A 49921-nucleotide genomic window follows, 5' to 3' on the forward strand; every position below is an offset into this window, starting at 1 on the left:
CCCCCCCCCTCTCGACGGAAGGGTTAGGCGTCATTTTTCGATGAGGAGCGTTTGAATGCATCGAAGACGAGGCCGGCACCGAACAGCACAAGAACTGGACCAATGCCTAGGGTAAGAAAGCCGCCTGTGTAGTTGGGATCGCGTTCCCAGAATGAGTTGTAGAGCACCCAGCAAACAATGCCGATGCCGATCGCCGCGCAGGCGACGCCAAACAGTGCTTGAGGAACACCCATAAGAAGCCCAGCAATGCGGCGAAGCCGACTGGAAGACGGCGAGGTGCGCAGCTCTCTACCGAAGTCGAACCAATACAGGATTACCAGCGGTAGCGCCACCACAAAGCCAATACCAAACCAGCCGTCTACTCGGAGAAGAAGTATTGATCCGACAAGTAGACACCAGGAGAGCGCGAGCTTTAGTGCGGGGGACACGATGACGCCTAACGTTGGAGTTCAGCGGACGCCGGGGGCGGTCCGCTGCAAAGACGGGTTAGGCGGCCGGCGCCCCACTGCGTACACAAGCGCACCACATACCAACCACCAGAAACCAATGAAGAACGCAGTAAAGAAAGCGAACCCGCTATAGGCGCTGCCCCGTTCGATTGTGAAAGAAGCAGAAACTGCCGGAAGCCCCGTTTGCAGCAACCATAACGGGGGATCAATAAAAACATCGCGTACCCAATGAGCATGGACAAGCGTGCCATCTGTTGCGACGACTATGCCAAGAAGAGCCACTGCTAGCAGTAGCCCAACCAGAATTGATCCGATTACTCGCCTCATCTCCGATAGCCGTCTAACGTAAAAATGACCGGACCACCAACATGAGCGGTGAAGCCGCGGCCTGCTGTTGTGGGTCCGTGCCGATTGACAAGTTATGCATCAGCACCTGCCGCCACTATTCTCACAAGTTTCCCCTGTGCGGCCGCGTACACAACAGCCTCCGCTATTTCTGAAGCCTCGCCCTCCGCGAACAGCACACCATCTGGCCAAGGCTCCGCGAACAGCGCTTTGAATCTGCCGCGAAGCTGCGGCGCGATTGAAATCCAACTGGTCGCCGGACCATCATCTCCGCAGTTCAGGCAGCGCAAAAAGTAGCTCCCGTATTCCACGAAGGCTCCAGACGTCGGCGAACCACAGCTGGAACATCGCTCAGCGCTCACTTTCTCACTCCCGAGGCATAACGTTGGAGGCCAGGAGGCGCCGAACGCGACCGCCTCTGGTCCGACAGATCAAGCCTATGCGGCATAGACAATGGTGACCACAAGCAAAAAAACATAGAAGGTAATGCCGAAGAACAAGAGACCGGTGTCGGTAATGACCCGCCTACCGGAGTTGAGCGGGAGCGAAGGCGATCCGCTTCGATTGACTGGTTAGGTACGTCACTACTGTTCATCACAAGACCCCGATTCGCACTCATATACGCTGACATACCTGCATGAATACGCCTTCAATTCGGAAAGGGACTCACACCAGTATGCGTCAACCCAATTCTTTAAAGTTCCGTCAGGCCGTAGGCTCGAAAACGTAGATACCCCAACAAACTTTGCTCCTGGATACGGTATCTCGTTCTTGCTTTGAGCAATGGAGAAAACCAGCAGATCGGAATCCCGAGAGACGTCCTCCTCAATGGCTATCGGAATTCCTGGCGCCTTTTCAATACCGATAAAGCAAAGAGGAAAGTACGTTCCCGATACTGAGACTGAATTGGGATACCAGGATAGCAGCCCTACGTCTTCCCACTCGGCCATACGGTTCGGGTGCCAAGTCCCGTTTGGCAGTTGCTGCTCCAACCGCTTCGGGACCCGATTACATTGCCCTGCGTGAACGGATGCACACCCGAGTCCCAGGACGGCTGCCGCAAGGTAGATGTGTTTGGTGAACATCGCGACCTAACGTACCAGGTAAGCGGCGGCAGATACGGCCGTCCGCTTGAGTGCCGGGTTAGATGTTGCGGTCATCGGACCACCTCGGCGCCCCAGCCATCGTACGCGCCTCCATTTGCCGAGGCTAAAGCTGAAAGATGTTCCCGGATCTCTACTAGGACCTTTAAATCTGGAACCATCGTTTTGCTCGCCTGAACAAGCCACTCGGATGAGTCTTGCGCGCCAGGCTTCACCTGCACGTCGTATCCGTGGAAAGATGGGTCTTTTGCCACGCGGTCTGCTGAATCTTGCGACGGCAAATACAAGAAAAAGTCGACCTTGTGCGGTTGATCCAGCTTGGAGCCAACTTGCCTCAGTTGGGACAGAACGCGCAAATCGGGAACTGCCACTTGGCCTGCTCTGTTCGCCGAGATGAGGACGTAAGCCAATACGGCCAGAATGGCCCCAATTGCAATGATCGTTGTAGCGGACATGTGGATATCTAACGTTGGAAGCCACCGGCACGCAGCAACCGTCGCGCGGCGGCAACCTGCTGCTGCGTGTCCGCGTGGGCTGACCAGTTAGCCTTCATCGCGCAGTGTTGGAAAGCTGAAGCTTAGCGTTGCTCCGAGTGCAACTAAGGCTTGCAGTGACTCAAGCTCAATGGCGCCGTCTTCGGAGTACTCAGAGTTCCGAACATCTATGACGAGGTCAATCTCCAGAAATTCAGGCGCAACAACTGCTCGAGCATTCTGCAAGTGTTCGACTCCGCCGAAGTGGTTTAACAGTTCTGGAATCATGCCGCGCATTGCTGCGTCCGGCGCAAAGGGCAGCTTAAATACTGCGGCGGACCGAACAGCGAGCGTAGAAACGCCAGGCTTGACCGGATGTCCCTTCAGGAGCACACGCGACGCTGTGGCACCCACTGCAGCCTCAACTTCAGATGGGTGGGCTGTGAATCCCCTGAAAGTCAGGGATGCAGATCGCTTGAGCGGTGCTTTCATGAAAGCTAACGCTGGCGGTAACCGGCACGCGCCGGGAGGCGAAGCCGACCAGAGCGTGTCCGGTTAACCAACTTGTTAGAACTTCTTGGCACAGCGCTTCAACGGTACTTGATGAAGGGGAAACAACCGCTTGACTTCAGCGTCTTGAAAGTCCAGTTTGACTACGCCTACTTTCTCGCCTGCGTTGAAATATGCCGTGAAGGGCGGTTCGTCCTTGCCGCCAAACTCAGGCAGCAGCCAAACCACCTTACCGTTGTATTTGGCCCCTCCTTCGCATGAATAGCAAAAGTCGAGGTTCCCAAATGACTTGGACTGCGCGCCGTTTATCAATACGACTGCCGATGGCTCCACCCGAAACCGCAGATCTGATTGGCACGACCGCGTCGCCGGCACCCAGTCGCCCAGGAAGTCCGGAGGAACCTCCGGAACAGCCCAAGCTGAGACCGTGAGAAGAATGGGCGCGAGAGCGATGATGTAACGCACAACCGTGCTTCCTGAGAAGTTCTAACGTCGGAGTTGACCGGCACGCAACGCTCGCCGCGAAGCGATGGCCTGATGTTGCGTGTCCGTGTCGGGCGACCAGTTAAGTCGAATGCTCATCGTATTACTCCCTCAACCATTTGTTCAAGCTGCTTCGTGCGCTCCTGCGTTTCAGACACCCGGCACTGCTCCTCGGCAACAACACACCAAGTGGTTGGGCAAGACCCTCCCCATTCTGTCTCGATTCGCCTTGCGCAAGAAGCGTCTCTAACCTCATGAATCCAAAGTCGTTGTTCGACGCGAAGCTTATCTTTCTGAACCTGCGATAGTGACGACATTAACCGCCGATAAACGAGGTTGAGTTCGGCATCCACCTTCTCGAACTCCGAACCCGCTTTCGATTGTGCGCAGTTTCGATCACACTCGGTTTGTCCGAAAGCCCCCGACGCAAACAGCATGAAAAAAAGCGCGGCGTATTTCATGCGACTTAACGTTGGAGGTGAGTCGCACACAACGGCTTGGCGCCGCGAGGTGCACGATCACCCGCGCGCCTCGCGGCGCCAAGCTGTTGTGCGTCGGTCTCGACCGACCTGTTAGGCTGCGCGCCGACTTTATGACTCATTTCGCTTGGACATCTTTGCTTGCTGTCGCCGCCGAGGACTGAAGGCGAACAAAGCCCCTCCTACCCCAACTACCCCCACCCCGAACATTGTGGTAATCAAGTACACGTTGCCGAAGCTGGCCAGCCAAAGAACCAAAGCTATTGCTATTGCGAACACAACGCCGCCGGCAACTTGAACTCGGCTCGCCGGTATAGCTGTGTCAGGGCGAAAAACAGTGGGCCGCCAGCCATTATCGGCAGAGAAGTCAGCGCCGCACTTCTCGCACCGGAGGGAAGCAACGTCGACTATAGAACCGCAATTCGGGCAGTACGACATAGCAGCCTAACGTTCGCGCTCAGCCGAACGGGCCAGCATAGCTGGCACGGGTCGGATGGAGCAAAGGGTTATGGATGCCACGCTGAACCTCTGGGACCTGCACTGGCGAGCAAGGCAGTTGCTTTGTCGATGATCGCGGTAGGAACGGCGGACCAATGCCAGTCACCAGCGTCAATGGACGCATGAACGAGTTGAACTCGCGCGGCTTCGGCGTCGACGCAGCCATAGTGCGCAACTGCCCCGCGCTCCCAGAGGTCGGCCGTGCAGCGACCATGAGCGAGTGCCTGCAGCAATTCAACGAGAGGCAACTGTGGATTCATGTCGTATAACGTTGGAGGCCACCGGCACGCAGCATGAGCCGCGAAGCGGCAACCTGATGCTGCTTGTCCGCGTGGGCCGAATTGTTAGAGCGAATACTAACGGAGCGGTGAGCCATTTGGATTGATCGCCTCTTCATCACGCCTCGTCGGGTAGTACTTCATTTTCACGTCAAGTTCGAAGAACAATAGGCCATGAATACCCATGGCATCTCGCTTCGGAATCCGGCGTGTCCAGATCCGCTCGAATGCCGCACCGAGCTCTTCACCCGGCCCCCGAGCGTAGACTTCATCGATAAAGGCAACGTCTTCTCCACTCGGATAGATGAGCGAGAACTCTTCGTCCGTCGCTTGGAAGATGTCATACACCGAGTTGATGGCACCGTCTATGACCTGGATGTTCTTCATGCGCTCTAACGTAATGTATGCCGCAAAACCTGCGGTATAACCTGGCGCTTGCAATCTAATCTGGACATTAAAACCTCCTGTAAGCCGCTTGCATGCTGGGTTTCAAGGAAATATTCTGTAAATCCAAAGAGTCATGAAAATTCCGTGGACCCCGCAATCCTCCCTTGCAGTCTGCTCGCTTGCTGGACCAGGTCCGGAACCGGTTTCGGTATTTGCACTATAGCCTTGGCACTGAGAAAACTTACCTGTACTGGGTCCGTTTTTTTGTCCGATGGCATGGCCGCAACGGCCACATGACACATCCGCGCGACATGGGAGCACGCGAGGTAGAAGACGTATCCGTTTGCGCCTTGCACCTCGATGATTTATACCCATGTGTGGAACGTTGACTCTGGCGGCACAGCCAGCCCGCTGGACGCCTTGCTCGCCTGAAACGCTATTGATTTGATAGCGACTCGCGCACATTCAGATTGGGCTGCAGCCCATTTTTATACCTAAAAAGAGGTCAAAAACCGCTTTGGAGGCGGTTGCAGCGCCTTGGCGAGGTGTGGCAGCGCCAAAACCCCTTGTTTTTGAGCATTTGGGGGCGGCCTTTAGATACGAAACAGGCCTGCAGACCAATGCAGACAGGCGCAAGCAGCTACTGATTTAATAGCAAAAAAAAAAGCGGCGCACAAAGCGCCGCCCTCGTTCCAGCCCCACGCAAGGGCCTCAGTGCGCCCCCGCAGCGGCATCCGCACTCCCCGCCCCCGCCTTGGTGTGCCGCGTCAAAAACACGAGCGGAATCAGCAGCAGGAAGATCAGCGCGGACACATAGAAAACATCGTTGGCGGCGAGCATGTAGGCCTGCTGGTCGACCAGGCGGTTGATGGTGCCCAGCGCCTGGTCGGGCGTGAGGCCTGCGCCGGCCAGGCCTGTGAGGGCGCTGTTGGTGGCGGTGCTGCCCTGGTTCACGTATTCGCTGATTTGCGCGTGGTGCATGGCGGCGCGGTCTTGCCAGATGGTGGTGGCGATCGAGGTTCCGAAGGAGCCGGCGGTGATGCGCACGAAGTTCGACAGGCCGGAGGCCGCGGGAATCTTGTCGGGCGAGATGCCCGACAGCGTGATGGTGACCAGCGGGATGAAAAAGAAGGCCATGGCCACGCCCTGGATGATGGTCGGGATCATGATGGTGCGGAAATCGGCCTGGGTGTTGAAGTTGGACCGCATCCACAGCACCAGCGCAAACACCATGAAAGCAAACGCGGCGAAGCGGCGCGGGTCTACCTTGGCGATGTTCTTGCCGACCACGGGCGACAACAGCAGGGCAAACGCGCCGACAGGCGCCAGCACCATGCCGGCCTGCGTGGCGGTGTAGCCCATGTACTGCTGCAGCCACAGCGGCAGCAGCACCACGTTGCCGAAGAAGAGGCCGTAGCCCACCGACAGCGCCAGCGCGCCGGCCCAGAAGTTGCGCTTCTTGAACAGCGTGAGGTCGACCACCGGGTGTTCTTCGGTGAGTTCCCAGATCACGAAGGCGATCAGGCCGACCAGGGCGATGATGCCGAGCGCGATGACTTCACCAGAGTGGAACCAGTCGAGCTCCTGGCCCTTGTCGAGCATGATCTGCAGCGCGCCGACCCAGATAACCAGCAGCGCCAGGCCCACCGAGTCGATGGGAAGCTTTCGCGTGACGCTTTCGCGCTTCCTGAAGATGCTCCAGGTGATGAAGGCAGCGCCGAAGCCCACGGGGATGTTGATGTAAAAAATCCAGGGCCATGAGATGTTGTCGGTAATCCAGCCGCCCAGGAGCGGCCCCATCACCGGCGCGATCAGCGTCGTCATGGACCAGAGCGCCATGGCCAGCCCCGCCAGCGCTTTCGGGTAGCTCGACAGCAGCAGCGCCTGCGACAGCGGGATCATGGGCCCGGCCACCAGGCCCTGCAGCACGCGCAGAAAAATCAGCGTGGTCATGTTCGGCGCCAGGCCGCACAGCCACGAGGTGATGACAAACAGGATGACGCTGGTGGTGAACAGCCGCACCTGGCCGAAGCGCTGCGACAGCCAGCCGGTGAGCGGCACGGCAATCGCATTGGCCACGCCAAAGCTGGTGATGACCCAGGTGCCCTGGTTGGGGCTGACGCCCAGGTCGCCGGCAATCGCGGGCAGCGACACGTTGGCGATGGACGTGTCGAGCACGTTCATGAAAGTCGCGGCCGACAGGGCCAGCGTGCCCCACAGGCGGGCAGAGCCTGTCAGCGGTGGCGGCTGGACATAGGCGGAGGCGGGAGCAGGTGCGGAAGCCATGAAAGCCTTGCGAATAAGGGGCTGGTGGAAACCGCTACGGGAGATCGCTGCGGTTGCGCGGGCTGGAGATGTGGGGTTGTGGGTTGTGCGAGGCTTGTGACTTACGGCGCCACACGGTTGCCAGCCAGTGACAGCGTGTGGCTGAACGCGAGGCGCTGCGCGTCGGCGCCGGCCTGGGCGGGCGAAACGGCCCCACCCTGCGGCAGGGTCGGCCTGACTGCGACGGCGGGCTTGGCCAGCTTCACGGATTTGCCGGTGTTGGCGGCGATGACACGCTGCACGTCCTTGTCGGCGGCATCGTCCTGCGTGCCGTAAGTCTGGGTGTGTGCCAGGGCGGCGTCGCGCGGCGCATCGGCCAGGGTCTTGCCGTCCTTGCTGCTCACGTCCACTTCGGCGTCCATCGACAAACCCACGCGCAGCGGGTTCTCGGCCAGCTGTTTGGCGTCCAGCGCGATGCGCACCGGCACGCGCTGCACCACCTTGATCCAGTTGCCGGTGGCGTTTTGCGCGGGCAGCAATGAAAAGGCGGCACCGGTGCCGACGCCCAGGCCGGCTACCTTGCCTTTGTATTCCACCTTCTTGCCGTACAAGTCGGCCACCAGTGTCACGGGCTGGCCGATGCGGATGTTGCGCAGCTGGACTTCCTTGAAGTTGGCGTCGACCCAGACCTGGTTGAGCGGGATGATGGACATCATCGGCGCGCCGGCGGCCACGCGCTGGCCGAGTTGCACCGTGCGCTTGGCCACATAGCCATCTACGGGCGCCAGCAACGCGGCGCGCTGTGTGGCCAGGTAGGCCTCACGCACCCGGGCGGCAGCAACCTGCACGCTGGGGTGTTGCTCGACACTGGTGCCTTCGGTCAGGGCCTGGTTGCTGGTGAGCTGCTCACGCGCAGCGACCACACCGGCCTGCGCTGCGGCCAGCGCGCTCTTGGCGGTGGCCAGCTGCGTCTGGGCGTGGTTGAGTTCTTCCTTGGACACCGCGCCGTTGCCGGTGAGCGATTGGCGGCGGTTCAGGTCGTCGCTGGCGCGGGCGATGTCGCTTTGCGCCTTGACCACATCGGCATCGCGCAGCGCGATCTGCGCGGCCAGCGTGCCGTTGTTGGCGTAGAGCGTGCGCACCTGGCGCACGGCCTGGGCCAGTGCGGCTTCGGCCTGTTCCAGCGCAACTTTGGCATCGGCCGGGTCAAGCTGCACCAGTGTCTGGCCGGCTTTCACGAAGTCGGTATCGTCGGCCATGATGGCCATGACGGTGCCGCCAATTTGCGGCGTGATCTGGATCACGTTGCCCTGCACATAGGCGTTGTCGGTGGACTCGTAATGGCTGGCCACCAGGTATTCATAGGCAGACCAGCCCAGACCAGCAACGACCACCACGGCCGCAAGCGCCGTCAGCGCCTTTTTGCGTTTGGGGTTTCCTGCGGGCGGCTGTGCTGGTGCATCGGAAGCTGGGGAGTTGGTAGATGTTGTGTCGCTCATGATGGTGTCAGGTGTTGGTTGATTCGGGAACGATGCGTTACTTGCGTTTGGGCCGGCGCCTAATGCGCTGCGGGCAATTTTTCAGAGTTAAAACCGGCTGTAGCCCAATCAGTACTTGCGCCAGCAGCTATTGTTTTTGTAGCACCTTGCGCCTGCTTCGCCTGCGCCGGGGCATTGCCGTAGCCGCCGCCCAGGGCGCGTATCAACGCGACCTGTGTGTCAAGCGCGCGGGCCGAGAGGTCTACCGCCAGGCGACGCTGGGCCAGCACGCTGGTTTCGGCCGTCAGCACATTGAGGTAGGTACCCAGTCCGGCCTTGTAGCGCTGCACGGCGATGTCGTACGCGCCTTCCGCAGCTTCCTGTGCTGCGCGCTGTTCGGTTTGCTGGCGCGTGATGGCTTGCGATGACGCCACCTGGTCGGCCACATCGCGCACCGCGTCTATCACGGCGGCGTTGTAGCTTTCGACAGCGGCGTCCAGGTCGGCAGTCTTGCCGCGCAGGTTGGCGCGCAGGCGGCCGGCGTCAAAAATCGGCAGGCGCAGGGCCGGCCCGACACCCCACTGCTGGCTGCCCGAGTCAAGCAGGCGGCCCAGGCCGATGCTGGAAAAACCGGCAAAAGCGACCAGGTTGACGTTGGGGTAGAACTGGGTTTTGGCGTTGGCCACGTCTTTGGACGAAGCCTCTACGCGCCACCGCGCGGCGGCAATGTCGGCGCGCCGGCCCAGCAGGTCGGCCGGAATGGCCGTGGCGGTTGCTACGTTTTTGATAGCTGCTTGCGCAGGAAGGGAAAGGGCTGCAGTGCCATTTGGCTTGCCAATGAGGGCGTCCAGCGCGTTGCGCGTGAGGGCCATCTGCTCTTGCAGGGTTTCGAGCTGCAGGCGCGCTTCGGGCAGGCCGCCTTCGCTCTGGCGCAGCTCCAGGCGGGTGTCCAGGCCGGCGTCGACGCGGTCGCGCACCAGCTTGAGGGTTTCTTCACGCTGGGCGAGCGTTCGGCGGGCCACCGTCACCTGCTCGTTCAGGCGAACCAGCTGAAAGTAGGTGCGGGTCACATTGCTGGCCAGCAGCAAGCGTGCGGCCTGCGCGTCTGCTTCAGCGGCACTGGCGGTGCCCAGCGCAGCATCCAGCGCGGCGCGGTTCTTGCCAAAAAAATCAAGCTCCCAGCTCACCGCGAGCTGCGCGGTACCGCTGTTGCGGATGGAGCCTGCCAGTGGTGCGGGCACCGCGCCATTGGCGGTGTACTGCTGGCGTGTCAGGTCCAGTTGCCCGGTGACCTGCGGCAATGTGGCGGCATCGGCAACCTCGGTGACTGCCAGTGCGCGCGCCAGGCGGGCCTGCGCGAGCTTCAAGGTCGGGCTGGTTTGCAGGGCCTGGTCGATCAAGCCGTTGAGCTGCACATCGCCAAACTCGCGCCACCATTCGGCGGCCAGTGGCGCCTGGGCCGGCGTTTGGCCGGCGGTGTCGGCAGCCAGGCCCAGCGAAGGCGCGTCACGCAGGCTGGAATGCGGTGCGATGCCCGACATGTCGGCACAGCCGGTGAGGCCGGTTGCCATCAGGCCCACGGCCACCACGCTGGCGGCGGCCACCAGGGCCATGCGGAAAGAGGCGCGCCAGAGCGGCAGGCGCGGCTCGGCGTGTTCGGGCTGGTTCACCGAAACGCAAGCCGAGACAGAAGCGGACGCGCTGCAAAGGGTGTTGCTGTTATTTGTCATCTTTTTCATTCGCTGCTTGAAGGGCTTGAAGGGTCTGCGCTGTTTCAAGGATGCGGCGCAGGTAGCCTTTGAGGTTTTGCCACTCCTCGACCGTGAAGCCGGCCAGGTGGGCGTTTTGCACACGGCTGAGCACCGCAGGGATTTCTTTCGCGGCTTCGCGGCCTTCGGGTGTCAGTTCGATGTTGACCACGCGCCTGTCTTCGCTGGAGCGGATGCGGCGGCAAAAGCCCTTGGCTTCGAGCCGGTCGAGCAGGCGGGTCATGGAGCCGGCGTCGAGCTGGCACACACGGGCGAGTTCTGCCACCGTGGAGGCCTTGCCGAGGTAAATCTTGAGCATGGGCACCCACTGCGCGTTGGTGAGGCCCTGGGGCTCCAGTTCGCGCGTGACCTGCTGGGAGACGCTGTTGAGAATCTGGCGCATCAGCGCACCGGTGCTTTGCCCGGCGTCGTAATCGGTCGCGCAATAAAACTCGGCCGGCAACCCGCACAAGGGCGTTGAAGGAATTGAGGTCGCCGGCGGACGGGTGGATTCGGATTTCATGGACACGAATAATACATGCCTAGACAAACATTGTCAAGGCTGTGTTTGTACAGACATCTTTTATGGCTAAACTCCCCGCATGGCTACTTCCTCCCTTTCCAACGCGCCCAAAGGCGCGCCCCGCTCCCTTTCCGGCCTCGTTCCCTTCCTGCGTCCCTACCGGGGGCGGATTGTTCTGGCGATGTTTTTCCTGGTGATGGCGGCCGTTGCCACGCTGGTGTTTCCGCTGGCCCTGCGAAGCCTGATCGACGGCGGGCTCAGCGCGGCGGACAAGGGCCAGCAGCTGATGGCGCTGCGCACCCATTTCTTTGAACTGTTTGGCGTGGCGGCGGCGCTGGGCCTTTTTTCGGCAGGCCGCTTTTACATGGTGAGCTGGCTGGGCGAGCGTGTGACGGCGGACCTGCGCAACGCGGTCTACGCGCATGTGGTGCGGCAAAGCCCCGAGTTTTTTGAAACCACGCAAACCGGCGAAGTGCTCTCGCGCCTGACAGGGGACACGACACTGGTGCAGACGGTGGTGGGCTCCTCGCTCAGCATGGGCCTGCGCAATGCGGTCATGGGCGTGGGCGCGCTGGGCATGCTGGTCTATACCAACCCTTACCTCATGGTGCAGGTACTGGTGGTGCTGGTGCTGATCGTCGCGCCCTCGGTCTGGTTTGGCCGGCGTGTGCGCAAGCTGTCGCGCGCCAGCCAGGACCGCGTGGCAGACTCCAGCGCGATCGCGGCCGAAGTGCTTAACGCCATTCCGGTGGTGCAAAGCTACACCGCTGAAGGCCGCGAAGCCGCGCGCTTTGATGCGTCAACGACCAATGCCTTCAACACCGCGATTCGCCGCACCAGGGCGCGCTCGGTGCTGGTGGCCTTCATCATCATCGCTACGTCGGCGGCGCTGCTGTGGGGCCTGTACCAGGGCACGCAGGCGGTAATGCGTGGGGACATCACGGCGGGCCACCTGGGCCAGACAGTTGTTTACGTGATCATCCTGGCCAGCGCGGCGGCCGTGCTGGGCGAGGTCTATGGCGACCTGCTGCGGGCTGCGGGCGCCACCGAACGGCTGATGGAGTTGCTGACGTCGCGTTCACCCGTGGCATCACCGGCCAACCCGGTTCCCGCACAAGTCACGCGGGCCGGCAGCGCGGTCAAATTTGATGCCGTGACATTTCACTACCCGTCGCGGCCTGCGCAGGCCGCGCTGACAAACTTTTCCCTGAGCGTGGCGCCCGGCGAAACGGTGGCCATCGTGGGGCCCAGCGGCGCGGGCAAGAGTACGGTGTTCCAGCTGCTGCTGCGGTTTTATGACCCGGCCTCGGGCCGCATCGAACTGGATGGCGTGCGCACAGCCGACATGGCGCTGCATGATTTGCGGCAGCGCATCGGTATCGTGCCGCAGGACGCCGTCATCTTCTCGACCAGCGCGCTGGAGAACATCCGCTACGGCAAACCTGAAGCCACTGATGAAGAGACCCGTGCAGCGGCCAGGGCGGCCTTCGCACATGAGTTCATCACAGCCCTTCCCGAAGGCTACGACACCTTCCTGGGGGAGCGCGGCGTGCGGCTTTCCGGCGGCCAGCGCCAGCGCATTGCGATTGCCCGGGCGATGCTGAAAAACGCCCCGCTGCTGCTGCTGGATGAAGCGACCAGCGCGCTCGATGCCGAAAGCGAACGCATGGTGCAGGCGGCCCTGGAGTCGGCCATGAAGGACCGCACGACGCTGGTGATTGCGCACCGGCTGGCCACTGTGCAGCAGGCTGACCGCATCCTGGTGCTGGACCATGGACAGCTGGTGGAGCAAGGCACACATGCCGAGCTGGTGAACCGCGGGGGCGTTTATGCGCGGCTGGCGGCATTGCAATTCACGGTGTGACGGCCTTGGCATGTGCGGGCTTCCCGGCTTTCGCCGCAGCTCTGGCGGCCATCAAAATCAGTGATATGCATTATTTGCATAGATTTTGCTCAACAATGCCTTGGACTATTTAGACCGGGGCTCTTAAGCTCCGTGCATTGATTCTTCCCGCAGACTTTCCCGCAAGAAATCCCACAAGGAGCTTTTTCAATGTCACACGCAGCCGCCTCTTCCGTTTCCACCCCTGCCGGGTCTCACCCGCTTCCCTCTTACCTGCAGGCGGACAACCTGGGCCCTTGGGGCAACTACCTGCAGCAGGTAGACCGCGTCATTCCCCACCTGGGCAGCCTGGCGCGCTGGGCTGAAACCCTGAAGCGGCCCAAGCGTGTGCTGATCGTGGACGTGCCGATTCACATGGACGACGGCACCGTGGCGCACTTTGAAGGCTACCGTGTGCAGCACAACGTTTCGCGCGGCCCAGGCAAGGGCGGCGTGCGTTTCCACCAGGACGTCACACTGTCTGAAGTGATGGCACTGTCGGCCTGGATGTCGGTCAAGAACGCGGCGGTGAACGTGCCTTACGGCGGTGCCAAAGGCGGCATCCGCGTCGACCCGAAGAAGCTTTCGCGTGGCGAGCTGGAGCGTATGACGCGCCGCTACACCAGCGAGATCGGCATCATCATCGGCCCCAACAAGGACATCCCGGCGCCGGACGTCAACACCAACGACCAGATCATGGCGTGGATGATGGACACCTACTCGATGAACACCGGCTCTACCTCAACCGGCGTTGTCACGGGCAAGCCGGTCGACCTGGGCGGCTCGCTGGGCCGGCGTGAAGCCACGGGGCGCGGCGTGTTCACCGTGGGCACCGAAGCGGCCAAGCACATCGGCCTCGATATCAGTACGGCGCGAGTCGCCGTGCAGGGCTTTGGCAATGTGGGCGGCGTGGCGGGCAAACTGTTTGCCGAAACCGGTGCACGCGTGGTCGCGGTGCAAGACCACGGTGGCACGATTTACCGTGAAGCCGGCCTCGATGTGCCGGCGCTGCTGCGTCATGTGGAAGCCAACGGCAGCGTGGCCGGATTCACCGAAGCCGAAGTCATTGCCAATGACGCGTTCTGGGACGTGGAGTGCGACATCCTGATCCCGGCCGCACTTGAGCAGCAGATCACGGCGGCCAATGCCGGCCGCATCAAGGCGCGCATGATCATTGAAGGCGCGAACGGCCCGACCACGCCCGCCGCCGACGACATCCTGCATGACCGCAACGTGCTGGTGCTGCCGGACGTGATCGCCAATGCCGGCGGCGTGACCGTCAGCTACTTTGAATGGGTGCAGGATTTTTCCAGCTTCTTCTGGGACGAAGAAGAAATCAACAAGCGCCTGGTGAAAATCATGAAAGACGCCTTTGCCGGTGTTTGGGCCGTGGCGCAAGACCAGAAGGTCAGCCTGCGTACCGCCACCTTCATCGTGGCCTGCAAGCGAATCCTGCACACGCGCGAGTTGCGCGGCCTGTATCCTTGATCCGGTACTGCCCTGAGAGTCGGCAGAAGCAACGATAGCCATGAAGCGGCGGTACTCTCGGGTGCCGCCGCTTTTTTAAGCGGCCACGCGTTATGGGTGACCTCAATTACCATGGCCCGCACACCATGACCTCCAGTGCCTGGCCGGCGCCAGGAAGTTCGGCTCACCCGCTCACTCAGGATCAGGCAATCCATGCAAAGCACCGAATTCTCCATCGAGTACGTTTCACCAGCCATGATACGAAACGACTCGAATGACTTCTGCCTCATTTACAAAGAAGCTGGAGCCGATGTGTATTTCAAGAGAGAAGCGTACTTCTACGTTAAGGAGCAAACTGGTGAAAATGGCCGCCTCACTTATAAGGCTCTGCTACCCAATGAATTTAAAGGCGTGACAACCATCCCGTGGTTTTCGGAGTGGAAAAGCCTGGTCGTACGGCGTATGCGTGACTACATTCTGGGCGACCAGCGACTTCTGAGCCTGTATGGAGAAATCTCTGTTGAAGAGTTGAATCCCTGACAGGCTGCGGGAAATCGCTTTACTGAAGTGTTTCCTTGACCGCCGCCGGCAAGGGCAAAGGCATAACGTCTATGCCTTCCTCGATCAGCTCCACAGCTTCGCGCACACTGGCCTGGCCGCGAATGCTGCGCGCCTCAAGTTCGCCATAGTGCATGCGGCGGGCCTGATCCGCAAACTGGCTTCCGACATCTTCGGTATGCGCCATCACATGACGCAAGGCCTTCAGGAACGCGGCCTGCTCTGCGTGACTCTTTGCGGCCGGTATACCCGCCATGGCGGTGGCCTCGCCTTCGGCGCCCCGCGCCGGGTTCGGAATGGCAACTTGTGAAGACGCAGCAGCCCGGCTGCCTGCGCTTACGATGTCATGGCCGCCCAGGTTGAGGCGTGGTGCACTGGGAAGTTTCTGGATGCTTTTGTCGGCGCACATCGGGCATTCGATCAGGCCGCGCGACAGCTGGGCCTGGAAGTCGTCCTCGGACGCAAACCAGCCTTCAAATGAATGCTGGTGCGCACACTGGAGATTCAGGACTTTCATGGCCGGATTATCGCCGGGGGATCAGGGTGTTGCAGTTTGCCAGTCCAAAGCCCACGCGCCGGACAGCACGTTTTGCAGCCACAGGGCGCCTGTCAATGTTTTTGCATCCGTGACCTCGCCGCTGGCACACCAGGCAAGAAGCTCAGCGGGTGTTGCCGTAAAGACGTCCAGAAACTCCCCGGCATCCAGCTTGCGCTGGCCGGGGGTCAACCCGCGCGCAAACCAGATGTCAATAAATTCGGTGGAATAGGAGATCACCGGATGCAGCACGCCTGCCCTCGCCCACTCACGCGCGGTGTAACCGGTTTCCTCCAGCAGTTCACGCTGGGCGCAGGCCAGCGAGCCTTCGCCCGGATCGAGCTTGCCCGCGGGAAACTCCACCATCACGGAACGCATGGGGTAGCGGTACTGGCGCTCCAGCACCAGACGCCCGTCGTCCAGTTGCGCCACGACCATCACGGCACCGGAGTGAATGACGTATTCGCGCGTTGCCTGCTTGCCGTCGGGCAGCCTGACGGTATCACGCAAGGCATGCAGGAAATTCCCTCTCAGGATCTCGACCGAGTCGATGCAGGTCTCGACGAGGTGCGCGTCGGCAATTGCACCGGCTTGATCAGGACCGGAAGATGTGCTCATGGACGGTGCTTGAACAGGTAGCGCCAGGTGAATCCGGGAAACGCAAAGGTGATGAAGAGCGTGCCGGTGATGGCATAAAACTCCCAGCCTTGCGGTGCAATCTGGCCGCTCCGCTGCTCAAGGTATAAACCCAGACCGCCGACAACCAGGTACCAGACCACCAGCTCTGCGGCCCTGATCGCCAGGTTTTTCGGCAACTTGAGCGCGTAGACCGCGAACAGGCGATTGCTGATGAAAGGCAGGTTGGCTGCCAGCAAGGCCAGCAGCACGACCAGCCAGACTGAAGCAGTTTGGGTCATGGCAGGGGTCAGCTACCCAGTGATTTGACGATGCTGCTGATGGACTGCGCGCACAGGGTCATCAAACCGCCAGGCATGATGCCCAGGATCAGGATGAGCGCACCATTGATGGCCAGCACTGCCTTGGCATCTGCCGGCGCAGAAACCGGCTGGGCGTTATGGGCCAAGGGTGCATCAAAGTACATGACCTTGACCACACGCAAGTAATAGAAGGAGCCCACCAGCGACATGATCACCGCAAAAACGGCCAGCACAATGTAGCTGGTTTGTTGCGAGGAAATCAGCGCCTGCAGGACGGACAACTTGGCATAAAACCCCACCAGCGGCGGCAGGCCGGCCAGCGAGAACATGCTGATGGCCATCACGCCGGCGTACAACGGGCTGCGCTGGTTCAGGCCGGCCAGATCGACGATCTCTTCGGACTCGTGCCCGGCGCGTGCCAGCAGCATGATGATGCCGAAAGCACCCAGGGTGGTGAGCACATAAGTCAGGGCATAGAACATCGCTGCGCTGTAGGCCGATTCGGTGTTGAGCTGGTTGCCGTTGACCACGCCGGCCAGCAGGCCGAGCAACAGGAAACCCATTTGCGAGATGGTGGAGAACGCCAGCATGCGTTTGAGGTTGGACTGCGCAATTGCGGCCAGATTGCCCACCAGCAGCGAGCCGATCGCCATCAATCCCAGCATCTGCTGCCAGTCAATTGCCAGCGGCAACAGGCCTTCGACCAGCAGGCGGATACAGATAGCGAAGGCCGCGAGCTGCGGCGCTCCACCGATCAGGAGGGTCACGGCTGTAGGCGCACCCTGGTAGACGTCAGGCAGCCACATATGGAAAGGCACAGCGCCCAGTTTGAAGGCCAGGCCAGCCACGATGAAGACCAAGCCGAAAATCAGTACCTGATGCTTGACCTGGCGGCTGGCAATCGCGTTGAACACCTCGTTGAGGTCCAGGGAGCCGGTCGCGCCGTACAGCATCGAAAGACCATACAGCAGGAAACCCGAAGCCAGCGCGCCCAGCACGAAGTACTTCATGGCGGCTTCGGTGGCAGTGGCGTTGTCGCGACGCAGGGCCACCAGCGCATAGCTGGACAGGGTCAGCAATTCCAGGCCCATGTAGATCACCAGGAAGTTGTGGCCCGAGATCATGACGAACATGCCCAGCAGCGCGAACAGGCTCAGCGTGAAGAATTCACCGCCGCGCAACATGTCGCGATCTGCCGCGTAAGGGCGGCCATAGACCAGCGTAATCATCACGGTGATACAGGCAAAGCACTTGAGCCAGCCGCCCATGGGGTCGCTGACAACCATGTTGCCGAAACCATAGAAGGTCTGGCCTCCAGAGGCGTAGGCAGCCTCCATGGCCGCCACGACGGCCAGGGTCAACAGCGTGAGCACGTAGGTCAGCGTACGCTGCGGCGTCTTGACGCCCAGATCCACCAGCGCAATCACGCAGGCCATGGTCAGGAGGACGATTTCCGGATAAACCGTGATCCAGGAGAGTTTGTCAATCATCTGAATTCTTTGTAGTTGCTTCAGTTCATCTTCAGTTCAGTTTGGAGGCTGCGACATGCTTGAGCAGGTCCGCCACTGAAGTATTCATCACATCGGTAAACGGCTTGGGATAGATGCCCATGTACAGCACAGCGATAGCCAACAACGCCAGCATCAGGAATTCGCGGCTGTTGATGTCGACGAGTGCCTTGACGTCGTCATTGGCCACGGGGCCCAGGTAAACGCGCTTGTACATCCACAGGGTGTAGGCTGCGCCAAATATGAGCGCCGTCGCTGCCGCGCCGCCTATCCAGAAGTTGTATTTGACCGCACCCAGAATCACCATCCACTCGCCGACGAAACCGGCTGTGGCCGGCAGGCCGCAGTTGGCCATGGCAAAAAGCAGGGCAAAGGCCGCAAACTTGGGCATGGTGTTCACCACGCCGCCGTAGCTGGCAATTTCGCGCGAATGGACGCGGTCGTACAGTACACCAATGCACAGGAACATCGCGCCCGACACAAAGCCGTGGGCGATCATCTGCACGATGCCGCCGGAAACGCCCAGGTCGTTGAAGATGAAAAAGCCCAGGGTGACAAAGCCCATGTGGGCCACAGACGAATAAGCCACCAGCTTTTTCATGTCCTGCTGCACCAGTGCAACCAAACCAACATAGATGACAGCAATCAAGGACAGGGCAATCATCAGCCAGGACCATTCATGCGCAGCATCCGGAGCGATAGGCATCGAGAAGCGCAGGAAACCGTAAGCGCCCAGCTTCAGCATGATGGCGGCCAGCACGGCCGAACCACCTGTGGGGGCCTCAACGTGCACATCGGGCAGCCAGGTGTGGACTGGCCACATCGGCACTTTGACGGCAAAGGCTGCGAAGAAGGCGAAGAACAGCAATGTCTGCACCGTGCTGCCCAGAGGCAGCTTGTGCCAGGTCAGGATGTCGAAGCTGCCGCCCGACTTGTTGTACAGGAAGATCAGTGCCACCAGCATCAGCAGGGAGCCGAGCAAGGTGTACAGGAAAAACTTGAAGGCCGCATAGATCTTGTTGGGACCGCCCCAGATGCCGATGATCAGGTACATCGGGATCAGCGTGGCTTCAAAGAACACGTAAAACAGAATGCCGTCCAGTGCCGCAAACACGCCAATCATGAGTCCGCTGAGGATCAGGAAAGAAGCCATGTACTGGTTCACGCGCGTGGTGATGGCTTCCCAGCTGGCGATGATGACGACCACATTGATGAAAGCCGTCAGCAGCACAAACCACAGCGAAATGCCGTCAACACCCACGTGGTAGTTGACATTAAACCGCTGGATCCAGCTGCCCTTTTCGACAAACTGCATGGCCGACGTATCCAGCTGAAAACCGCTGTACAAAGGCAACGTCACCAGGAAGCTGACGACCGCGCCTATCAGCGCGACCCAGCGAACGCTGCGCGCCTGCTCGTCACGGCCCAGTGCCAGCAGAACCACACCGAAAACAATCGGCGTCCAGATCGCAAGACTCAACAAACCCATTCTTGTTCTTCCTTGATTTTGTTGAACTGATCAGCGATTGAGCCAGACGAAATACGTCATCAACACAAACACGCCAATGATCATGCCGAAGGCATAGTGGTAGATGTAGCCGGACTGCAGCCGGCGCACCATGCCGGAAACCCAGCCAACCAGCTTCCATGAACCGTTGACCAGCGCGCCATCGATCAGCTTCTGGTCGCCGCCCTTCCAGAGTGCGGTACCAAGTGCGCGCGTGCCCCGGGCCAATACGTTCTCATTGAACCAGTCAAGGTAGTACTTGTTCTCGAGCAACGTGAAGACTGGCATGCACATGCGCTTGATCGCGGCCGGCAGGGCCGGGTTGATCATGTACATGTACCAGGCCAGCACCGAGCCCGACAAGGCCAGCCAGAACGGCGCAGCCGTCAGCCCGTGCAAGGCCATCTGGGCCGGACCGTGGAACAGCCGCTTCAGCTCTTCCATGGCGGGATGTTTTTCGAGATTCACCAGGATGGCATCCTTGAAGAAGTCACCGTACAGCATGGGCTCAATCGTCATAAAGCCGATGACCACGGACGGGATCGCCAGCAGGATCAACGGCACTGTCACGACCCAGGGGGACTCGTGCGGCTCATGATGCTCGTCATGGTGGCCGTGATCGTCGTGGCCATGGTGGTGCGCATCGGGGTTCTGGTCAAAACGTTCCTTGCCGTGGAACACCAGAAAATACAGGCGGAATGAATAGAAGGCCGTCACAAAAACGCCCGCCAGCACCGCGAAGTAGGCAAAGCCGGCGCCTGCCAGATGGCTTTCATGCACGGCTTCAATGATGCTGTCCTTGGAGTAGAACCCCGCGAACAAAGGCGTGCCTATAAGGGCCAGTGTACCCAGCAGTGAGGTGATCCAGGTGATAGGCATGTACTTGCGCACGCCGCCCATCCAGCGGATGTCCTGGTTGTGGTGCATGCCGATGATGACCGAGCCGGCGGCCAGGAACAGCAGCGCCTTGAAGAAAGCGTGCGTCATCAGATGGAACACCGCGACAGAATAGGCCGAGGCGCCCAGCGCCACCGTCATGTAACCCAGCTGCGAGAGTGTGGAATACGCAACCACGCGCTTGATGTCATTCTGGATGATGCCGAGGAAACCCATGAACAAGGCCGTGATGGCGCCAATCACCATGATGAAACTGAGCGCGGTATCGCTGAGCTCAAACAGCGGTGACATGCGCGCCACCATGAAGATGCCGGCCGTCACCATGGTTGCCGCGTGAATCAGCGCGGAGATCGGGGTTGGGCCTTCCATGGAATCCGGCAACCAGACGTGCAAAGGGAATTGCGCCGACTTGCCCATGGCGCCAATGAAGAGGCAGATGCAGATCACGGTTACCAGCATCCAGCCGGTGCCCGGGAAGCTCAGCTTGGAAAGCTCGCCGGCCTTGGCAAAGGCCTCACCGTAGTTCAGTGTGCCGGCATAGGCAGCGATCAGGCCAATGCCGAGGATGAAACCGAAGTCGCCCACGCGGTTGACGAGGAAGGCCTTCATGTTCGCGAAGATGGCGGTCGGCTTGTTGAACCAGAAGCCGATCAGCAGGTAAGACACCAGGCCCACGGCTTCCCAGCCGAAAAACAGCTGCAGCATGTTGTTGCTCATCACCAGCATCAGCATGGAGAAGGTGAACAGCGAGATGTAGGCAAAGAAGCGGTTGTAGCCCTCGTCTTCTTCCATGTAGCCTATGGTGTAGATGTGCACCATGAGCGACACAAAGGTCACCACGCACATCATCATGGCCGTGAGGCCGTCAACCAGGAAGCCGATTTCCATCTTCAGGCCGCCGACGTTCATCCAGGTGTAGAGCGTCTCGTTGAAGCGCGCGCCATCGATGGCCACGCTCTTGAGCGTCATTGCCGAAATGATGAAGGCCACCAGCACGCCGAGGATGGTGAGGGTGTGCGACAGGCGACGGCCTATCCAGTTGCCGCCAAAAGAGGTGCCGAGGATACCGGCCGCCAGGGCGCCGGCCAGGGGTGCCAACGGAACGGCCAGCAGAGTTGAAGCGTTGAGGGTGGATGCCATATTAGTTTTTTTCCGCCAAGCAAGTTACGCAGGCAAACAAGGAAGCCATGCCAAGGCCGCCACGGAACCGGCTTTGCCGGACCGTCAGCGGCGCCCCCTTGAGGGGGAGGCGGCCGAAGGCCGCTTCGGGGGGGAGCGTCATCATTAGCCCTGGAGCGTATTGAGTTCGTCTACGTTAATGCTGGACTTGTTGCGGAACAGCAGCACCAGGATGGCCAGGCCGATGGCCGATTCAGCCGCCGCGACGGTCAGGATAAAGAACACAAAAACCTGACCAGCCATGTCATTCAGGTAGTACGAGAAGGCCACGAAGTTCATGTTGACCGCCAGCAGCATGAGTTCGATGGCCATCAGCAGCACGATCAGGTTTTTGCGGTTCAGGAAGATGCCGATGACCGACAGCGCGAACAGCATCGCGCCCAGCGAAAGAAAATGTCCCAGGGTGAGAGTCATGCTTTCTTCTCCTCGGCGGGAACGGCGGTTGTAGCGGTCGCGGCAACCGGTGCGGCCACGACGGATTTCATCTTGACCAAGCTGACGCGGTCCGCGCGCTTAACCCGGATCTGCTCTGAAGGATTTTGGTATTTGGAGTCCTTGCGCGCACGCAAGGTCAACGCGATGGCGGCAATGATGGCCACCAGCAGGATCACCGCGGCAACTTCCAGTGGATAGAGGTATTCCGAGTACAGCAGCTTGCCGAGTTCCTTGGTATTGGAGACCTGCGCGCCGATCTGACCCGCCGCAGTTGCAGCTTTCGGGGGTTCACGGAAGCCACCCATCAGCACATAGGACATTTCCAGCGCGATGATGGCCCCCACGGAGCCGGCCAGCGGGAAGTGCTTCCAGAAACCTTTTCGCACACTGTCGATGTTGATGTCCAGCATCATCACGACGAACAGGAACAGCACCATCACGGCGCCCACATAAACCAGCACCAGCGTGATGGCCAGGAACTCGGCCTTGAGCAGAATCCAGACGGCGGATGCCTGGAAAAATGCCAGCACGAGGTACAGCGCCGCATGCACGGGGTTGCGCGCGGTAATCACCTTGAATGCTGCAAACAGCAGCACCGCGGCAAAAACATAAAAAAGACCTGTTTTAGCGTCCATGTTGTTGTGGATTCTTTCTTGAGCCAGCGGCTTGGGATTCAGCGGTACTTGGCGTCAGCCGCGCGACTGGCGGCGATTTCGGATTCATACCGGTCACCCACGGCCAGCAGCATCTCTTTGGTGAAATACAGGTCACCGCGTTTTTCGCCGTGGTATTCAAAGATGTGAGTCTCGACGATGGAGTCGACCGGGCAGCTTTCTTCGCAGAAACCGCAGAAGATGCATTTGGTCAGGTCGATGTCGTAGCGCGAGGTGCGGCGGCTGCCGTCTTCGCGCACGTCAGATTCGATGGTGATGGCCATGGCCGGGCACACCGCTTCGCAGAGCTTGCAGGCGATGCAGCGCTCTTCGCCGTTTTCATAACGGCGCAGCGCGTGCAGGCCGCGAAAACGCGGGCTCAGCGGGGTTTTTTCCTCAGGGAACTGGACCGTGATCTTGCGGCTGAACATGTACTTGCCAGTCAGGGCCATGCCCTTGAACAGCTCGGTGAGCATGAAGCTCGACGCAAAGTCTTTGATGGAAGCTACGGTGGACATATCAATTTCCTGCGGAAGTGGAGCTTGCCGGCGATGCGTTGATGCAAGCAGGGGCCGCGGGACTGGCTTTGCCAGACCGCAGGCGCAGCGGCCCCCTCGGGGGGCAGAGAGCTACACGAAGTGAGCGAACGTGGGGGCTCATAGTCACTTCCAGATGTTGTACGGCGTCTGCATCCAGGCCCCGACGACCACCAGCCAGACCAGGGTCACGGGGATAAAAATCTTCCAACCCAAACGCATGATCTGGTCATAACGAAAGCGCGGGAAGGTGGCGCGCACCCACAGGAACATGGTGACGACCACAAAGGTCTTGGCGCCTAGCCAGATCCAGCCGGGGATGAAGCTCAGGGCTTCAACAGGCGGCAGCCATCCGCCCAGGAACAGCAGCACGGCCAGGATGGCGACCAGCCACATGTTCGCGTATTCAGCGAGAAAGAACATCGCGAAAGCCATGCCCGAGTACTCGACCATATGGCCAGCCACGATTTCGGACTCGCCTTCGACGACGTCGAAGGGGTGGCGGTTGGTCTCAGCCAGGCCGGAGATGAAGTACACGACAAAGATCGGCAGCAGTGGCAGCCAGTTCCAGGACAGGAAAGTCCAGCCATGGCTGGCCAGCGTGCCCTTGCCCTGGCTCATCACGATGTCTGTCATGTTGAGACTGCCCGACACCATGAGCACCACCACCAGGCAGAAGCCCATCGCGATTTCATAGCTGACCATTTGCGCCGAAGCGCGCATGGCGCCCAGAAAGGCGTATTTGGAGTTCGAAGCCCATCCCGCGATGATCACGCCATAGACCTCGAGTGAGGTAATAGCCATCAGGAATAGCAAGCCTGCATTGATGTTGGCCAGCGCGATCTCGGGCCCGAAGGGAATCACGGCCCAGGCGGCCAGGGCCGGCATGATGGTCATGATGGGGCCGAGCACAAACAGGCCCTTGCTGGCTGCCGTGGGGATGATGATTTCCTTGGTCAGCAGCTTGAGCGCATCGGCAATCGGCTGCAGCAGGCCGAAAGGCCCGACCCGGTTGGGGCCCAGGCGAATCTGGGTGAAGCCGATGGCCTTGCGTTCCCACAAGGTGAGGTAGGCCACCAGACCCATCAGCGGCAACAGCACGCAGACGATTTTGATGAGCGTCCACAACACTGGCCACACCGTGGCTGGCCAGATGCCGCCCATCAAACCCTGGCCGAAGGCGAAGATTCCATCAATCATGCCGTCACTCCTTCGAGCCTGGCTTCGAGGCCGGCGGCCTGGCGGGCATCCGCCGTCAGCTGCAGCGATGTCGCGCGCCTGACCAGCCCGTCGAGCTGGTAAATGCTGGCCACCGCAGGCACCTGGACGATAACGGCCGACAGGTCGATAGCGGCCTGGGTGCTGTTGCCGAGCTTGTCCGCGGGAAGCTGCGCCGCATCGGCACCCGCGACCTGCTTGAGTACGTCCTGCGAGGATTCGAAATCAAAGCCGGGCAAGCCCAGCACGTTGGCGAGCACGCGCAGCACCTTCCAGGTCGGACGGGTATCGCCCAGCGGCTTGACGACGGCGTGAAAGCTTTGCACGCGGCCCTCGGCGTTCACAAAGGTGCCGGGCGTTTCGGTGAAAGGCGCAATCGGCAGCAGCACATCGCTGAAGCCCATGTTGGCCTTGAAAGGGCTCAGCGTCACGACCATCTGTGCGGCGTTGAGCGAAGACTTGGCACTGGCGCCGGCAGCCGAGTCAAACTCGGGTTCGTTGTTGAGCAGAATCACGGCCTTGAGCTGGCCGCCCAGCATCTGACCGGCATTCAGGCCCTTGCCGGCAGGCAAGGCGCCGGCCAGTTGGGCACCCACGGTATTGGCGGCTTCTGTCAGGTAACCCACGGTGGCGCCGGTCTGCGCGCCTATCCAGTTGGCAAGCGCCAGCAGGCTGGAAGCGTTGGCATGGTGCGCTGCGGCGTTGCCCAGCAGGATGGCTTTGCGCTCGCCGCCCTGCAGGGACTTGGCGATGGCCTTGGCGGCATCGGTGGCCTGGCCGACGGCCGGCGCCGTGACGCCTTTGTCGGCGGCAATCGCTGCCGCCACATCGGCCAGGGACTGGGTCCAGGCTTCGGGCGCTGCCAGCAGCCTATTGGCGACAGGCATGGCCCACGCGTCGGCGTTTGCCAGTTCGGCGGCGGAGTTAATGGCGCTCAACGCCCCGCCCTTGCGGACAGCCTGACGTATGCGCTGCGCGAACAGCGGATGGTCCTTGCGCAGGTTAGACCCGACCACCAGCACGCGCTGCAGCTGCGACAGCGAGGCGATGGAGGTGCCCAGCCAGCGGATGGCCGAGGGCGGGGCGAACTCGGCGTTGCGCAGGCGGTAATCGATGTTCTCGCTGCCCAGGCCGCGCATCAGGGAGGCGGCCAGGTACAGCTCTTCGAGCGTGCTGTGCGGGCTAGCCAGAGTACCGATGCTGCCGGCGCCGTGATCGGCCTTGATCTGCTTGAGGCCGTTGGCCACGTATTCAAGGGCGGTCTGCCAGTCGACGGTTTTCCATTCGCCGCCTTGCTTGAGCATGGGGCTGGTCAGGCGCTCATCGCCGTTGAGGGCTTCATACGAAAAGCGGTCGCGATCGGCGATCCAGCATTCGTTGACGTCTTCGTTCTCCAGGGGCACGACACGCATGACCTTGTTGCTCTTGACCTGGACGATCAGGTTGGCACCGGTCGAATCGTGCGGGCTGACCGACTTGCGGCGCGACAGCTCCCAGGTACGGGCGCTGTAGCGGAAAGGCTTGCTGGTCAGCGCGCCAACCGGGCAGATGTCGATCATGTTGCCGGACAGCTCGGAATCCACCGACATGCCGACGAAGGTTTCGATCTCGGCGTGTTCGCCGCGATGCGACATGCCGAGTTCCATCACGCCGGCCACTTCCTGGCCGAAGCGCACGCAGCGCGTGCAATGGATGCAGCGGCTCATTTCCTGCATGGAAATCAGCGGGCCGACGTCCTTGTGGAAGACCACGCGCTTTTCTTCTTCGTAGCGCGATTCGCTGCCGCCGTAACCTACGGCAAGATCCTGCAACTGACACTCGCCGCCCTGGTCGCAGATCGGGCAGTCCAGCGGGTGATTGATCAGCAGGAACTCCATCACGCCCTTCTGGGCCTTGATGGCTTTGTCGTTCTTGGTGCGCACGATCATGCCTTGCGTGACGGGCGTAGCGCAGGCCGGCATGGGCTTGGGCGCCTTCTCCACGTCGACCAGGCACATGCGGCAGTTGGCGGCAATGCTGAGTTTCTTGTGATAGCAGAAGTGCGGAATGTAGGTGCCGGCTTTTTCGGCCGCATGCATCACCGTGCTGCCTTCCAGCACTTCCACCTTCTGGCCGTCGAGTTCTATTTCAACCATATTTTTTTCTTTCCGCTACTCAGGCTTGCGCAGCAGCCGAAGCCTGGGATGTGGGAGCCTGAGGGGCTGGCGTCTTGATCATGGCTTCAAACTCATGGCGGAAATGCTTGATCATGGCGCGCACCGGCATGGCCGCAGCGTCGCCCAGCGCGCAGATGGTGCGGCCCTGGATGTTGTCAGCCACCGAGTTGAGCAGGTCCATGTCGGTTTGTTTGCCGTGGCCGTTGTGGATGCGGTCCACGACGCGCCAGAGCCAGCCCGTGCCTTCGCGGCAGGGGGTACATTGGCCGCAGGATTCGTGCATGTAGAAGTAGGACAGGCGCTTAAGCGACTCGACCATACAGCGGCTGTCGTCCATCACGATCACCGCACCCGAGCCCAGCATGGAGCCGGCCTTGGCGATGGAGTCGTAGTCCATGGTGCATTCCATCATGATGGAAGCCGGCAACACGGGCGCCGACGACCCACCGGGAATCACGGCCTTGAGTGTGCGACCCTTGCGCACGCCGCCGGCGAGTTCGAGCAGCCTGGAGAACGGCGTGCCCATGGGTACTTCGTAGTTGCCGGGCAGCTCGACGTCGCCCGAAACCGAATAGATCTTGGTGCCGCCGTTGTTGGGCTTGCCGCATTCAAGGTAGGCCTGGCCGCCGTTGCGGATGATCCAGGGCACGGCCGCAAAGGTCTCGGTGTTGTTGATGGTGGTGGGCTTGCCATAGAGACCGAAGCTGGCCGGGAACGGCGGCTTGAAGCGCGGCTGGCCTTTTTTGCCTTCGAGCGATTCGAGCAGCGCGGTTTCTTCGCCGCAGATGTAGGCGCCGAAACCGTGCGAGGCGTGGAGCTGAAAGCTGTAACCGCTGCCGAAAATGTTGTCGCCCAGCAGGCCGGCAGCGCGTGCTTCTTCCAGGGCTTCTTCAAAGCGCTGGTAGGTCGCGAAGATTTCGCCGTGAATGTAGTTGTAACCCACGCTGATGCCCATGGCGTAGGCGGCGATCGCCATGCCCTCGATCACGCTGTGCGGGTTGTACTGCATGATGTCGCGATCTTTGCAGGTGCCCGGCTCACCCTCATCCGAGTTGCAGACCAGGTATTTCTGGCCCGGGAACTGGCGCGGCATGAAGCTCCACTTGAGCCCGGTCGGGAAACCCGCGCCGCCGCGGCCGCGCAAGCTGCCGGCCTTGACTTCAGCGATGACCTGGTCGGGCGTCATGCCCTCGCCGCCATCCTGTTTCAGGATCTTGCGCAGGGCCTGGTAGCCGCCACGGGCTTCGTAATCCTTGAGGCGCCAGTTGCTGCCGTCGAGGTTAGCCAGAATTTGCGGGTTGATGTGCCGGCCGTGAAAGCAGGTCTGCACGCCGGTGGCCGAGAACTGGGACAGCACGCTTTGCGCGGCTGCGCTGTGGGGATTCAGGGGTGCGAGCGTCATGGTTGCTTTGCCTCGGCGGATTGAAGGCCTTCGATGAGCTGGTCCAGCTTCTCGTTGCTCATGAAGCTGCACATGGTGAGGTCATTGACGAGCATCACCGGGGAATCCGCGCAGGCGCCCAGGCATTCGGATTGCTGCAGCGTGAAGAGGCCGTCGGCACTGGTCTCGCCCATGGCGATGCCCAGTTTGTGCTCCAGGTGCTTCAGCGCCTTGGCGCCGTCGCGCAGCTGGCAAGGCAGGTTGGTGCAGACGTTGAGCTTGTACTTGCCAACGGGGCGCTGGTTGTACATGTTGTAGAAGGTGGTGACTTCATGCACGGCGATGGGCGCCATGCCGAGGTATTCGGCCACGACTTTTTCGCTCTCGGCGCTCACGTAGCCGTGCTCTTCCTGCAGGACGGTCAGGCAGGCCATGACGGCCGACTGTTTCTGGTCCGCGGGGTATTTGGCGACTTCGCGGTCGAAGCGCGCTCTGGTTTGTTCAGAAATCATGGGGGAAACCATCCGGTTTAGCGATCAATCTCACCGAACACAATGTCCATGGTGCCGATCACGGCGACGGCATCGGCGATCATGTGGCCGCGCGACATTTCGTCCATGGCCGCAAGGTGCGGGAAACCCGGCGGACGAATCTTCAGGCGATACGGCTTGTTGGCGCCGTCGCTGACGATGTAGATACCAAACTCGCCCTTGGGGTGCTCGACCGCCGCATAGGCTTCGCCTTCGGGCACATGGAAGCCTTCGGTGAAGAGCTTGAAGTGGTGGATCAGCTCTTCCATGTTGGTCTTCATGGATTCGCGGTCGGGTGCGGCCACCTTGTGGTTGCTGGTGATCACAGGTCCGGGGTTGACACGCAACCAGTCAATGCACTGCTTGATGATGCGGTTGGACTGGCGCATCTCTTCGATACGGACGAGGTAACGGTCGTAGCAGTCGCCGGTCTTGCCGACCGGGATGTCGAAGTCCATCTTGTCGTAGACATCATAGGGCTGCTGCTTGCGCAAGTCCCAGGCGAAACCCGAGCCGCGGAGCATGGGGCCGGTGAAGCCGAGGTTGAGGGYACGCTCAGGCGACACAACGCCGACACCGACGGTGCGCTGCTTCCAGATGCGGTTGTCCGTCAGCAGGGTTTCGTACTCATCGACATAACCGGGGAATTTGTTGCTGAAGTCCTCGATGAAGTCGAGCAAAGAACCCTGGCGGTTCTCGTTGAGCGCCGCGATGGCCTTGGCGTTCTTGACCTTGCTGACGCGGTATTGCGGCATGCTGTCGGGCAGGTCACGGTAGACGCCGCCCGGGCGGAAGTAGGCCGCATGCATGCGCGCGCCGGACACGGCCTCGTACATGTCGAAGAGCGCCTCTCGTTCGCGGAAACAATAAATCAGGATGTTCATCGCGCCGCAGTCGAAACCGTGCGCGCCCAGCCACAGCAGGTGGTTGAGCAGGCGCGTGATTTCGGCGTACATCACGCGGATGTACTGCGCGCGAACCGGCACGTCGACGCCGAGCAGTTTTTCGATGGCCAGACAGTAGGCATGCTCGTTGGACATCATCGAGACATAGTCCAGCCTGTCCATGTAGGGCAGCGACTGGATGTAGGTCTTGCTTTCGGCGAGTTTTTCGGTCGCGCGGTGCAGCAGGCCGATATGCGGGTCGGCGCGCTGAATCACTTCGCCGTCGAGCTCGAGCACCAGGCGCAGCACACCGTGTGCCGCGGGATGCTGTGGCCCAAAGTTGAGCGTGTAGTTTTTGATTTCTGCCATGTGGGGTATCTCTTGCAAGCGCCGCTTACTGCAGCCCGCCATAGTTGTCTTCGCGGATCACACGGGGAGTGATCTCACGCGGCTCGATGGTGACCGGCTGGTAAATCACGCGCTTTTGCTCGGGGTCGTAGCGCATTTCCACGTGGCCCGAAGTCGGGAAGTCCTTGCGGAAAGGATGGCCGATGAAGCCGTAGTCGGTCAGGATGCGGCGCAGGTCGTTGTGGCCCTCGAAGATGATCCCGTAGAGGTCGAAGGCCTCGCGCTCGAACCAGTTGGCCGAGTTCCAGATGCCATTGAGCGAATCCACCACGGGGAAATCATCGTCGGGGCAGAACACCTTGAGGCGAACACGCTGGTTGAGGCTGACCGACAACAGATGCGACGCCACGCAATAGCGCAAACCGTCGTATTGGCCGTCCTTGTATTCGGAGTAATCGACGCCGCACAGGTCGATCAGTTGCTCGAAGCGGCAACCGGGCGCATCACGTAACTGGGTTGCGGCAGCCAGGTAGTCGGCAGCAGAAACCGTAAGAGTGATCTCACCGAGCGCGATGTTCAGATTCTTGACTTTGTCGCCGAGCACTGCACGAATCGTTTCGGCGAGTTGCTCCATGGAAACAGGAGAAGAGGACATGTCTTATGCCCTCGCAATCGTGTTGGTGCGACGAATTTTCTGCTGCAGCTGGATGATGCCGTACATCAGCGCTTCCGCTGTGGGTGGGCAGCCGGGCACATACACGTCAACCGGCACGATACGGTCGCAGCCGCGAACCACGGAGTAACTGTAGTGATAATAGCCGCCGCCATTGGCGCAAGAGCCCATGGACAACACCCAGCGCGGCTCGGACATCTGGTCATACACCTTGCGCAGTGCCGGTCCCATCTTGTTGCACAGCGTGCCAGCCACGATCATCAGGTCGGACTGACGTGGGCTGGGACGAAACAACATGCCGAAGCGATCCAGGTCGTAACGCGCCGCGCCCGCATGCATCATTTCGACGGCGCAGCAGGCCAGGCCGAACGTCATGGGCCAAAGCGAACCCGTCTTGGCCCAGTTCACCACCGAGTCGTAACTCGTGGTCATGAAGCCTTCGTTGAAAACACCTTCAAGTGACATACCCGTACCTTTGTGGCGTGACCCGCCTAGAGAACCCTCGGGATCTTCTTATTTCATTTCCAAATCAAACTTGCACTTTGTCGGCCCGCCTTGCCGTGCCTTAGCACTGTCTACGGCGGACCTTCGCGTTCACGCTCGATTTGGAAATGAAATCACTCCCAGTCCAGCGCACCCTTTTTCCACTCGTAGACAAAGCCCACGACCAGAATGCCCAGGAAAATCATGACGGACCAGAAACCGACGGGGCCGATTTCCTTGAGCGCCACGGCCCAGGGAAAAAGAAACGCGATTTCGAGGTCAAAAAGAATGAAGAGGATGGCAACCAGGTAGTAGCGCACATCGAATTTCATGCGGGCATCTTCGAAAGCCTCGAAGCCGCATTCGTAAGGGGAATTTTTTTCGCTGTCGGGACGCACAGGGCCCAACAAACGCCCCAGGACCTGAGGCACCACACCGACACCCACACCCACCAGAATAAACAAAAGAACAGGAAGGTATTGATCGAGGTTCATCGTGGATTCAACTTCTGAAAAGCCACTTGCGCGGTTTGCTTCAGCTTGCCGTTTGAGCCGACAGCACTGCCGGAGCGTTGCTGCCGATGCATGTCAATCTGGTGCGGACGGCGAGACTCGAACTCGCACACCTTTCGGCACTACCCCCTCAAGATAGCGTGTCTACCAATTTCACCACGTCCGCGGTATTTAACTGCCTGGATGGCATGAGGAACCTTGCGGTTTTGGCTTTCCAGACAGTCTTAGAGTTTACCCCGAAATATTGCCGCTCCCGACTGCGGGCAACAGCAAAATCTCGTTATTTCGTCGGGATTTGCGCGGCACCGGAGGCGGCGGGCGCAGGCGGGACAGGAACTGCCGTGCCGGTACCTGCAGGTGCAGAGGTTCCCGGAATCTGGGCCGCGCCGGAAGCTGCAGCAGCCGGCGCCGGAGCGGTCACGGCGGCCCCCTCCAGGACGCTGGAGCTTGTGCGTGCAGGAGCATTGCCAAAGTAAGCAAGCAGCAAGGTGCAGGCAAAAAACAACGCGGCGAGAACACCGGTAGTGCGTGACAGGAAATTGGCACTGCCGCTGGCGCCAAAAAGACTGCCCGAACCGCCGCTGCCAAATGCCGCGCCCATGTCTGCGCCCTTGCCGTGTTGCACCAGGATCAGGCCAATCATGCCGAGTGCCGAGAGCATTTGCACGGCGAGGACAATGGTTAATACAACGTTCATATCTACTCCTAAATTAATAGCGTTCTGCGCTCGTCAGTTGCGGGCTGCAGCAATAATTGTCAAAAAATCGGGGGCTTTGAGCGAGGCACCGCCAATCAGGCCGCCATCGATATCGGACTGGGCCAGCAGCGTTGCCGCGTTGGCCGCATTCATGCTGCCGCCATACAGGATTTTCACGCGGGCAAACCGATCGGTAGCCGCCTTCAATTGGCTGCGCAGCACCAGGTGCACAGCCTGCGCCTCTTGCGGGGTCGCTGTCTTGCCGGTACCAATCGCCCATACCGGTTCATAGGCCACCACGATTTCACTGATGCAGTGGCCATTGGCGTGGATCACCGCCGCGAGCTGCCGCTTCACGACTTCCTCGGTATGGCCTGCCTCACGTTCGGCCAGCGTTTCGCCAACACAAACGATGGGGGTAACACCGCAGGCCAGTGCAGATTTTGCCTTGTCGGCGACCATCGCATCAGTCTCACCGTGATACTGGCGGCGCTCCGAGTGACCAACGATGGCGAAACGGCAACCAAATTCCTTGAGCATCGCGGCACTGACTTCACCCGTATAGGCGCCGCTGGCATGAGCGGACACATCCTGCGCGCCCAGTTCAATGGCAGACAGGCCGGGTTTTGCAGCTCGCAATAACTGAACCTGTGCCAGGTAAGGCGCGGGAACACAAACCGCCACTTCGCATGCCGGAGGGCTGGCCAGCCCGCTCGCCAAGGCATCCAGCAAGGCCGCGTTGGCCTCCAGGCCGCCGTTCATTTTCCAGTTACCAGCAATAAGCTTCTTCATGGTGCCGGTGACCAGGTTAAGACGATTTTGCCGACATGCTGGTTGGACTCCATCAATGCATGCGCCTTGGCCGCATCAGCCGCCGCAAACGTGCTGTGAATCACCGGCTTGACAGCACCGCTCGCAAGCAGTGGCCAGACCTTGTCCCTCAATGCATTCGCAATGGCACTCTTGAACTCGACAGATCGCGCACGCAGGGTTGAACCGGTGACGGTCAAGCGCTTGCGCAACACCAATCCTGCATTGATCTCGGACTTGACCCCGCCCTGTATCGCAATGATGACCAGACGGCCGTCTTCGGCCATGCAGTCAACTTCTCGCGCAACATAACCACCGGCAACCATATCAAGAATGACGTCGACGCCCTTCCCGTTGGTCAGCTTTTTTGCCTCTTCGGAAAAGTCGCTGGTCTTGTAGTTGATGGCATGGTCCGCGCCCATGGCAACACAGGCAGCACATTTTTCGTCGCTGCCGGCCGTTACCAGCACCGTGGCCCCCAGGGCCTTGGCGATCTGAATGGCCGTGACGCCGATGCCGCTGGAGCCGCCCTGGATCAGCAAGGTTTCGCCCGGCTGCAGGTAAGCGCGCTCAAACACATTGCTCCAGACGGTGAAAAACGTCTCGGGCAGAGATGCCGCCTCGATGTCGCTCAACCCTGAAGGCACCGGCAGGCACTGCCCAATCGGAGCAACACACAACTCGGCATAGCCGCCACCCGCGACCAACGCGCAAACACGGTCACCGATTTTGAGACCGGCTGCAGTCATGGCCCCGGCATCGCCGGACACGATCACACCCGCAACTTCAAGCCCGGGGATGTCAGATGCCCCGGGCGGTACCGGGTAGTGACCCATTCGCTGAAGAACATCAGGGCGGTTGACGCCACTGGCGCTCACGCGGATCACTACCTCGCCAGAGCCTTCGATGGGCGCCGGGCGATCAGCCAGGCACAACACCTCAGGCTTGCCGTAGGAGGTAATTTCAACAACTTTCATGGCGTATCAAGGTCATTTGAGCCGCCAGCCCTCTGTACAAGAGCGCAAGCAGCTACAAAATCAATAGCAAATATTGATCAGCCCCGGTCCTGGTCCTGGGCCGGACGGTCCAGCAGGGCCTTCATCGACAGCTTGACACGGCCTTTTTCGTCGGTCTCAAGAACCTTCACCTTGACGATCTGGCCTTCGCTCAGGTAGTCGGTGACTTTTTCAACACGCTCGTGGGCGATCTGGCTGATGTGCAGCAGGCCGTCCTTGCCGGGCAGCAGGTTGATCAGTGCACCGAAGTCCAGGATCTTGGTGACCGGGCCTTCGTAGACCTTGCCGATTTCGACTTCTGCGGTGATCTCGGCGATGCGGCGTTTGGCTTCGTCGGCCTTAGCGCTGTCATTGGACGCGATGGTGATGGTGCCGTCTTCTTCGATGTTGATCTGCGTGCCGGTTTCTTCGGTCAGCGCGCGGATGACGGCGCCGCCCTTGCCGATCACGTCGCGGATCTTCTCGGGATTGATCTTCATCACATAGAGGCGCGGCGCGAAGTCGGAGACTTCGGCCTTGGCTTCACCCATGGCTTCCTGCATCTTGCCCAGGATGTGCATGCGGGCTTCCTTGGCCTGGGCCAGTGCGACCTGCATGATTTCCTTGGTGATGCCCTGGATCTTGATGTCCATCTGCAGCGCGGTGATACCGAAGGTGGTACCCGCAACCTTGAAGTCCATGTCGCCCAGGTGATCTTCATCACCCAGGATGTCGGTCAGCACGGCAAAGCGGTTGTCTTCCTTGATCAGGCCCATGGCGATACCGGCCACGTGGGCTTTCATCGGCACGCCGGCGTCCATCAGCGACAGGCAGCCGCCGCAAACCGAAGCCATCGACGAGGAGCCATTGGACTCGGTGATCTCAGACACCACACGCATGGTGTACGGGAATTCTTCCTTTGTGGGCAGCACGGCGATCAGCGCGCGCTTCGCAAGCCGCCCATGACCAATCTCGCGGCGTTTTGGCGAACCAACACGGCCGGTTTCGCCGGTGGCGAACGGAGGCATGTTGTAGTGCAGCATGAAGCGGTCTTCGTAGTCACCCGACAGTGCGTCGATGCGCTGAGCGTCGCGCTCGGTACCCAGTGTGGTCACGACCAACGCCTGGGTTTCGCCACGCGTGAAGAGGGCCGAACCGTGGGTGCGTGGCAGCACGCTGTTGCGGATTTCAATCGCGCGCACGGTGCGTGTGTCGCGGCCGTCGATACGGGGCTCGCCGGCCAGGATCTGGCTGCGAACGATCTTGGCTTCGATGTCGAACAGCATGCCTTCAACGGCCACGCCGTCGAATTCAACGCCGTCAGCCTTCAGTGCGGCCATCACCTCGGAAGTCACCACGCGGCAGGCTTGCGTACGGGCTTGCTTGGCGCGGATCTGGTACGCGGCTTGCAGCTTGGCGCCGGCCAGTTCGTTCACCCTGGCGATCAGCGGTTCGTTCTTGGCGGGAGCTTTCCAGTCCCAGACCGGCTTGCCGGCGTCGCGCACGAGTTCGTGGATCGCGTTGATGGCGATGTTGCCTTGCTCATGGCCGAACACTACGGCGCCGAGCATGATTTCTTCGGACAGTTGCTGGGCTTCGGACTCGACCATCAGCACGGCGGCTTCAGTGCCGGCCACGACGAGGTCCATCTTCGAATCCTTGAGCTGAGTCTTGCCGGGGTTCAGAACGTATTGGCCGTCGATGTAAGCAACGCGGGCGGCGCCGATGGGGCCGTTGAACGGGATGCCGGAGATCGACAAGGCGGCGCTCGAAGCGATCAGCGCGGGGATGTCGCCTTCCACTTCAGGGTTCAACGACAGCACGTGGATCACGACCTGCACTTCGTTGAAGAAGCCTTCGGGGAACAGCGGGCGAATCGGGCGGTCGATCAGGCGGGAGGTCAGCGTTTCGAATTCGCTGGGGCGGCCTTCGCGCTTGAAGAAGCTGCCGGGAATGCGGCCGGCGGCGTAGGTTTTCTCAAGGTAGTCAACCGTCAGGGGGAAGAAATCCTGGCCGGGCTTGGCATCGGTCTTGGCAACCACGGTGGCCAGCACCACGGTGCCGTCCATATCAACGATGACGGCGCCGCTGGACTGGCGTGCGATTTCGCCGGTTTCCATCGTGACTTTGTGCTGGCCCCATTGGAAAGACTTGGTGACTTTGTTGAAAATGCTCATGTTCTTATCTCCACTAAATTCACGCACTTGAGGCAGTGCGGGAGGCCCGGAGCGGCGGCTGGCTGAACACGATGCCATTCCACAAAATGCCTGGGATCAGAGGCCTGACCAGGGCTTTTCTTGTGGAATGACACAGCGCGTGCTCGTTTTGCCTTGCTCCGAAGTAAAAAGCGCCTGAGCTAGTGAACTAACTCAGGCGCTTTCAAATCGTTGTTACCGATTACTTGCGCAGGCCAAGCTTGGCGATCAGCGCGGTGTAACGTTCGGCATCTTTGGACTTCAGGTAGTCCAGCAGCTTGCGGCGGCGGCTCACCATGCGCAGCAGACCGCGGCGGCCATGGTGATCCTTGGCGTTGGCCTTGAAATGGGGGGTCAGTTCGTTGATGCGGCCGGTCAGCAGCGCCACTTGAACTTCAGGGCTGCCGGTGTCGCCGGCGGCACGTGCGTTGGCCTGAACGATTTCGGCCTTGATTGATTTTGCAATCATGTTTTCTCTTTCTTGCACCGAGGTGCGCTTGCGAGCGAAGCAGCGTTCCCGACATGGGAGTTGAATAAACCGCTTTCGTCGTGTTCCGGCATGAAAAGGCCCCTAAAACTTCTATCTGGGGCCTCAATTTGCGCAGCGCCTTGGATTATAGCCCAAGCCAGCGCCTCAGGCGCCCCACCCCCTGCCCAAGCCTGTCCACGTCCTGGCTGGCGAAACACCAGCGCAGCCAGCCCTGGGCCTCCGGGCCTGGGTTGACCATGAAGGCATTGCCGGGCGCCAGACCCAGCCCGGCCTCCACGACCAGGCGTTTGGCCGTCTCCAGCGAGTCCCCAAAGCGCGCCTGGTCTTCCAGCCTGAAAAAGGCGTACATGCCGCCTTTGGCCGGCGCCAACTGCACGCCCGGCACGGCCTGCAGCAGCGGCACCAAAGTGTCGCGGCAGGTTTTCAGATGGGCAACCACCCGGGGCGTGATATCGGCCGTGCGTTCGATGGCCACCAGCCCGGCCCGCTGCACGAACACCGGCGCGCAGGAGGTGTTGAACTCCACCAGCTTGCCCATGTGTGGCGTCATGGCAGCCGGCATCACCAGCCAGCCCAGGCGCCACCCGGTCATCAAAAAGCTCTTGGAAAAGCTGTGAACGACCACCAGTCGATCCTCGGGCGCGGCGATATCCAGAAAACTGGGGGCGCAACCGTTAGGGGTGGCCTCGTAATAAAGCCGTTCATAGACCTCGTCCGCCAGGATCCAGGTCCCGGTCTTGCGGCAATGCGCCAGGATGGCCTCCTGCTCGGCACGCGACAGCGTCCAGCCGGTGGGATTGTTGGGCGCGTTGACGATGAGTAGTTTGGTTTTCGGCGTGATGGCGGCCAGTAGCTCGGCCACATCAAGCCGCCACTCGCCTGCCACCGGCTTGAGGCTGACGCATTTGACCTGCGCGCCCATGATGGCCGGCTGGGCCGTCAGGTTGGGCCAGACAGGCGTCACGGCCACAACTTCGTCGCCGGCATCCACCAGCGCCTGCACCGCCAGCATTAGCGCATTGACGCCGCCGGAAGTCACAGCGATGCGCTCGGCCGTGATCGGCGCGGCCCCCGCACAGCGCAGGCCCGTCGCGTAATTGGCAATAGCCTCCCGCAGCTCTGGCAAGCCCAGGTTTTGCGCATAAAAAGTCTCGCCCTGCTGCAACGATGCAGCCGCCGCATCGCGGATAAACGCGGGCGTGACCTCATCGCTCTCGCCAAACCAGAACTTGAGGACGTCATCGCGCCCCATGCCCGCGTTGGCCACCTGGCGGATCATCGATTCTTCAAGATCTAAAACAGTTTTTCTCATGGATAGTCCGTCCGCCTGCCGGCTTCAATCAATTATTCAATCAGCCAATTTGAACTCAGGGCCGGACCATCTTGCAGCTGTTGGGCTGCTCGGCCTTTTCGGGCGAAATAGTCTTGATGACGCGAAAACCGTAGCCGGAACCCTCCACGTCAAATTTCACACCCGGCGAACCCTGCTTGCCCATCAACGCCACCAGCAGCGGCTGCTGGAACTGGTGGTCGGCCGAGCGCATCGCGCCTTTGTGGCCCGCAAAAGTGACCGTACTGCGCTCAAGCTGCGCCGCCACCGCGCCGGCGTCAGCACTGCCCGCTTTGTCAAGGCTTTGGGCCAGGGCCTCAATCATCAGCTGCATGCGCATATGCACATAGTCGTCCTGAGGCTTGGGAAAGCGCTGGCGGAAGGACTGGTAGAAGGCTTCGGACTGCACGCCCGCCTCATTCGGGAACCAGTCGGCCACCGCGATCACCTTGCCTACGCCGGCATCGCCCAGCGCGCCCGGCACGCCCAGCGCGTTGCCGTAGAAGGTATAGAACTTGCCCTCGTAACCGACTTCCCTTGCCGCCTTGATCAACAGCGTCAGGTCGTTACCCCAGTTGCCCGTAAGCACTGCCTGCGCTCCGCTGGCCTTGATCTTCGCGGCATAGGGAATGAAGTCCTTGACACGGCCCAGCGCGTGCAACTCGTCGCCCACGATCTGCACGTCGGGTCGCTGCGCACCCAGTTGCTTGCGCGCCTCGCGCAGCACGGCCTGGCCGAAACTGTAGTCCTGGCCGATCAGGTAAATGCTTTTGAGCGCCTTGTCGTCCCGGAGCACATCCATGAGCGCGGCCATGCGCATGTCTGCATGCGCATCAAAGCGGAAATGCCAGTAGCTGCACTTTTCATTCGTCAGGATCGGGTCGACCGCCGAGTAGTTGAGAAACAGCACGCGCTTGTTCGGCTCACGTTCGTTGTGCTTGTTGATGGCGTCGATCAGCACAGCCGCAATCGCGGAGGAATTGCCCTGTGCAACGATGGTCACGCCGTCGTCGATCGCCGAGCGCAATGCCGCCAGCGCCTCTTCGTTCTGGCCCTTGCTGTCGTAGCGCTCAACGACCAGGTTGCGCGGGCCGCCTGCCAGCTTCACGCCGCCACGGGCATTGACGCGCTCAGTGGCCCAGACGAGGTTTCGGAACACCGCTTCGCCGGTATTGGCGAATGCGCCTGACAGGCTTTCGATCAGCGCAATACGAACAGGTGCCGGCACAGGCGGCTGGCTTGCGGTCTGCGCGAACGCCGCCGCCGAGGCGCAAAGACATAGGGCCATGAGGAAGCGTTTCAAGTGTTTCTGCATAAAAAAATAGACCCTGGTCTTTTGCCTGATTTGGCTTGAATAAACCGCTTGCACACCTAACTGGGGTGCAAGCGGCAATCACGGTGAGCGCCGCGCAGTGTAAGGGGAAAACACCCCTTGTTCATCCATCAAGGAATAGCCATGTTTTACTCTCTCGCCCATCGCCCTGCCCGTGCCTTTCAACGCCACTACGCACCCGTCGTGAGCAACGGCGCCCTGGAAAAATTCCTCAACGATACCTTCTCGTCGCTGTCTGACACCGGCGCCGCCAAGGCTGCCAACGTGGAAGACCTCGAGAAGGCCTATACCCTGCAATTCGACGTTCCCGGCCTGGCCCGCGAACAACTGGATATCGGCATTGAAGGCGACGTGGTTCGTGTCTCCAGCAAGGAAGACGCACCCCGCAAGATCAAGGCCGCATGGCGCTTCCCGCTGGAAATCGATACCGCCAACAGCAGCGCCAAACTGGAAAACGGCGTGTTGACCCTGACACTGGGCAAAAAAGTCCCTGTCAGCAACGTCACCCACCTCGACATCCAGTAGCCACCGACCAAAGCCGGGTAGCCGTCCCTGCCAGCCAGGGCCGCAGAACCGGCTTTGCCGGGCCGCAGGCGCAGCGGCCCCCTCGGGGGGCAGGGAGCTACGCGGCGCGAGCGACCGTGGGGGTCAAACTCCAGCGCGGCTTCACATCAAACGTGTAGTCGCGCTGAAGCGTTTCAAGCCCGGCTTGCAGGCGCATGCCAGCCGCCAGGGCGATCATGGCGCCGTTGTCGGTGCATAAATGCAGCTCGGGGTAATGCACGCGGATGCCTCGCTGTTTGCACACGGCATCAAGTTGGCTGCGCAGCAGCGCATTGGCGCCCACGCCGCCAGCCACCACCAGGCGCTTCAACCCGGTTTGCGTCATGGCTGCGAGTGATTTTTTCACCAGCACTTCAACGATGGCCGCCTGCGTAGACGCGGCCAGATCGGCTTTGCGGCTTTCCAGATCCGGCCCCAGTTTTTTGGCCTGCGTTAGCACCGCGGTTTTGAGCCCGGCAAAGGAAAAATCAAGATCGCCGCTGTGCAGCAAGGGTCGCGGCAACTTAAAGGCCGCGCCGTCACCGCCCTCAGCCAGCTTCGACAGATGTGGCCCTCCTGGATAAGGCAGGCCCATCAGCTTGGCCGACTTGTCAAAGGCCTCACCCGCCGCATCGTCAATGGTTTCACCCAGCAATTCATAACTTCCCACACGGTCCACGCGCATCAATTGGGTATGCCCGCCGGATACCAGTAGCGCCACAAAAGGAAATTCAGGCGGGTCGGCACTCAAAAAAGGCGACAGCAAATGCCCTTCCAGGTGATGCACACCCATGGCCGGCTTGCCCAGCGCCGCCGCCAGCGAGCAGGCCACACCCGCCCCCACCAGCAACGCACCTGCAAGCCCAGGGCCGCGCGTATAAGCCACCACATCTACCTGTGCAAGGCTGCTTCCCGCCTCTGCCATGACCTGATGTGTCAAGGGCAAGACGCGCCGGATATGGTCCCGGCTGGCCAGCTCGGGCACCACACCGCCATACGCCTGGTGCATGTCTATCTGGCTAAACAAGGCGTGCGACAGCAGGCGCGGCACTCCGCCGCCGCTGGCATCCACCAGCGCCACACCGGTTTCATCGCAACTCGATTCGATTCCTAGAACTAGCATCGTCCAAGTGTAAGGTTTGAGGTAACTCCTCACATCAACTGGGGCTGCAGGCGGGCGGTCCCCGAGGGGCTGGAGCCCGCGGCTCCAAGCCTGCCTGTGCAGGCTTGGACGGGCGACAGAGGCGAAACGTCTCGTGAGCTGCGGCCAGCAAGGCCTCGGGAGTTACACGCAGTGAACGACTGTGGGGGCACGGTTCTTGCACCGCTTGGCACATGACACCGTCCCAATCCCTGCGCCTTGTCATCATCGCCCCGGACCTGCTGGAGTCCGTATCCGATGACGCCCATGCACGGGAACTGGCCGAGCGCTCGCGCCAGCTGCGTATCGGCCTGCTGGAAAACGGTTACAACATTGTCGCGGTGCTCCCGGCCGATACCTTCCTGGACGAGCGCCTGGCGCAACTGCAACCCGACATGATCATCGTGGACGCCGAAAGTGAGGCCCGCGATTCGCTGGAGCATGTGGTCATGGCAACGCGGGACGCCCGCCGGCCCATCGTGCTGTTCACCAACGACAACGACACCAGCCACGTGAAGGATGCCGTCGCCGCCGGCGTGTCGGCCTATGTGGTGGCCGGCCTCTCCCCGGATCGAATCCGCCCCATCCTGGATGTGGCCATGGCGCGCTTTGAACACGAACAGGGCCTGCGCAAAGAACTGGCCCATGCCAAAACAGAGCTGCATGACCGAAAAGTCATAGACCGGGCCAAAGGCATGCTGATGCAGCGCCAGGGATTGTCTGAGCAGGCCGCTTACGAAAAGCTGCGCAAGGCCGCCATGGACAAGGGCCTGCGCCTAGGCGAAGTAGCCCAGCGCATGCTGGACGCCCTGGACCTGCTGGGCTGAATCGCCGGCCAGGCCTCAATAAACCCTCAATTGGTGCAGCGCACAAATACGGTGCAAACATCAACCTGCAACCCTGCGTCATCCCGCCCCGCAGCTGCCCACAGCGCACTTCACATGGCTCGCATAACTGGGCGCACCCACTCTCAAAACCACCGCGTCCTAACGACACCCGCCAACCCTGGCACAGCTTTTGCAATGCCCTAGGCACTGGTCAAAGATGGCCGACCGGCACAGCACTTCAATGGCGAAGTGTGTGGTGCCCCCAAGGAACAAAGGCGTTCGCACCCTGCATCACGTTCAACGTGTTGCCCGGGTCGAGCGCCTTTTTTGTTTTTGTCTTTCGTTTTTAACTATCAGGAGCCGCCAACATGACTGAACTGCTGAAATCTTCGCTGACACGCCGCACCGTGCTGCAGGCCGCGGCCGTAGGCGCCGTGGGCATCAACCCCGCCCTGCGCGCTGCCGTGTACGCCCAGGGCTCCGACGCGCCGGAGAAGAAGGAAGTGAAGATCGGCTTCATACCGCTGACCGACTGCGCCTCCGTGGTCATGGCCTCGGTGCTGGGCATTGACCAGAAATATGGCGTCAAGATCATCCCGACCAAAGAAGCCAGCTGGGCCGGTGTGCGCGACAAGCTCGTCAACGGCGAGCTGGACTTCGCCCACGTGCTCTACGGCCTGGTCTACGGCGTGCACATGGGCACGGCAGGCCCCAAGAAAGACATGGCTGTGCTGATGACGCTCAACAACAACGGCCAGGCCATCACGCTGTCCAAAAAACTCGCCGACAAAGGCGCGGTTGACGGCGCGGGCCTGGCCAAGCTCATGGCGACGGACAAGCGCGAATACACCTTCGCCCAGACCTTCCCCACCGGCACCCACGCCATGTGGCTCTACTACTGGCTGGCTGCCAATGGCATCAATCCGATGAAGGATGCCAAAGTCATCACCGTGCCGCCGCCGCAGATGGTGGCCAACATGCGCGTGGGCAACATGGACGGCTTCTGCGTGGGCGAGCCTTGGGGCCACCGCGCCATCATCGACGGCATCGGCGTGACCGCCGTGACCACCCAGGACGTCTGGAAGGACCACCCAGAAAAAGTACTAGGCACCACCGCCGACTTCGTCAAGAAATACCCCAACACCGCGCGTGCCGTGACCGCCGCCATCATCGAAGCCGGCAAGTGGATTGACGCCAGCCTCTCCAACAAAAACAAGATGGCCGAGACCGTGGCCGACAAGAGCTACGTCAACACCAGCGTGGACGCCATCAACCAGCGCATCCTGGGCCGCTACCAGAACGGCATGGGCAAGACCTGGGACGACCCGAACTACATGAAGTTCTACAACGACGGTGCGGTGAGCTTCCCTTACCTGTCCGACGGCATGTGGTTCCTCACACAGCACAAGCGCTGGGGCCTGATCAAGGATCACCCCGACTACCTGGGCATTGCCAAGCAAATCAACCACATCGACGTCTACAAGCAGGCAGCCACGGCGGCCAAGGCCAGCGTTCCCAAAGACATCATGCGCAGCAGCAAGCTGATGGACGGCACCGTGTGGGACGGCAAGGACCCGAAAAAATACGCCGACAGTTTCAAGGTTCACGCCTGAACACCCACGCGATATCCACGCTACACCCCACCCAACCTTCCTACGTAAAGAGGTGACGCCATGGTCAGTGCCGTATTTCACAACCCGCTGGAGGCGGCAACCCCGGCAAGCCGCAGCAACGAAAGGCCCAGAGATGCTGCCGCTATCAATTCGATAGCTGGTGGCGCTCATCCAACGGGCGCTACAGCCCAAAACAGCATGAACGCTCCAACAAAACCCACCCCCATCACCAAGCCATCCGGCGATGCCTCCTGGCTCTGGCTCAGCGTCCTGCCCCCCCTCCTGGGCCTGGGTTTGCTGGTGCTGATCTGGGAGCTTGTTTTCATGGGCACGGCCGGCAGCATTCCCTCGCCCAAAGACACCTTTGTGCAGGCGGTGCAGATCTTCAGTGATCCGTTCTACAGCAAGGGGCCGAATGACCAGGGTGTGGGCTGGAACGTGCTGTCTTCGCTCAAGCGCGTGGCCATGGGCTTCGGTATGGCGGCTGTCGTCGGCATACCGGTCGGCTTCATGATCGGGCGCTTCAACTTTCTGAGCCGCATGTTCAACCCGCTGATCAGCCTGCTGCGCCCGGTCTCGCCGCTGGCCTGGTTGCCGATTGGTCTGCTGGTCTTCAAGGGCGCCAACCCCGCAGCCATCTGGACCATCTTCATCTGCTCCATCTGGCCGATGATCATCAACACGGCAGTCGGCGTGCAGCGCGTGCCCCAGGACTACATGAACGTGGCGCGTGTACTCAACCTCAGCGAGTGGAAGATCGTCACCAAGATTCTCTTTCCTGCCGTGCTGCCCTACATGCTGACCGGCGTTCGTCTGGCTGTCGGCACCGCCTGGCTGGTGATCGTGGCGGCAGAGATGCTGACCGGCGGCGTCGGCATCGGCTTCTGGGTCTGGGACGAGTGGAACAACCTCAACGTCAAGAACATCATCATCGCGATCTTCGTGATCGGCATCGTCGGCCTGGTGCTGGAGTTCGCCTTGATCAAGCTCGCCACAGCCTTCACGTTTGAAGAAGTCAAGAACTGAACCGCTCGAACAAAAGGAGAACCAAGCCATGACATCCTTCACCACCAAATACATCGAAATCCAGGGCGTCGAGCAAACCTTCAAGACCAAAAAGGGGCCGTTCTGCGCACTGCAGCACATCAACCTCACGGTCGCCAAAGGCGAGTTCGTCACACTGATCGGCCATTCAGGCTGCGGCAAATCCACGCTGCTCAACCTGATTGCCGGCCTGACCACGCCGACAGAGGGCAGCCTGCTGTGCGCCAACCGCGAGATTGCCGGACCCGGCCCCGAGCGCGCTGTCGTATTCCAGAACCATTCGCTGCTGCCCTGGCTCACCTGCTTTGAAAATGTCTACCTCGCTGTCGAGCGCGTGTTCTCAGCCACCGAAAGCAAGGCGCAACTCAAGGCCCGCACCGACGCCGCACTGGCCATGGTCGGACTGACGCCGGCTGCGCAAAAACGTCCCGGCGAGATTTCGGGCGGCATGAAGCAACGCGTCGGCATTGCACGCGCGCTGTCGATGGAACCCAAGGTGTTGCTGCTGGACGAGCCTTTCGGCGCCCTTGACGCCCTGACCCGCGCCAAGCTGCAGGACGAACTGCTGCAAATCGTCGCCACCACGCAAAGCACGGTGGTCATGGTGACCCATGACGTCGACGAAGCCGTGCTGCTGAGCGACCGCATTGTGATGATGACCAACGGTCCCGCCGCCACGATCGGCGAAGTGCTGCCGGTGGAACTGCCCCGCCCGCGTTCCCGCGTGGCGCTGGCCGAAGACATCCGCTACCTGGGTTACCGCAAAGCCGTGATCGATTTCCTTTACACCCGCCAGGGTCACGTCGAAAAAGCAGCCTGAGTAAAGACTCGCCCCCGAAGCGCCTTTGGCGCCTCCCCCTCGAGGGGGCGCCACCAGCAGCCCGGCAAAGCCGGTTCTGCGGTGGCCCGCGACTAAACAACCAAGCAGGAGGTTTCCAATGTCTGCAGTTTTGCCAATCCCCGGCGCCGGCAGAATCGCCCATGGCGCACCGGCCAGCACACGGCCTGCGCGCTCGAGCGGCCTCGCCTCGCTCGGGAAGTACCGTGAAATCATCATCGCGGTCGCGCTTTTCCTGCTGTTTGACCTGGGGGTGCTGGTCCTGAACTTCTACACCTCGTTCAAGATCGACCAGGACACCGTGGCCATCAACCTTTCCGGCCGCCAGCGCTATGTTTCTCAGCGTGTCGCACGCACCCTGCTCGAACTCGACGCCATGCGGGTGGCGGGCACGCCTTACAAGCCCGAGACACTGGCCGAGCTGCGTTCAGGCGCAAAGATCTTCCAGGCCTCCCATGTCGCATTCCGCGAAGGCGGCACCATTCCCGGCGGCGACGGCAAACCGGTGTACCTGGAGCCCGTGGTGTCCAGCCGGGGCCGCGAGCTGGAGGACAAGGTGGATGCGCTGTGGAAGCCCTATTTCGAGCTGCTCCAGCCCCTGCTTGCCGGCGACGGCTTCACGCAGACGGAACTGGCTGCCGCGCTGGCCTATAGCCAGGCCAACAACATCAAACTGCTGGGCGTTGCCAACGACTTCGTCACGGAAACGCAGCAGATCGGCGCCTCGCGCGCCAGCGTACTGCGCATGGTGCAAACCGTCGGCATCGTGCTGGCACTGCTGAATTTCGCCTTCATTCTGTTCAAGTTCCTGCGCCGCCTGAAAACTTCAGACGCCGCGATTGAAGCTGCCACCGAAGAAAACCGGGAAATTCTCGCCAGCGTGCGCGAAGGCCTGTTCCTGCTGACACCCCAGCACCAGCTCGGCTCCCAGTTGTCCCGCTCGACCCATGCACTGTTCGGCAAAACACTGGCACCGGGGCAAAACTTTTTCTACCAGCTGTCCACCCTGGTTTCCGACAAGGCATTGACCGATGCGCGGGACTATGTCGAGTTGCTGTTCTCTCCACACGTCAAGGAGCAGCTGATCCAGGGCATCAACCCGCTGTCGGAAGTGGAACTCACCGTCAGGAACCGGCTGGGCCAGGACACCAAGCGCTATCTTTCTTTCCATTTCAACCGGGTGCAGGACGGCGCCACGGTGCGGCACCTGCTGGTCACCGTACAGGACATCACGCAAAAGGTCGAGTTGCAGGCCCGGTTGACCGGCGAACGCCAGCGCTCGCAAAAAGAGCTGTCCATGATGCTCAAGGCTTTCGAGACGGAGCCGGCCATGATGCGCGCCTTTGTCGAGCGGGCTGAAGCGTCCCTGCTGGAAGTCAACGACCTGCTGCGAAGCACTTCATCGGCCGCCTCGGAAGTCCAGGTGCTCAAAGCTGTGGACGGCGCCTACCGCCGCATCCACGCCTTCAAGGGCGACGCAGCATCGCTCGGACTGGAAATCCTGGCCACACTGGCCCATCAGTTCGAAAGCGAGTTGCAAAAGCTCAAGGACAACGGCGCCGCCACCGGCGACGCTCTGCTGGCCCTGCCTTTGCCGCTCGAGGACCTGCTGGCCAAGGTCGGCGCCTTCAAGGCGCTGGGCCAGAAGCGCTCAGGCGGTGACACGGCGCCCGCCCCGGACGGTTCCGCATCGCAAGGACTGAACGCCGTGCTAACCCAGCTGGCGAACGAGGTCGGCACCGACTGCRGCAAACGCGTGGATGCCGAGGTGCGTATGGGCAGTGCCCAGGACATGCCGGCCGACAAGATGAACCTGCTGCGCGAAATCGCCATCCAGCTTCTGCGTAACGCCGTGGTGCACGGCGTGGAGGCGCCCTCCGTGCGGCGCGCTGCGGGCAAAGCGGAGGCCGGGCGGATTGCCGTCAACCTCACCCGGAACGAAGACGGCCAGTGGCAGCTCAGCGTGCGCGACGATGGCGCGGGCCTGAATGCGGCCGACGTTCGCCGCCGTCTGCTTGAACTGGGCTGGTATACGCCTGAGCAGCTGCAAAGCTTCAGCGAGCAGCAGATCGTTGCGCATATTTTCAAGCCGGGCTTTTCCACGGCCGGTGCCACCTCCCGCCACGCAGGCCGCGGCGTGGGCCTGGACCTGGTGCAGACCAACGTGCAGCAGCTGGGGGCGCGCCTGCTGTTGTCCAGCACGCCCGGCCAGCACACCGAATTCAAGGTTTCTTTTTCCTGAATTTTCCTGAAGCAATCCAGCAATGGCCATCACAAACCCCACACAGGAGCTTCTCCATGCGACTGCTGATTGTTGACGACTCCAACATGATCCGGACCCGGATTTCGAGAGTGGTGCAAAACGGCGGCATCAAGGGCGTGGTGCTCGCAGGCCTGGCCAAGAACGGCCTCGAAGCCGTGCGGCTGGCCCGGGCAACCCGCCCCGAGGTCGTCACCATGGACCTGACCATGCCCGAGATGGACGGCATTGAATGCATCACCGCATTGCTGAAGTTCGACCCGTCCATCAAGATACTGGTGGTCAGCGCGCTCAGCGACAAATCGACAGCCATCCAGGCACTCAAGCTGGGCGCCCGCGGATTCGTTGCCAAACCCTTTACCGACGAAGAGCTGCAGATTGCACTGCTCGACGTTGCAGACGTGCGCTAAGGACACTGCGATGGCCACACTGAACGAAAACGACCTCAAGCTCTTTGTCGATTCCATCCGGCATTACCTCAAGATCACGACCCGACAGGAACCGCAGATCACCTCGGCCTATCTCGGCACGGGAGATATCGAAGCCTTTGAATTCAACGGCATCGTCACCTTCTCGGGAAGCCACAACGGACATGTGGTGGTGTCCATGCCGGGGAAACTGGTGCGGGAAATTTTGCTGCTCCAGCATGAGACTGACCTCAGCGATGGCAACCTGCTTGACGCGGTGGGTGAAATCGCCAACACCCTGGCAGGCAATGCACGCAAGGCTTTGGGGTCCGAGCTGCAGATTTCAGTGCCGATCAAGCTGCAGGGCGCGCAGGGCATGAAGGCCCGGGTACGCAAGCGCCCCTACGTGATCACCTTGCGCTGGAACCACTACGCGGCGATGGTCTGCGTCGACATGGACCGCAAAAACTGAACCGCACACCCAGCGCTACACGCAACCTCTCTTGAGGCCGCGTGCACGTTATTTGTGCGGCGCACCAAAAAAATCAGGCCAACACCCCTAAATTGCGCTGCAAGGGTGCGTTTTGCATGCCCCAAGTTGGCATGCTTTTCGCACTGTTTCTGTGAATCAACCATCTTCACAGAAAGAGCTTGCACCATGGCGGGGTTTCGTAATTTTCTCAAGGCTGGCCACGCGCCCACACTGGGTGCAGCGTTTTTCTACTTCGCGTTTTCGTGCTGCATCTGGGTCATGAACGGCGCCATGGCGCCTTTCATTTCGGAAACCTACAAGCTCTCGCCCACAGAAAAAGGCGTGATGCTGTCGGTTCCCATCTTCGCCGGCGCGCTGATGCGCTTTCCGCTGGGCGTGCTGGCGCAATACATTGGCCGCAAAAATGCCACGCTGGTCGAAATGGGCCTGATCATGGTGGCGCTGCTGTTCGGCTACTTCGTGGTTGACTCCTACAGCAGCCTGCTGGCCATGGGCGTGCTGTTGGGCATTGCCGGCGCCAGTTTCGGCGTAGCGCTCAGCCTGGGTTCGGGCTCCTTCCCTCCCCGCTACAAGGGCTTGGCCATGGGTCTGGTCGGTGCGGGCAACGTGGGCACCGCTGTCTCCGTGCTTGTCGCGCCGGCGCTGGCGCAGCGCTTCGGCTGGCAGTCGGTCTACGGCATTGCCGCCGTAGCCATGCTGCTGCCGATGATCGCGATGATTCTTTTTGCCAAAGAACCCGACGATGTGGACAGCCACGCCACACTGCGCGAACACGTGGCCTGCCTGTTTGAAAAAGACGGCTGGGCCTTCAGCCTGATCTACGCCGTGAGTTTCGGCGGCTTCATCGGGCTGGCGACGTTTTTGCCTTCCTACTACTACGACCAGTTCGGTGTCAGCAAGGTGCAGGCAGGCCAGTTGTCCATGCTGGCAGCTTTCATGGGCGCGGCGCTGCGCATCTTCGGCGGCTGGATCTCGGACCGCTGGGGCGGCGTGAACACCTTGAGCGTCGTACTGCTCACCATCGCCGTCACACTCGTGGCATGCGGGCTGGCCAGCAAATCCCTCGTGGCCACCACCTTGCTGGTCATGCTGTGCTTTGCCGCACTGGGTGCAGGCAATGGCGCCCTTTTCCAGCTGGTACCGCTGCGCTGGCCCCTGGCCACCGCGGTGGCCGGCTCCATGATTGGGGAAATCGGCGCACTGGGCGGCGGCTTGGTGCCCAATGCCATGGGTATTTCCAAGCAGTATGCGGGCACTTACATGTGGGGGTTCTTCTTCTTTGCAGCCTTGTCGCTGGGCATGCTGGTGATGCTGCGGGTGATGCAGATCCGGTGGACACGGACCTGGGCGGAGAAAGGTGGACGGGCGAGGACTGCTTGAGGATGGGCCTTTAGCTGAGGCCGCTGGCCGGGGTTGCCCGGCGGCAAGTAACTTTCTTTTGCGTCGCCAAAAGAAAGTCACCAAAGAAAAGGCGACCCTGCTGTCTGCGTCCCTCCGCTTCGCTGCGGGCAACCTGCGGTGCTCGGTTCAGGCGGGGTCTCGCTCGAACTCGCTACGTTGCACTTCGCTCAGACAATCGCGATCCCTGATCCGCCTGAACCTGCGC

The 49921-nt window shown here is 60.9% G+C and carries 49 protein-coding genes and 1 tRNA gene; 14 read left to right on the forward strand and 36 right to left on the reverse strand.

The features are described from left to right. Positions 1–23: 23 nt before the first annotated feature. From AC1DY9_RS22725 to AC1DY9_RS22745, 5 genes are all read right to left on the reverse strand, one after another. The gene (locus AC1DY9_RS22725) at positions 24–428 is read right to left on the reverse strand and encodes a hypothetical protein (RefSeq protein WP_477667730.1); all 405 of its coding nucleotides are present in this window, start codon (positions 426–428) and stop codon (positions 24–26) included. A 1522-nt stretch (positions 429–1950) separates the two neighbouring features. Next, positions 1951–2352, reverse strand: a complete 402-nt coding sequence (locus AC1DY9_RS22730) for a ribonuclease E inhibitor RraB (RefSeq protein WP_477667731.1) — start codon at positions 2350–2352, stop codon at positions 1951–1953. A gap of 87 nt (positions 2353–2439) precedes the next feature. Continuing rightward, positions 2440–2862 (reverse strand): hypothetical protein, encoded by a 423-nt coding sequence (locus AC1DY9_RS22735; RefSeq protein WP_477667732.1) that lies wholly within the window; start codon positions 2860–2862, stop codon positions 2440–2442. Positions 2863–2937: 75 nt separating this feature from the next. Next, the gene (locus AC1DY9_RS22740) at positions 2938–3345 is read right to left on the reverse strand and encodes a hypothetical protein (RefSeq protein WP_477667733.1); all 408 of its coding nucleotides are present in this window, start codon (positions 3343–3345) and stop codon (positions 2938–2940) included. Positions 3346–3458: 113 nt separating this feature from the next. Further along, positions 3459–3824: a lysozyme inhibitor LprI family protein gene (locus tag AC1DY9_RS22745; protein ID WP_477667734.1), complete on the reverse strand. Its 366-nt coding sequence runs from the start codon at positions 3822–3824 to the stop codon at positions 3459–3461. A gap of 611 nt (positions 3825–4435) precedes the next feature. Here AC1DY9_RS22745 and AC1DY9_RS22750 point away from each other — a divergent pair. Continuing rightward, positions 4436–4609 carry a hypothetical protein gene (locus tag AC1DY9_RS22750; protein ID WP_477667735.1) on the forward strand — a complete coding sequence of 58 codons (174 nt, stop codon included), beginning with the start codon at positions 4436–4438 and terminating at the stop codon, positions 4607–4609. Between the two features lie 87 nt (positions 4610–4696). On the opposite strand, the gene AC1DY9_RS22755 is transcribed toward AC1DY9_RS22750, so the two are convergent. Next, the gene (locus AC1DY9_RS22755; protein ID WP_477667736.1) at positions 4697–5005 is read right to left on the reverse strand and encodes a hypothetical protein; all 309 of its coding nucleotides are present in this window, start codon (positions 5003–5005) and stop codon (positions 4697–4699) included. A gap of 179 nt (positions 5006–5184) precedes the next feature. On the opposite strand from AC1DY9_RS22755, the gene AC1DY9_RS22760 reads away from it, so the two are divergent. Next, a complete protein-coding gene (locus tag AC1DY9_RS22760; protein ID WP_477667746.1) occupies positions 5185–5394 on the forward strand; it encodes a phage integrase N-terminal SAM-like domain-containing protein in 210 nt (69 codons plus the stop codon). Between the two features lie 322 nt (positions 5395–5716). Here the strand turns inward: AC1DY9_RS22760 and AC1DY9_RS22765 are convergent, their stop codons facing one another. The 4 genes from AC1DY9_RS22765 to AC1DY9_RS22780 form a co-directional block, all read right to left on the reverse strand. After that, a complete protein-coding gene (locus tag AC1DY9_RS22765) occupies positions 5717–7291 on the reverse strand; it encodes a DHA2 family efflux MFS transporter permease subunit (RefSeq protein ID WP_457279047.1) in 1575 nt (524 codons plus the stop codon). Between the two features lie 101 nt (positions 7292–7392). Next, a complete protein-coding gene (locus tag AC1DY9_RS22770) occupies positions 7393–8769 on the reverse strand; it encodes an EmrA/EmrK family multidrug efflux transporter periplasmic adaptor subunit (RefSeq protein WP_477667737.1) in 1377 nt (458 codons plus the stop codon). Positions 8770–8828: 59 nt separating this feature from the next. Next, on the reverse strand, positions 8829–10361 hold the full coding sequence (locus AC1DY9_RS22775; RefSeq protein WP_477667747.1) for an efflux transporter outer membrane subunit: 1533 nt from the start codon (positions 10359–10361) through the stop codon (positions 8829–8831). Positions 10362–10467: 106 nt separating this feature from the next. Then, positions 10468–11019 carry a MarR family winged helix-turn-helix transcriptional regulator gene (locus tag AC1DY9_RS22780; RefSeq protein ID WP_477667748.1) on the reverse strand — a complete coding sequence of 184 codons (552 nt, stop codon included), beginning with the start codon at positions 11017–11019 and terminating at the stop codon, positions 10468–10470. Positions 11020–11098: 79 nt separating this feature from the next. Here AC1DY9_RS22780 and AC1DY9_RS22785 point away from each other — a divergent pair, with 79 nt between their 5' ends. The 3 genes from AC1DY9_RS22785 (at position 11099) to AC1DY9_RS22795 (ending at position 14908) form a co-directional block, all read left to right on the forward strand. Then, positions 11099–12883 carry an ABC transporter transmembrane domain-containing protein gene (locus AC1DY9_RS22785; RefSeq protein WP_457279050.1) on the forward strand — a complete coding sequence of 595 codons (1785 nt, stop codon included), beginning with the start codon at positions 11099–11101 and terminating at the stop codon, positions 12881–12883. A gap of 189 nt (positions 12884–13072) precedes the next feature. After that, positions 13073–14389 (forward strand): Glu/Leu/Phe/Val family dehydrogenase, encoded by a 1317-nt coding sequence (locus AC1DY9_RS22790; protein WP_457279051.1) that lies wholly within the window; start codon positions 13073–13075, stop codon positions 14387–14389. 192 nt (positions 14390–14581) lie between these two features. After that, positions 14582–14908 (forward strand): hypothetical protein, encoded by a 327-nt coding sequence (locus AC1DY9_RS22795; protein WP_457279052.1) that lies wholly within the window; start codon positions 14582–14584, stop codon positions 14906–14908. Between the two features lie 19 nt (positions 14909–14927). On the opposite strand, the gene AC1DY9_RS22800 is transcribed toward AC1DY9_RS22795, so the two are convergent. The 25 genes from AC1DY9_RS22800 to AC1DY9_RS22920 all read right to left on the reverse strand — a co-directional run bounded on the left by AC1DY9_RS22800 (position 14928) and on the right by AC1DY9_RS22920 (position 39104). Beyond that, positions 14928–15443: a DUF1178 family protein gene (locus AC1DY9_RS22800; RefSeq protein ID WP_457279053.1), complete on the reverse strand. Its 516-nt coding sequence runs from the start codon at positions 15441–15443 to the stop codon at positions 14928–14930. A 21-nt stretch (positions 15444–15464) separates the two neighbouring features. Next, positions 15465–16079 (reverse strand): NUDIX domain-containing protein, encoded by a 615-nt coding sequence (locus AC1DY9_RS22805; RefSeq protein WP_477667738.1) that lies wholly within the window; start codon positions 16077–16079, stop codon positions 15465–15467. Next, positions 16076–16378 (reverse strand): DUF2818 family protein, encoded by a 303-nt coding sequence (locus AC1DY9_RS22810; RefSeq protein WP_457279055.1) that lies wholly within the window; start codon positions 16376–16378, stop codon positions 16076–16078. The genes AC1DY9_RS22805 and AC1DY9_RS22810 overlap by 4 nt, the downstream gene beginning before the upstream one ends. 8 nt (positions 16379–16386) lie before the next feature. Continuing rightward, a complete protein-coding gene (gene nuoN / locus AC1DY9_RS22815) occupies positions 16387–17889 on the reverse strand; it encodes an NADH-quinone oxidoreductase subunit NuoN (protein ID WP_457279056.1) in 1503 nt (500 codons plus the stop codon). Positions 17890–17920: 31 nt separating this feature from the next. Then, positions 17921–19396: an NADH-quinone oxidoreductase subunit M gene (locus tag AC1DY9_RS22820; RefSeq protein WP_457279057.1), complete on the reverse strand. Its 1476-nt coding sequence runs from the start codon at positions 19394–19396 to the stop codon at positions 17921–17923. Positions 19397–19426: 30 nt separating this feature from the next. After that, positions 19427–21451 carry an NADH-quinone oxidoreductase subunit L gene (gene nuoL / locus AC1DY9_RS22825; protein ID WP_457279058.1) on the reverse strand — a complete coding sequence of 675 codons (2025 nt, stop codon included), beginning with the start codon at positions 21449–21451 and terminating at the stop codon, positions 19427–19429. 144 nt (positions 21452–21595) lie between these two features. Continuing rightward, positions 21596–21904: an NADH-quinone oxidoreductase subunit NuoK gene (gene nuoK / locus AC1DY9_RS22830; RefSeq protein ID WP_007864437.1), complete on the reverse strand. Its 309-nt coding sequence runs from the start codon at positions 21902–21904 to the stop codon at positions 21596–21598. Then, the gene (locus AC1DY9_RS22835; RefSeq protein ID WP_457306818.1) at positions 21901–22560 is read right to left on the reverse strand and encodes an NADH-quinone oxidoreductase subunit J; all 660 of its coding nucleotides are present in this window, start codon (positions 22558–22560) and stop codon (positions 21901–21903) included. The genes nuoK and AC1DY9_RS22835 overlap by 4 nt, the downstream gene beginning before the upstream one ends. A gap of 38 nt (positions 22561–22598) precedes the next feature. Next, positions 22599–23096: an NADH-quinone oxidoreductase subunit NuoI gene (gene nuoI, locus AC1DY9_RS22840; RefSeq protein WP_457279060.1), complete on the reverse strand. Its 498-nt coding sequence runs from the start codon at positions 23094–23096 to the stop codon at positions 22599–22601. Positions 23097–23240: 144 nt separating this feature from the next. Beyond that, the gene (nuoH, locus tag AC1DY9_RS22845; protein WP_457279061.1) at positions 23241–24314 is read right to left on the reverse strand and encodes an NADH-quinone oxidoreductase subunit NuoH; all 1074 of its coding nucleotides are present in this window, start codon (positions 24312–24314) and stop codon (positions 23241–23243) included. Next, complete coding sequence (gene nuoG / locus AC1DY9_RS22850; protein ID WP_477667739.1) at positions 24311–26467, reverse strand: NADH-quinone oxidoreductase subunit NuoG; 2157 nt, start codon at positions 26465–26467, stop codon at positions 24311–24313. The genes nuoH and nuoG overlap by 4 nt, the downstream gene beginning before the upstream one ends. Positions 26468–26486: 19 nt before the next feature. Next, positions 26487–27890, reverse strand: coding sequence for an NADH-quinone oxidoreductase subunit NuoF (nuoF, locus tag AC1DY9_RS22855; protein WP_477667740.1), 1404 nt, complete (start codon positions 27888–27890; stop codon positions 26487–26489). Beyond that, positions 27887–28381, reverse strand: a complete 495-nt coding sequence (gene nuoE / locus AC1DY9_RS22860) for an NADH-quinone oxidoreductase subunit NuoE (RefSeq protein WP_457279064.1) — start codon at positions 28379–28381, stop codon at positions 27887–27889. The genes nuoF and nuoE overlap by 4 nt, the downstream gene beginning before the upstream one ends. Positions 28382–28398: 17 nt before the next feature. Next, positions 28399–29652, reverse strand: coding sequence for an NADH-quinone oxidoreductase subunit D (locus tag AC1DY9_RS22865; protein ID WP_477667741.1), 1254 nt, complete (start codon positions 29650–29652; stop codon positions 28399–28401). 25 nt (positions 29653–29677) lie between these two features. Then, positions 29678–30286, reverse strand: a complete 609-nt coding sequence (locus tag AC1DY9_RS22870; protein WP_457279066.1) for an NADH-quinone oxidoreductase subunit C — start codon at positions 30284–30286, stop codon at positions 29678–29680. A gap of 3 nt (positions 30287–30289) precedes the next feature. Then, positions 30290–30769: a NuoB/complex I 20 kDa subunit family protein gene (locus tag AC1DY9_RS22875; protein ID WP_007864469.1), complete on the reverse strand. Its 480-nt coding sequence runs from the start codon at positions 30767–30769 to the stop codon at positions 30290–30292. 152 nt (positions 30770–30921) lie between these two features. Further along, the gene (locus tag AC1DY9_RS22880; RefSeq protein WP_007864471.1) at positions 30922–31281 is read right to left on the reverse strand and encodes an NADH-quinone oxidoreductase subunit A; all 360 of its coding nucleotides are present in this window, start codon (positions 31279–31281) and stop codon (positions 30922–30924) included. Positions 31282–31380: 99 nt separating this feature from the next. Beyond that, positions 31381–31465 (reverse strand) — tRNA-Leu (locus tag AC1DY9_RS22885). 114 nt (positions 31466–31579) lie between these two features. Continuing rightward, the gene (gene secG / locus AC1DY9_RS22890) at positions 31580–31996 is read right to left on the reverse strand and encodes a preprotein translocase subunit SecG (RefSeq protein WP_457279067.1); all 417 of its coding nucleotides are present in this window, start codon (positions 31994–31996) and stop codon (positions 31580–31582) included. 33 nt (positions 31997–32029) lie between these two features. Continuing rightward, a complete protein-coding gene (gene tpiA / locus AC1DY9_RS22895; RefSeq protein WP_477667742.1) occupies positions 32030–32788 on the reverse strand; it encodes a triose-phosphate isomerase in 759 nt (252 codons plus the stop codon). Then, a complete protein-coding gene (locus AC1DY9_RS22900; RefSeq protein WP_477667743.1) occupies positions 32785–33783 on the reverse strand; it encodes an NAD(P)H-quinone oxidoreductase in 999 nt (332 codons plus the stop codon). Before AC1DY9_RS22900 ends, tpiA begins: the two co-directional genes overlap by 4 nt. Positions 33784–33860: 77 nt before the next feature. Next, complete coding sequence (pnp, locus tag AC1DY9_RS22905; protein ID WP_457279070.1) at positions 33861–35978, reverse strand: polyribonucleotide nucleotidyltransferase; 2118 nt, start codon at positions 35976–35978, stop codon at positions 33861–33863. Between the two features lie 220 nt (positions 35979–36198). Further along, positions 36199–36465, reverse strand: a complete 267-nt coding sequence (gene rpsO, locus AC1DY9_RS22910) for a 30S ribosomal protein S15 (RefSeq protein ID WP_348046953.1) — start codon at positions 36463–36465, stop codon at positions 36199–36201. 145 nt (positions 36466–36610) lie between these two features. Beyond that, positions 36611–37798: a pyridoxal phosphate-dependent aminotransferase gene (locus AC1DY9_RS22915; protein WP_457279071.1), complete on the reverse strand. Its 1188-nt coding sequence runs from the start codon at positions 37796–37798 to the stop codon at positions 36611–36613. A gap of 55 nt (positions 37799–37853) precedes the next feature. After that, on the reverse strand, positions 37854–39104 hold the full coding sequence (locus AC1DY9_RS22920; protein WP_457279072.1) for a branched-chain amino acid ABC transporter substrate-binding protein: 1251 nt from the start codon (positions 39102–39104) through the stop codon (positions 37854–37856). Between the two features lie 168 nt (positions 39105–39272). Here AC1DY9_RS22920 and AC1DY9_RS22925 point away from each other — a divergent pair, with 168 nt between their 5' ends. Then, positions 39273–39674 carry an Hsp20/alpha crystallin family protein gene (locus AC1DY9_RS22925; protein WP_457279073.1) on the forward strand — a complete coding sequence of 134 codons (402 nt, stop codon included), beginning with the start codon at positions 39273–39275 and terminating at the stop codon, positions 39672–39674. 97 nt (positions 39675–39771) lie between these two features. On the opposite strand, the gene tsaD is transcribed toward AC1DY9_RS22925, so the two are convergent. Then, positions 39772–40815, reverse strand: a complete 1044-nt coding sequence (tsaD, locus tag AC1DY9_RS22930; protein WP_477667744.1) for a tRNA (adenosine(37)-N6)-threonylcarbamoyltransferase complex transferase subunit TsaD — start codon at positions 40813–40815, stop codon at positions 39772–39774. Between the two features lie 212 nt (positions 40816–41027). Here tsaD and AC1DY9_RS22935 point away from each other — a divergent pair, with 212 nt between their 5' ends. The 8 genes from AC1DY9_RS22935 to AC1DY9_RS22970 all read left to right on the forward strand — a co-directional run bounded on the left by AC1DY9_RS22935 (position 41028) and on the right by AC1DY9_RS22970 (position 49695). Then, a complete protein-coding gene (locus AC1DY9_RS22935; RefSeq protein ID WP_457279075.1) occupies positions 41028–41660 on the forward strand; it encodes an ANTAR domain-containing response regulator in 633 nt (210 codons plus the stop codon). Positions 41661–42028: 368 nt separating this feature from the next. Beyond that, positions 42029–43273: a CmpA/NrtA family ABC transporter substrate-binding protein gene (locus AC1DY9_RS22940; protein WP_457279076.1), complete on the forward strand. Its 1245-nt coding sequence runs from the start codon at positions 42029–42031 to the stop codon at positions 43271–43273. Positions 43274–43471: 198 nt separating this feature from the next. Continuing rightward, positions 43472–44299, forward strand: a complete 828-nt coding sequence (gene ntrB, locus AC1DY9_RS22945; RefSeq protein WP_457279077.1) for a nitrate ABC transporter permease — start codon at positions 43472–43474, stop codon at positions 44297–44299. Positions 44300–44327: 28 nt separating this feature from the next. Then, positions 44328–45137 (forward strand): ABC transporter ATP-binding protein, encoded by an 810-nt coding sequence (locus AC1DY9_RS22950; protein WP_457279078.1) that lies wholly within the window; start codon positions 44328–44330, stop codon positions 45135–45137. A gap of 118 nt (positions 45138–45255) precedes the next feature. Next, positions 45256–47397 (forward strand): ATP-binding protein, encoded by a 2142-nt coding sequence (locus tag AC1DY9_RS22955; RefSeq protein WP_477667745.1) that lies wholly within the window; start codon positions 45256–45258, stop codon positions 47395–47397. Positions 47398–47453: 56 nt separating this feature from the next. Next, a complete protein-coding gene (locus AC1DY9_RS22960; RefSeq protein ID WP_457279080.1) occupies positions 47454–47825 on the forward strand; it encodes a response regulator transcription factor in 372 nt (123 codons plus the stop codon). 10 nt (positions 47826–47835) lie between these two features. Beyond that, the gene (locus tag AC1DY9_RS22965) at positions 47836–48294 is read left to right on the forward strand and encodes a chemotaxis protein CheX (RefSeq protein ID WP_431097274.1); all 459 of its coding nucleotides are present in this window, start codon (positions 47836–47838) and stop codon (positions 48292–48294) included. A gap of 186 nt (positions 48295–48480) precedes the next feature. Continuing rightward, on the forward strand, positions 48481–49695 hold the full coding sequence (locus AC1DY9_RS22970; protein WP_457279081.1) for an MFS transporter: 1215 nt from the start codon (positions 48481–48483) through the stop codon (positions 49693–49695). The last annotated feature ends 226 nt before the right edge of the window (positions 49696–49921 follow it).

This window comes from Polaromonas sp. P1_F6 (assembly GCF_056405695.1).

Coding starts and splice junctions, on each gene's coding strand:
- AC1DY9_RS22735 (WP_477667732.1), bottom strand. CDS start 2,862: ATGAAAGCACCGCTCAAGCGATCTGCATCCCTGACTTTCAGGGGATTC.
- secG (WP_457279067.1), bottom strand. CDS start 31,996: ATGAACGTTGTATTAACCATTGTCCTCGCCGTGCAAATGCTCTCGGCA.
- nuoF (WP_477667740.1), bottom strand. CDS start 27,890: ATGACGCTCGCACCCCTGAATCCCCACAGCGCAGCCGCGCAAAGCGTG.
- AC1DY9_RS22805 (WP_477667738.1), bottom strand. CDS start 16,079: ATGAGCACATCTTCCGGTCCTGATCAAGCCGGTGCAATTGCCGACGCG.
- AC1DY9_RS22875 (WP_007864469.1), bottom strand. CDS start 30,769: ATGTCACTTGAAGGTGTTTTCAACGAAGGCTTCATGACCACGAGTTAC.
- AC1DY9_RS22920 (WP_457279072.1), bottom strand. CDS start 39,104: ATGGCCCTATGTCTTTGCGCCTCGGCGGCGGCGTTCGCGCAGACCGCA.
- AC1DY9_RS22770 (WP_477667737.1), bottom strand. CDS start 8,769: ATGAGCGACACAACATCTACCAACTCCCCAGCTTCCGATGCACCAGCA.
- AC1DY9_RS22790 (WP_457279051.1), top strand. CDS start 13,073: ATGTCACACGCAGCCGCCTCTTCCGTTTCCACCCCTGCCGGGTCTCAC.
- nuoN (WP_457279056.1), bottom strand. CDS start 17,889: ATGATTGACAAACTCTCCTGGATCACGGTTTATCCGGAAATCGTCCTC.
- AC1DY9_RS22900 (WP_477667743.1), bottom strand. CDS start 33,783: ATGAAAGTTGTTGAAATTACCTCCTACGGCAAGCCTGAGGTGTTGTGC.
- AC1DY9_RS22835 (WP_457306818.1), bottom strand. CDS start 22,560: ATGGACGCTAAAACAGGTCTTTTTTATGTTTTTGCCGCGGTGCTGCTG.
- nuoK (WP_007864437.1), bottom strand. CDS start 21,904: ATGACTCTCACCCTGGGACATTTTCTTTCGCTGGGCGCGATGCTGTTC.
- AC1DY9_RS22775 (WP_477667747.1), bottom strand. CDS start 10,361: ATGGCCCTGGTGGCCGCCGCCAGCGTGGTGGCCGTGGGCCTGATGGCA.
- AC1DY9_RS22795 (WP_457279052.1), top strand. CDS start 14,582: ATGCAAAGCACCGAATTCTCCATCGAGTACGTTTCACCAGCCATGATA.
- nuoE (WP_457279064.1), bottom strand. CDS start 28,381: ATGATTTCTGAACAAACCAGAGCGCGCTTCGACCGCGAAGTCGCCAAA.
- AC1DY9_RS22870 (WP_457279066.1), bottom strand. CDS start 30,286: ATGTCCTCTTCTCCTGTTTCCATGGAGCAACTCGCCGAAACGATTCGT.
- AC1DY9_RS22810 (WP_457279055.1), bottom strand. CDS start 16,378: ATGACCCAAACTGCTTCAGTCTGGCTGGTCGTGCTGCTGGCCTTGCTG.
- AC1DY9_RS22730 (WP_477667731.1), bottom strand. CDS start 2,352: ATGTCCGCTACAACGATCATTGCAATTGGGGCCATTCTGGCCGTATTG.
- AC1DY9_RS22950 (WP_457279078.1), top strand. CDS start 44,328: ATGACATCCTTCACCACCAAATACATCGAAATCCAGGGCGTCGAGCAA.
- rpsO (WP_348046953.1), bottom strand. CDS start 36,465: ATGATTGCAAAATCAATCAAGGCCGAAATCGTTCAGGCCAACGCACGT.
- AC1DY9_RS22915 (WP_457279071.1), bottom strand. CDS start 37,798: ATGAGAAAAACTGTTTTAGATCTTGAAGAATCGATGATCCGCCAGGTG.
- nuoI (WP_457279060.1), bottom strand. CDS start 23,096: ATGTCCACCGTAGCTTCCATCAAAGACTTTGCGTCGAGCTTCATGCTC.
- AC1DY9_RS22925 (WP_457279073.1), top strand. CDS start 39,273: ATGTTTTACTCTCTCGCCCATCGCCCTGCCCGTGCCTTTCAACGCCAC.
- AC1DY9_RS22800 (WP_457279053.1), bottom strand. CDS start 15,443: ATGAAAGTCCTGAATCTCCAGTGTGCGCACCAGCATTCATTTGAAGGC.
- AC1DY9_RS22755 (WP_477667736.1), bottom strand. CDS start 5,005: ATGAAGAACATCCAGGTCATAGACGGTGCCATCAACTCGGTGTATGAC.
- nuoG (WP_477667739.1), bottom strand. CDS start 26,467: ATGGTTGAAATAGAACTCGACGGCCAGAAGGTGGAAGTGCTGGAAGGC.
- AC1DY9_RS22745 (WP_477667734.1), bottom strand. CDS start 3,824: ATGAAATACGCCGCGCTTTTTTTCATGCTGTTTGCGTCGGGGGCTTTC.
- tsaD (WP_477667744.1), bottom strand. CDS start 40,815: ATGCTAGTTCTAGGAATCGAATCGAGTTGCGATGAAACCGGTGTGGCG.
- AC1DY9_RS22965 (WP_431097274.1), top strand. CDS start 47,836: ATGGCCACACTGAACGAAAACGACCTCAAGCTCTTTGTCGATTCCATC.
- AC1DY9_RS22880 (WP_007864471.1), bottom strand. CDS start 31,281: ATGAACCTCGATCAATACCTTCCTGTTCTTTTGTTTATTCTGGTGGGT.
- nuoH (WP_457279061.1), bottom strand. CDS start 24,314: ATGATTGATGGAATCTTCGCCTTCGGCCAGGGTTTGATGGGCGGCATC.
- tpiA (WP_477667742.1), bottom strand. CDS start 32,788: ATGAAGAAGCTTATTGCTGGTAACTGGAAAATGAACGGCGGCCTGGAG.
- AC1DY9_RS22750 (WP_477667735.1), top strand. CDS start 4,436: ATGCCAGTCACCAGCGTCAATGGACGCATGAACGAGTTGAACTCGCGC.
- AC1DY9_RS22935 (WP_457279075.1), top strand. CDS start 41,028: ATGACACCGTCCCAATCCCTGCGCCTTGTCATCATCGCCCCGGACCTG.
- pnp (WP_457279070.1), bottom strand. CDS start 35,978: ATGAGCATTTTCAACAAAGTCACCAAGTCTTTCCAATGGGGCCAGCAC.
- AC1DY9_RS22970 (WP_457279081.1), top strand. CDS start 48,481: ATGGCGGGGTTTCGTAATTTTCTCAAGGCTGGCCACGCGCCCACACTG.
- AC1DY9_RS22765 (WP_457279047.1), bottom strand. CDS start 7,291: ATGGCTTCCGCACCTGCTCCCGCCTCCGCCTATGTCCAGCCGCCACCG.
- nuoL (WP_457279058.1), bottom strand. CDS start 21,451: ATGGCATCCACCCTCAACGCTTCAACTCTGCTGGCCGTTCCGTTGGCA.
- AC1DY9_RS22820 (WP_457279057.1), bottom strand. CDS start 19,396: ATGGGTTTGTTGAGTCTTGCGATCTGGACGCCGATTGTTTTCGGTGTG.
- AC1DY9_RS22785 (WP_457279050.1), top strand. CDS start 11,099: ATGGCTACTTCCTCCCTTTCCAACGCGCCCAAAGGCGCGCCCCGCTCC.
- AC1DY9_RS22960 (WP_457279080.1), top strand. CDS start 47,454: ATGCGACTGCTGATTGTTGACGACTCCAACATGATCCGGACCCGGATT.
- AC1DY9_RS22940 (WP_457279076.1), top strand. CDS start 42,029: ATGACTGAACTGCTGAAATCTTCGCTGACACGCCGCACCGTGCTGCAG.
- ntrB (WP_457279077.1), top strand. CDS start 43,472: ATGAACGCTCCAACAAAACCCACCCCCATCACCAAGCCATCCGGCGAT.
- AC1DY9_RS22780 (WP_477667748.1), bottom strand. CDS start 11,019: ATGAAATCCGAATCCACCCGTCCGCCGGCGACCTCAATTCCTTCAACG.